This window comes from Desulfofustis glycolicus DSM 9705, assembly GCF_900130015.1.
GTDB classification, from domain to species: Bacteria; Desulfobacterota; Desulfobulbia; order Desulfobulbales; family Desulfocapsaceae; genus Desulfofustis; species Desulfofustis glycolicus.
In genome coordinates this window covers 115,344-173,014 of record NZ_FQXS01000004.1, presented here as the reverse complement: position 1 = coordinate 173,014, position 57,671 = coordinate 115,344, and the positions used below count along the sequence as shown (strand labels likewise).

Here is a 57,671-nt window from a genome sequence, read left to right as displayed (position 1 = left end):
GCTGTCGATGCCGTACTCAGTGACATCGGCTTCAAGGGTGATTAGAGTGAGCCGGGTTGTTATTACGGATTACTGAGAAATCAAAACTGCAAGAAACAGGAGTCTCATGATTAAAGATTATCGTCGATATTTTGAAAATATTCCCGCCTGTCCCCACTGCCATAACGAACTGAGCTGTTGCGAGGCCCCCCCATTCCATATTGGTGACGGTTTAGGCTGGGGCTCGGAAGTTCTCTATATCTGCCTCAACGATGAGTGTCCGGTGTTCGTCAACGGCTGGAAACAGATCGCCGAGCAATATGGGCATAATTCCTCGTATCGTTATATGCAATTGCCGGGGAGCGATGAGGCCAATGTGATGATGGTCGGGACGAGCGATGCGTTCAAGGGTAGCGTTATCGATCTGACCGTGGTTGAAGCGCAGAATGAGCGGTATCAGAAAGAAAAGCAGGCAGTGGCCGCTCTCGATACCTGTGTCGAACAGGGCAATCTCGCACCGGTCCTGGCCCTGATCGTCGATGAAGCAGCTTCTCTGAGCAGTCGTAAGCGGGCTATTTCCCTGCTGGTCAGCCTTAATGATCTGAGTTGCATCGATCCGATTCGCAACCATCACTTTCGTGATCTGTCGTTGGCCTCTGACTGCAACATGGCGATCAAGCAATTGCTCGAAAACAACTACAAAAAAGAGTGCCCCCAGTGTATGGAAATCATCAAGGCGCAGGCTCGCACCTGCATGCACTGCAAACGGGAGTTTTGATTTTCATCTTGAAAAAAGAGTTCGTTGCGGGTATATCGTGCGTCTCTTAACGGTTATATCCTCATGGTGAGTGTAGCTCAGACGGTTAGAGTATCTGGTTGTGGCCCAGAAGGTCGGGGGTTCGAATCCCCTCACTCACCCCATCGTTATAGCGGAAGACGCGCCCGGTCGAGTGTGCCGGGAGCATCTTCCGCTTGCTTTTTTGCCGGCACCACCCCCTTTCCAGCAACCTTTCACCACAATCACCAACCATGACAGAGCCTTATCAGACGACCACCCGACTGGATCATCCACGGGTCAGTGCAGCGTTGTTTTTTCCTCGGCGGGAGCCGCGCAATGCGCCACCGGCCGGCGCCGTCGATCTTGACGTTACAGCGGCTGACGGCCGGTCCCGGCTCGGTTGTCGGTGCCATGTCAGCGACAGCAGTGCGCCGACAATCCTCTTTTTTCACGGTAACGGGGAGACCGTAAGCGATTACGATGGTACCGGCAGCTCTTTCACCGCTGTCGGCCTCAATTTCGTGATCGCCTCGTACCGTGGTTATGGCTGGAGTTCGGGAGAGCCGTCGGTCACGGCAATGATACAGGACAGTGGCGCCGTCTTCGACAGCGTACAGCTGTGGTGCCTTGCCCAGTCGTTTACCGGGCCGCTGCTGGTCATGGGGCGTTCACTCGGCTCCGTCAGTGCCATCGATCTGGCCTATCACCGTTCCGCCGATATCAAAGCGCTGATCATCGAAAGCGGCTTTGCCGACGCCCTGCCCCTTCTCGAGTCGCTCGGCTGCCCGTGTCGCGAACTCTCCATCACCGAAGATGAATGCTTCAACAATCGCGCCAAGATCACCGCTATCGAACTGCCGACCTTGATCCTGCACGGTGCCCGAGATCAGATAATCCCGGTGGCTGAAGCTGAGGTGCTGCAGGCGGAAAGCGGTGCCCGCAATAAACAGTTTCAAGTAGTCCCGGGAGCCGATCACAATTCCCTGATGGCCGTTGCCGGCAGTCTTTATTTTGCGGCCATCAGACAATTCGTTGACGGGGTCACCGGTACCAACACCTGGCGGCAGCGCCGCAGGCGTTTCAAGCAGGAGGGGCAGAGCCACAATTGACATGAAAGATACCAAAAAACGCCAGGATTACCTGTCCTGGGATGAATATTTTATGGCAGTCGCCCTGCTTTCCGCTGAGCGGAGCAAAGACCCGAACACGCAGGTCGGTGCCTGTATCGCCAGCCGCCAGAACAAGATTGTCGGTGTCGGTTACAACGGGTTTCCGATCGGTTGCTCCGACGATGAGCTACCATGGAATCGGCAAGGAGCGTTTCTTACCACCAAATATCCCTACGTCTGTCACGCCGAACTCAACGCCGTGCTAAACGCGATTTCCACCGACCTGACCGGTTGTCGCATCTATGTCGGCCTCTTTCCATGCAACGAGTGCACCAAGGTGATCATTCAATCGGGAATCGGCGAGATTATCTACTTGTCCGATAAGTATCACGAAACAGACCAGGTCAAGGCGGCCAAGCGAATGCTCGACCTGGCCGGGGTAAGCTATCGTCGTTTTACTCCTCAACGACTCGATATTGCACTGCACTTTGCTGTCGATTGATTGTTGGGAATTTTGAACAAAATTCCGAATTTTCAAGCTCCCCTGTTGCTAATCATTGCCATGGTGTTGAAATCCACGGAAGGCGATATCGCTTGATTCGCCGTCGTGCAGCAGGTGTACGCCCGAACCCGGCTCCGTCCGGCCGATCTTGTAGATGGGCGGACCGTCATGACGGGCCAGATAGTCGATCAGTTCCTGCTCGGCTCCTCTTTTCACGGTAAATACGAGGTGGTAGTCGTCCCCACCGGCCACCTGCAGGTCGATAGGAGAGCGCTCCAGCAAGCGGCAGACCTGTGCCAGATCCGGATGCCCCGGTAACCGTTCGGCATCAACGATTGCCGCAAGATGACTCTGCTCGGCAATATGGGCTAAATCGGTGGCCAGGCCGTCGGAAAGATCCTGCATGGCCGTAACCAGTCCGCTTTGAGCCAGCAACGAACCGCAGAAAACATCGGGAGAGGGATCGAGATGCCGCTTGATAAACGGTGCCTTGAGTTGCTCGTCGACGGCCGGCAGTGCTGCTTTGTCCCGGCAGAACAGTAGTCCCGCCGCCGCCGATCCCAGGTAACCGCTGACAAAGATGGTATCACCCGGTCCTGCGGTACTGCGCAGGATGACGCGGTTTCTGGCGGTCGTGCCGAGGGCGGTGATCGAGATGGTTAATTGTGCCCCGCGGACCGTGTCCCCGCCGATCAAGGCACAATCGAATTCATCGATCATCGAGGCCAGTCCCTGCAGCCATTGCTCCAGCCAAACCGTTTCAATGGTATCGGGGAGGGCTACGGACAGCATCACAGAGTGGGGAGTTGCTCCCATCGCAGCAATGTCGCTCAGATTGACAGCCAAGCATTTCCGGCCGAGTTGGAAGGCGGGATGCCAGCTGGTGTCGAAGTGGACCGTGTCGACCAGCATATCGGTGGTCAGTACCCAGGCCTCGTCACCGGCGGGATGAAGAACAGCGCAATCGTCACCGATCCCCTTGATCAGCTGTTTTTTATCAATCCGGCATGAACCGGCGAAATGCTTGATGAGATCCAATTCCGACCAGTGTGCGGGCATCGTTGTTACCTCCCCCTGTGTTTGGCAGCCAGGCCGTTAGTCATCGCCGGGATCTCGGCAAGGGTAACGGGGTGTGCTGACGGGATAGGCGGAAACGGAAAAAGACAAGAAGGATTCATTTTATTCGTTTCAATTCTTTTCCGGTACGGGAGGGCTTCTTTTTCAACTCCGCTTTATCTTGGTTCTCACCATTGAGATCAACGGCCTTGAAAAAGCGTTTTTCGCCGCCCATGGTGAAGATTTCCCGGCCGGTCATCTGGTCTGTTCGAAGCGTCCAGACCGCCTTTTGCAGCGGTACGGTGAGAAATGTGAGACCGATGATCCACCATTCGTCGCGCTTCGATCGATCTCGCTCGATCGATGATACCTGCGCGTACATCATCAGCTGCGGGCTATGGGCGATAATCAGCACCAGATCACCGACCTCGGTCTGATCTTTGAAGGAAACGAGGCCCTGCACCTGCTCGACCAGTTTTTCCATCGTATCATTTTCCATCGTCGATTACCGCTGTTGCCTCCATGATGACCTGCTCGTCTCGCAGGTATTTTCTGGTACCGATGACACCGTACATCGCCACTCCATCAAGCAGCGGATTGATCAGCCGGTCGATAATGATCTTCGACTTGTCGGCGATGGTTCGGTCCTTGAGGGCCAGAACCAGACCGCCCCAGCTGACGATTTCCTTGAGTTGCCCGCTGAGCTCCGCCATGTTCAGGAAAACCAGAGAGTTGTTTGTATATAAGAAGCCTTTGTTGACCAAATTGAACAATGGGCTTTCGGAGAGACGCTCGTTCCCTTCGGGCGGAGTGATAAATTCCTTGATCTGCTCGACATTATTGGCGATGAGCAGATAATCGTCAACCGTGGCGACGCTTGGTTCAAATGAACTGATCGGTGCCACTTCGCCCCAACTGACGATGGTGTGGTCGCCGATCTTTTTCCTCCGGATGGGCAGACTGTAATGCACGATGATCCGTTCGACCAACTCTTTTACGGACGGAGTATTCTTGCACTTGATGGCAACCAGGAACAGCGGAATCGGCAACAGGTCATCTTTCGGTCCTTTCTTCAGGGCGAGAATCAGATCGTTGGCGAAAAATTCGACGATTTGCTCCACACCGGTCCCGGTCGCAACTTCTAATTCACGCAGCAATGTATCGATTGGTGACGCGGCGCGGTGTTGTCTCTGCTGCCTTCTGATCAGCTCTAAAATACTGTCGGGAGCGTATGAATTGGTCCAATAATACCAGAGCGTACCGGCCGTCAGGTGATCGGCGGAGTGGGTCACCTCGGGTGGCGCTGAAAAGATCGACGACAGTTCAGCCGGGATGCGAGCCGGATCGAATGTCAGTACCGCTTTCTGCGAAACGGTTCCGTCTCCGATCCAGCTACCGAAAAATGCATGCTGATAAAGAGAGTGTCGCCTGTCTTCTACTGAAGGCTCCGAGTCTTTGCTGGCTGCGAAAACAGTCACAGCCCGGGCCAACAAATCGGTAAAGCCGGCCACGTTGAGATAGCCATAGATGGCGGTGCCGGGAAACATTTTTTTTGTGTTTCGGTATGCGGGATCGGCTGCTAGGGTGTCCGTATAGCGATCGTAGTTATCGAGACACCGGCGCAACAGGCGTTCATTTGTCGACAGGAGAACCGCGCGATCGACGCGCACGGTGACGATGCTCATACCGCCGTCAGTCAGATAGCGCCTGATAGCATAAGCGCCATAGGGCGAGTCTGCCGGGGGTGCCCCGCCACTGAATCTTTCGAGCAATTCTTGCATGTGAACCGCCTGCTTCGGGCGACAGATCAGCACAAGGTTGGCGAGGATCTGTTGTGTCAGCGGCACTGCACCATCGTAGTCGAATGGTAGCAGGGCCACCGACATATTCCGGCCGAGAACAGACCTGATGATCGGATCGTCGGCAGCCCGGCCGAGTGCCTTTTGGCCTTCGTCGATCTGTGCAATCCGGGCTGCCGGCATCTCCAAATCCGCAGCGATGCCGACCGCATCGATGCTGTGCAGCACCGAACCGAGTCGGGAGGAGGCAAAGTCGTCGATGCGCCGGGCAAGCTGTTTCTGGTTGATTAGCAACAGCGTATCCGGGTCAAGGAATCGTTCAGGATCGATCCTCTTGGTGAAGTCCGGGGGAAACAGGGAGACAAGGAACAGCAGGAGCAAAAAAAGCGGGATGACGAATATCAATTGGCGCATCAACAGTTCCTCGCAACAGCCGGAAAAAAGCAATCCGGCCGCTCAGCAGACGGTGTCCGTACGCCGATAACCGATGGCCTCGGCAAGGTGTGGAAGCAGGATGTTCGGGCTTGCTTCCATGTCGGCGATGGTTCTGGCGATTTTTAGGATTCGATGATAGGCCCGAGCCGACAGACCGAGCTTATCCATGCTGGTATCAAGGAGTTTTCGCGACCGGTCGTCTATGCCGCAGTAGCGAGTAATCTCTTTGTTGCCCATCTGGCCGTTTCTGAGGGTCGGGCTGCCGGAAAAGCGCTGTCGCTGAATATCGATGGCCCGGTTGACGCGCCGGCGGATTGCTGCCGAATCTTCACGAGGGCCGTTTTCATGCAGGTGTGAGAATTCAAGAGCGGCAACTTCCAAGCGTATATCTATCCGGTCCAGCAATGGTCCGGAAATCCGGTCGCGGTATCGCTGGATCTGCTGTTCGGTACAGCGGCATTCGTTCCTGGCGTCACCGAGAAAACCGCAGGGGCATGGGTTCATTGCGGCAACAAGCATAACCTGTGCCGGAAAACTGAGACTCGTCTGGGCCCGAGAGATAGTCACCGAACCGTCTTCAAGCGGCTGGCGGAGTACTTCCAGTACATGTCGGCGGAATTCGGGAAGTTCGTCGAGAAACAATACGCCGTTATGGGCCAACGACACCTCGCCGGGGCGCGGTGTAGCTCCCCCGCCGATCAAACCGGCGTCGGAAATGGTATGGTGCGGTGCCCGGAAGGGGCGTTGTTCGATCAGCCCGGAGCCGTTGCCGAGCCCGCTGATGCTGTAGATTTTCGTGGTTTCCAGGCGTTCGCTGAAGCTCCACTCGCCCATGATCGACGGCAGAGCGCGGGCCAGCATGGTTTTGCCCGAGCCGGGCGGGCCGTGCATCAGCAGGTTGTGCATGCCGCTTGCCGCAACTTCCAGGGCCCGTTTGGCATGCTCCTGCCCTTTTATATCGGCAAAATCGACGGGATAGTCGGTGGCTTCGACAGCATCTGGGGCAGCCTCGATCGGAGATGCCTCGCGAAGATCGTTGAGGATTTCGACGATTTCGCCGAGCGATCGTACTCCGATCACTTCAAGATCACCGGCGACGGCGGCCTCCCAGCCGTTGTCGTATGGTACAACCAGTCGATGGCAGCCGTTTGTCGCAGCTGCCGCGGCAATCGATAAGATGCCCGGGACGCCGCGCAGCGATCCGTCCAGCGAAAGCTCTCCGACCGCCCACAATGACTGTGTCGACGCCGGTGGAACCAGTTTCGCGGCGGCGAGCAGACCGAGGGCGATGGGAAGATCGAAACCGGTTCCTTCTTTTTTCAGATCAGCCGGGGCCAGGTTGATGGTAATTTTCCGGCCGGGAAAAGGATAGCCGCTGTTTTTGATCGCAGATTTGACCCGATCCTTGCTCTCCCGTACCGATCCGTCCGGCAGTCCGACGGTGGTAAAGGCCGGCAGACCGTTGGCGACATCGACCTCGACCAACACCGGTACGGCGTCAACACCGAACAGAGCGGCACTGTGGATCTTTGCTAACATGACGAGTCAACCATCTCGTGGCATCCAAACTGTGAGCGTCACAGTTATCAAGGCTGATACATTGCCTGCACTTCGGCCGAATAGGCACCATTGCGCGAGCGGTACAGATAACAGGGCGGCAGGATGTGCGCCCCCGGCCCGCCGTTTTTAACGCTTTCGACCAGAACAAGCTTGGCCGTAGCCGTCGGGCCGGGAAAAGAATAGACGAACTGCAGCCGTTTTGGTTCCAGGCGCCGCCGGGTCAATGCGCCGATCAATTCGGCAACCTGCGGGGCCGGATAGATGAAAGCGGTACGTCCTCGATTTTTCAGGCAATAGGCGGCACCATCGACAAACCTCTGCAGGCCGTTCGCACTCTGGTGTCTGGCGGTCGTCTCCTGCTCGCCCCCACAGAGACGCCCCGAACCGGACCTGAAAAACGGCGGGTTGGCGATCACCAGTGAAAAGGATTCCGCCGGGAGCAATCGATCGACAGCTTCCACCTGTCCGAGGACGAGTCGGAAGCTGTCTTGATACCCGTTGTCGATACGGTTTTGGACAGCCAGTTCCAGCAATTCTGCCTGTCGTTCGATACCGGTTACCGAGATGTTCCGGTAACCGTGGCGAAACAGCAGGATCAGTCCGACGATGCCGCAACCGGTTCCCAAATCCAGCACGGTCTCCCCGGTGCGCACAGTCGGAAAGTGGCTGAGCAGCACTGAGTCTACGGAAAAACGATACCCCCGACGATATTGGTGGCAGATGAGCGAGCCGTTAAAGAGGGTGTCTTCCCGAGTCGGGGAATCGGCCACCTCCTGTTGCTCATGCCGCGGGGTGGCACTCGTGTGCATCGTCTTGTGGAAACACGTTCATTACCAGGCCGGTGACGACCTTCGGGTAAAAATATGTTGATTTGTGCGGCATGAAGAGCCCGGCATCGGAAACCGCTTTTACCTGTGCGATACTCGTGGCATTGACCAGAAAGAGAAGCGGTGTGCCCGAGTCCTGAAACGCACTCAGTTTGACGCTTGTGTCAAGGGCTTGTGCCAGATCGCTGTGATACGTAATCAGGCCCTCTTGTTCGCATCGATGCTGGTCGAGACCGAGTGATTCCTCAACGATCAGGTCATTGAGCATTACCGCATCCAACTGCCGTAGACTGGCCGGCCGGGATGTCAGACGCTGCTTGGCGAGATCGTTTGTGCGCAGCACGAAGCCTCGATCTTCCGCGGCGAAATAACAACCGAAGACACCGGCCTCGCCAGTCTTGATGCCGGCACGCACCTCTTCCATCCGGCTGAGCAGGTCCTGGAGCAGTGCCTCTCGACTGGCGCCGCGTACCTCCTCGACAGAGAATAAGGTGCGGAGTTTCTCGAGAAAGGCGGTCAACGTAAACGCGCCGGGGTAACGTATCAGGCGATGGGTCGGCAAAATGGTCAACCCATCGTCTTCGATCGGGCTGAGATACATCATGATGTACTGTTCCGGGCCGTCCGCTGAGGCTGCTTTTTTGCTATAGGAGAGCGCGGTCACATAGCGATGATGTCCGTCGGCGATATACAATGTCCGGTCGGTGAGAACCTGTTGAATGGAGTCAATGGTTGGCCGATCAACAATTCGCCACAATCGATGGCTGTTGCCGTCATTGTCGACGACATGGTACAGAGGCTGATCGCGGTGACGATCGAGCAGGTCGAGCACTCGTCGAGACGGATCGGAAAAGACCGAGAAGACCTGACTGAACTGTGCCCGGCAGGCCTGCGTCAAGGCGAGACGATCATCAACGACGGTGGAGAATGTCTTTTCGTGTGGTTTGACGATTCCTTCGGAAAAATCGGTCAATTTGACGAGACAGACGAACCCCCGCCTTGTTTTTTTCCCGCCGGCAGCCGCGCTGTATTCGACATCGTATGGGTAGATGGCCGCTTCTTCGTCCTGCAGCAGGATGCCTTCGCGACGCCATTGTTCAAGCAGAACCGCTGCCCGCCGATGCCGCGCTGCGTCTGTCGAGGGCGGAGGGCCCGGAGAAGTGGGCAGATCGAGATGGATCACATTGTAGGGGTTGCGTTCGGAAAACGTGCCGCTCAACCGGGCATCGATCACATCGTACGGGGGCGTAATCAGGTCTTCGAGGCGGCCCGCTCTGTCCGTATCGTATCTGACTCCTTTAAAGGCTTTAATGACGGCCATATCCTTTCCGTTCTTGTCTGTTGGGGTATTGGTTATTATGGTAGCACGTAACCGGGCTAGCACCGCCGGCAATTGATCGTGCCGATATTCCCGAAAGAGTATATCTGGCCGATACCTTACAACATCTTCAACAAACAGGAAATGATATGTACGATATTTTTATCAAGACGCATTTTTCCAGCGGCCATCACCTTCGCGACTACCCCGGTAACTGCGAATTTCCTCACGGCCACAACTGGCATGTAACGGTAACGGTCAGGGCCGAAGAACTTGATGAGATCGGCATGGGAATCGATTTCAAGGTCCTCAAAAAAGAAGTCAACAAGATCGTCGATCATCTGGATCACAAAAACCTGAACGATCTCGAAGCCTTTTCTCGAATCAACCCCTCTTCTGAAAATATCGCCCGCTATATTTTCGAGCAGTTGCAACCGATTTTGCACGACGAGCGCTATCGACTGCATGCGGTTACCGTCTACGAGACCGATAATGCCGGTCTTACCTACTACGGTTCCGGCCCGCATGCTTGAGGTTGCCGAGCTGTTTTATTCCCTGCAGGGCGAATCGAGCCTGGCCGGTTTTCCCTGTGTCTTTGTCCGCCTCGCCGGCTGCAATCTCCGTTGTTGCTATTGCGATGCCCGCTACACCTACGAAGAAACGAGCACCATCAGGAGTATTGACGATATCGTTGCCGCTGTGAACGGCTATCGATGTCCGCTGGTCGAGATCACCGGCGGCGAACCGCTCGTTCAAGAAGAAACGGCGGCCCTCTGTGCGACACTACTGGGCCGAGGCTTCCAGGTGCTCTTGGAGACCAACGGTTCCCAGTCGCTGGCCCAGGTGCCCGATCAGGTCCGGATTATCATGGACATCAAGTGTCCGGGGAGCGGCATGGCCGAGTCCCTGCATCTGCCGAATCTCGATCTGCTTCTTGCACGCAGGCAGCGTAATGGCAGGAAAGATGAAATAAAGTTTGTCCTCTGTTCAGCGGAAGATTACCGCTGGGCCCGGGATTTCGTCAGTTGTCATCGCCTGCATGAGTATGCCGAATTGTTGTTTTCTCCGGTGATTCAGCAATTTCCCGCTACCGATTGTGCCGAGTTACTCCTTCGTGATCATCTTCCGGTTCGCCTGCAGCTGCAATTGCATAGCCTGCTTTGGCCTGGAGAAAGCCGTGGAAAATAGCAGAAACACGCCGATTTCTTTTTCATTTTTTTCCACTGTTGCTATAGTGTCCTGACCCATCTCCGCATGTTTAGCCAATACAGGAACCTATCATGAAAACCACAGATTCGATAACAATCGGTATCCTCGGCCTGGGTTATGTCGGCCTGCCGCTGGCCGTCGAGTTCGGCAAGCAGCACCAAACCGTCGGTTTTGATCTGAAACTCCAGCGGATCGAGCAACTGCAGGCCGGTTTCGATGTAACCCGGGAAGTAACGGCCACGGAGCTTGCCGGAGCGAAGCACGTACGTTTCACCGTTGACAGCGATCAACTTGCCGCGTGCAATTACTTTATCGTCACGGTTCCGACGCCGATCGATGATTCGAAACGTCCCAACCTGCAGCCGTTGATCTCGGCATCGGAGATCGTCGGCCGCTACCTGAAACAGGGAGACATTGTCATTTATGAATCAACGGTCTATCCCGGTGCCACCGAAGAGGTCTGCGTGCCGATCCTGGAGCGTTTCTCCGGCCTGGTTTTCAATACCGATTTCTATTGCGGTTACAGCCCGGAACGGATCAATCCCGGTGACCATCGACACCGGCTCAGCAGCATCGTCAAGGTGACTTCCGGCTCCACAACCGCCGCCGCCGACAAGGTCGATGCGCTCTATCGATCGATAATCGGCGCCGGCACCTTTCGTGCCAGCTCCATCAAGGTTGCCGAGGCCGCCAAAGTCATCGAGAACACCCAGCGGGACGTCAATATAGCATTGATCAACGAGCTGGCGATGATCTTTGATCGACTCGGTATCAATACCAAGGAAGTGCTGGCGGCGGCCGGCACCAAATGGAATTTTCTCCCCTTCTCTCCCGGCCTCGTCGGCGGCCACTGCATCGGCGTCGATCCATACTACCTGACGCATAAGGCGCAGCAGGTCGGTTATCATCCGGCGATGATCCTGGCTGGCCGGAGACTCAACGACGATATGGGAAAATATGTCGCCAATCGGGTGATCAAGCTGATGATCCGGCGCGGCATCGAGATGCCTTCGGCGCGTATTCTGGTGATGGGCCTGACCTTTAAAGAGAATTGTCCCGATTTGAGAAACACCCGGGTCATCGATATCATCGATGAACTCAAGGATTACGGTTTGACGGTTGATGTGGTCGATCCCTGGGTTGACGCCGCCGAAGCCGAAACAGAATACCGGGTAACGGTCGTCACTACCCCGCGACAGGCCGACTACGATGCCATCGTCCTGGCCGTCGCTCACCAGGAATTCTGCGAGATGCCGATAGATGAGATCAAGGGCTGGCTGAAAGAGCGTGCCGTCCTGTTCGACGTCAAACAGCTGTTGCCGGTAGATCAGATCGACGGTTCGCTCTAACCACCACTCCCCGCCTTTCGATCACGGCTCGTTTGCCGGAGACCTGTCGAGCAGCACCAGGGTAGCTCCCCAACTACCACGCGTTTCATCGGCGAGATGGAAGGAGCGAACCTGCGGAAGCCTACCCAGTAGATGGTGGACGGTGCGACGAAGCACGCCCCTGCCCTTGCCGTGGATCAGCCGCACTTCGTAAATCCCGTGAAGCCGGCATTGCTCAAGGTAATCGGGAATCAGAGAGGGGAAGTCTTTCGGAGAGAAATGGTGCAGATCGAGGGTGCCGTCGATGGCGATCGCAACCGGCTCGTCAGGATCGGTTTCAGGCGAGGTCACTGCCGCACCTCCGTTGTCCGTCGACCGGCGCCACCTATCAGGCTGACGGCAAGGTCTGCGGCTCGATCGGAAGCACCGGCACTGCCGAGCAGGCCCCTGACCCGGGCAAAGTCCTCTTTCATTCGAGCCCGCCGCAGCGGGTCATGCACCAGCTGATACAATTCGTCGCTGATCCGGTCGGCCCGCGCTTCATTCTGGAGTAGTTCCGGCACGACCTCGTCGCCGGCGATCAGGTTGACCAGAGCGAAGTACGGAACGTTTACCAGCAGTCTGCCGATCTGGTAGGTTAACGGAGATAGTTTATAAGCCACCACCATCGGCGTGCCGAGCAGCAGCACTTCCAGTGTTACGGTGCCCGACGCGGCCATAACTGCATCGCAGGCAGCCATCAGGTCGTAGCGCCGGCTGGTGATGATTCGGATATCGATAATGGAGCGATAGCGGTCGACCCCGTTGTCCGCCAATTCCTCTTCGGCAACAGTTGATGCCTGCGGGATCAGGAACACCGGGCGGGTTGCGGCACGTCGCTGATATACCGCCGCCGCCTCCAGAAAGATCGGCAGCAATTGTCTGATCTCTTTCGTACGGCTGCCCGGCAGAATGCCGATCAGCGGTCGTGACGCGTCGATATCGAACATCGTGCAGAAGGCCTTGCGGGAAATATCGGCCCGAACTGAATCGAGGAGTGGATGACCGACATAGTGGGCGGCGACGCCGCGCGAGCGATAGAAGTCTTCTTCAAAGGGGAGGATGACACCGATGGTATCGGTCACCCTGCCGATGGTCTTGACGCGTCCCGAACGCCAGGCCCAGACCTGAGGGCTGATATAGTAGAAAACGGGAATGCCGAGTTTTTTCGCTTTGGCGGCCAGCATCAGATTAAAATCCGGAAAGTCGATCAGAATGAGCAGGCGTGGCCGGTGTTCCGCAAGTCTGCGGCGCAGCAGTTTCTGTGCGGTGATTATATCGGCGAGATGGGAAATCACTTCGAAAAAGCCGACGACGGCGATCTTCGACGACGGGAAGAGAATATCGACTCCCGCCGCCGCCAACTCGACGCCGCCGATCCCGCTCACCAGGAGATCGGGCTGCCGGGCCCGCATCGCCGTGATCAGTCGGCTGCCGTGGAGATCGCCGGACGCCTCGCCGGCGACGATCATGATCTCGGTGCTCATGGTCCGGTGGACGTCTTGATTCGGCTGAACAATTCGAGACTTTGATGCTCCCTGATCTGATCCATTACCTGCAGAACCACTTCGAGTGCCTTACGGCCGTCGCTACCGCTGACGATTGGTGTCGCCCGCCGGCGGACATGATCAATGAAATGTTCTATTTCGTTGTATAACGCATCCTGCCCGGCAAAGGATTCGACCTCTATGTCATGTTTCGGCATGCCGCTGGCGAGCACACCCTCACCGAGTTTGATGGTCATGACTTTTTTGTTGGCGAAGTCGACGTTGATATAGGAACCGGGTTGAAAAATCCGCATTTTCCTGATGTTGGTCAGCGAAATACGGGAGACGGTGATGTTGGCCGTTGCACCGTTTTCGAAAATAAGGCGGGCGTTGGCGATATCGGTTGTGCCGGTTACGACGGGCGCTCCGACGGTGTGAATGGTCTTGAGCGGCGAATCGATAATGGTCAGGATGATATCGATATCGTGAATCATCAGATCGAGAACGACATCGACATCGACGCCCCGTTGCTTAAAGGTCGATATGCGGTTGCTCTCGATGAAAACCGGCGTCGTCAAAAACGGCTTGATGGCCATGACCGCCGGATTGAAGCGTTCCAGGTGCCCGACCTGAAAGACGCTGTTGTGTCGATCGGCCAGCTCGATCAACTCGTCTGCTTCGGCCAGCGTGACGGTCATCGGTTTTTCCAGCAGCAGATCGACCCCTCGCTCGATACAGTACTTGGCAACCGGATGATGCAGACTGGTCGGCACGACGATGGAGACGGCATCGATAGCGGCCACGAGTTCCCGATAATCGGTGTAGGCACTGCATCCGCATTCGGTGGCCACCTCTTGCGCACGCACCGTATCGACGTCGGCAACTCCGACGAGTTCAACCCCGGGCAACGCCGCATATTTCTGGGCGTGAAATCGCCCGAGATAACCGACCCCGATCACCCCTGCCTTGATCTGTTTCATAGGTTGTTCACGATGCTCATGTTTCGGCGGGAGACAGCAGCCCTGTCGAATTTTGGTGAAGATGTGACCGTGGTGTCGTTCAGATACCCAAATAGGCCTTCTGAACGGCGGTATTCTGCAGCAGACTCTGGGCCGATCCGGTCAATGAAATCTTTCCGTTTTCGATGACATAACCCCGATGGGCGATTTGCAGCGCCTGATTGGCGTTTTGCTCGACCAGAAAAATGGTGGTATTGTTCTCCTCGTTGATCTTCTTGATGATCTCAAAAATCTGTTTGATGATCAGCGGGGCCAGTCCCATGGACGGTTCATCGAGCAGCAACAACTGCGGTCGGGCCATCAGGGCGCGAGACATGGCCAGCATCTGCTGTTCTCCGCCGCTCAGCGTACCACCGTCCTGGTTGCGGCGCTCGGCAAGAATCGGAAAGAGCGAAAAGACATAATCGATGTCCTGCTTGATCTGTTTCGTGTCCTTCCGCAGAAATGCCCCCATATCAAGATTTTCGCGAACCGTCAGCTGAGGGAAAATGTGGCGTCCTTCGGGGACCTGACAGACCCCTCTCTTGACGATAGCATCGGTATCGAGGTCTTGGATTTCCTCATCGTTAAGGCTGATTTTGCCGGCACGGCAGCGAACGACACCAGAGATCGTCATCAGGGTGGTGCTTTTGCCGGCCCCGTTGGCGCCGATCAGAGTGATGATTTCCCCTTCGCTAATCTCTAGGCTGATGCCGCGTACGGCGAGAATATTACCGTAACCGGACTGGACGTTTTCAAGTTTAAGCATCTACTTCTTCACCGAGATAGGCTGTGATGACTGCAGGGTTCAGACGGATTTCTTCCGGACGGCCCTGAGCGATTTTCTTGCCGTAATCCATGACGAAGATGCGGTCAGAGAGGCTCATCACCAGTTTCATGTCGTGTTCTATGAGCAGAATCGACTGCCCGTCCGTGGCTATTTCCTGGATCAGGTTGACCAGTTCGATGGTTTCGTAAGGGTTCATGCCGGCTGCCGGTTCATCCAGCAACAGGAGCACCGGTTCAGTAGCCAGCGCCCGTGCGATCTCGAGTCGCCGCTGGGCGCCGTATGGCAGGTTCATCGCAAAATCGTTCTCAAAACGACTCAACCCGACTTTTTCAAGTATCCGGTGGCTCATCTCAATAATTTCTTCTTCTTCCCGACGAGTCCTCGGGCCACGAAAAAACGCGCCGATAACGAATGCTTTTGTCCTGCAGTGGCGGCCGATCATGACGTTTTCCAGCACGGTCATCATCGGAAACAGGCGAATATTCTGAAAAGTGCGCGCCAGACCGTGTTCAGTGACCTTGTTGGGTTTCAATCCTTTCAGGCTGATTTTTTTGTCTTTATCACGGCGGTAGAGGAAGATGTCGCCTTTGGTTGGCAGGTAGAGTCCGGTCAGACAATTGAAGAACGTCGTTTTGCCGGCTCCGTTCGGACCGATCAGTGCGGCGATTTCACCGCTCCGGACGTCAAGATCGAGGTTGTTCAGAGCGCGAACTCCCCCGAAGTCCATGGTCAGTCCGTGTACCTCAAGAATGGTCTCGCTCATATCGTCAAGCCTCGTCGCGATTCCGGGGTTTGTACGTGTAGGTGCGCCTGATGCTGGCTATGATCCCTTGCGGACGAAAGACCATCATGCAGACGAGAATGGCGCCGAACGCGAGCATGCGAAACTCCGACAGCGCTCGAAGATATTCGGGGAGCAGGATCAGAACGAGAGCACCGATGATAACTCCGATGATGGATCCCATACCGCCGAGGACGACGATGGAGAGGATGATCGCCGACTCCAGAAATGTGAAGCTTGCCGGGTTGATAAACGTCGTTTTTGCCGCGAACACGACCCCGATGATGCCCGCCCATAAAGCGCCGAGCGAAAAGGCCGCCAGCTTGGTCTTGATCTTGTCGATACCCATGGCCTGGCAGGCGATCTCATCTTCACGCAAGGCGATCCAGGCGCGCCCCAACCGCGAGTCCTGGAGCCGATTGACGAGAAAGATGGTGACGATGACAAAGAGGACCATCAGGTAATAGATATAGACGATGGCCATTTCCAGTGATAGCTCGATACCGAAAAAGCCGGGACGGGAAATATTGGAGATTCCCGACGGTCCCTGGGAAAAACCACCCCAGTTTTCCAATACCAGTCTGATGATTTCGCCAAAGCCGAGGGTCACGATAGCAAGGTAATCGCCGCGCAGCCGCAGAACCGGAAAACCGAGCAAAATGCCGAACATCGCGGCAAGCAGGCCACCGATCGGCAGTACGGCCCAGAAGCCAAGACCGAAATGATAGTTCAACAAGGCGTAGGAGTAGGCTCCGACAGCATAGAAAGCAACATAACCAAGATCGAGCAGACCGGCCAGACCGACCACAATATTGAGCCCGAGACCAAGCACCACGTACATCAGTGCGGTGGTCATGATGTTGACCTGATAGCTCGAAGTCAGGAAGGGAAATACGACGGCCGTGCCAAGCAGCACCCCATAGATCATATTACGATACTTCGGCACGATCAGCAGTCTATGGATCAGCGATCGTCCGGTGTTGTCGCCCTGTTGTTCGTCTTCGCCGCTCTGCTGCTCTTTTCTGTAGAGGAAATAGCGAAACAGTAACGACAGGACAAAGCTGCCGACAAGGACGTAGACGACATTCATCCATCGCCACTGCACTGTCTTCTCAATGGAGTTCACCTTGACGACCATGATCGGAAAGGTCAAAAAAACAAACCACAGAGAGATAAGTGCGGAGCGTTTCAGTTCTTGCAAAGTGAACATGGTTCTTTCATACCTTTTGTGTGTCCGCCTTGCCGAGCAGTCCTGACGGTTTGAAGATCAGGATCAGAACGAGCAGCGAAAAGGCGAAGACATCTTCGTAATCACTTGAGACATATCCGGTGGCAAAACTTTCCGTCAAACCGAGTACGACGGAGCCGAGGACCGCTCCGGGGATGGAGCCGATCCCGCCGAGTACGGCAGCGGTGAACGCCTTGATACCGGCGAGAAAACCGATGTAAAAATTGATCTGGCCGATGTGGGAAGCAATCAGCAGGCCACCGATTGCCGCCATCGATGAGCCGATGACAAAGGTCGCAGAGATAACACGGTTGACATTAATGCCTACCAACATGGCCATGGTACGATCCTGAGCGGTGGCACGCATGGCTTTGCCGATCCTGGTGTACTTGATGAGCACCATCAGGAAAATCATTGACACGGTGGTCGTAATCAGGATCACGAGATCGGTGGAGCCGACGATGTGGGCGATGGGCTCCATGAAGGCAAAATCGGGAATAAGTGTCGGAAATGGGAGGAAATCAGAAGTCTGTGCAAGCAGCACATAGTTTTGCAGAAACATCGACATGCCGATGGCACTGATCAGGGCCGACAGCCGCGGGGCATGTCGCAACGGTTTATAGGCGATTTTTTCAATGGTATACCCGTACGAGGCGGACCAGACCACGGCGGCAATACCGGTCAGCACGATAATGGCCAGCAGCGGTAGACCGAGAATGGTCAGGATGGTCGCAACGGTAAACGAGGTGAAGGCACCGATCATGTAAATTTCGCCATGGGCGAAATTGATCAGACCAATAATACCGTAGACCATGGTGTAGCCAAGAGCGATCAGCGCATAAATTGCGCCGCGCGACAGACCGCTGAAGAAAAGCTCGATGAAATAGTCCATAGGGATGATGAATCGGCAAAAAAAATTACCTGGGACGAGCCGTCTCTGCACTCAGTCCCAGGCAGGATATCACAGCGGGTAACCGTTATTTCAGTTCAACCCACTCACCATTTTGTACTTGATAGACCGAGAAGCCGACTCCGATGGCATCACCTTTCTCATCGAACGTGATCGATCCGAGCGGCGTTTCGACCGGTACCGTCTGCAAGGCCTTCTTCAATGCGGCCAGATCAGTAGAATCGGCATTTGCTGCAGCACTGGTCATGGCCAGCATGGCGCTGTAGGCATTCTCGAAAAAAGCACCGGGGTCGGTACCAAACATGTCTTTGTGTTCCTGGACGGCTTGCTGGGCCAACGGATTGTTGGAGGTGTCTTTCGGGCCAGAGGCATAGGCTCCTTCCGCATTTTCCTGAGCTACTTTGACGAAGGTCTGATCTTTCACGCCGTCATCGGAAATAAAGGTTGCATCAAGGCGCTTTTTCTTCATCATCGTGATGATTTTTGAAGCTTCCGGATGGTAGCCGCCGAAGATAACGGTTTCGGCCCCTGATTGCTTGACCTTCTGGACAACTGCCGAGTAGTCGACTTGACCCGGAGTTACCCCTTCGAACAGAACGACTTCGGCCTTGCCGGATGCTTCGATGAATTGTTTGGCAAATTCCGCAAATCCTTTGCCGTAGTCGCCTTTGTCATGAATCACCGCAATTTTCGTGTAGCCCATTGTTTCGATGGCAAAGTCGACATCGAGTTGAGCCTGGGCATCGTCAGGGGCGATTGTGCGAAAGAAGTTAGGATAGTCACCACTCTGGGTCAGCGGCGGATTGGTGGCCGATGGTGAAATGACCAGCAAGCCGGCATCGAGATAGATCGGCAAGGCGGCCTTGGTAGCGCCGGAGCAGATACCGCCGAGAATCATTTGGGCACCGTCGGATACCAGTTTTGTTGCGGTATTGGTGGCAATTTCCGGTTTGCAGACGGTATCTTCGATCAGGAGTTCGACCATCTTCCCGTTGATGCCGCCACTGGCATTGATCTTGTCGGCAATGATTTTCGCAGCGTTGACGGTCGGTAGTCCGTAGGACGCCAGATCACCGCTATGCGGACCGGCAACGCCGATCTTGATGGTATCGGCCGTTAAACCGGCGCCGGGCAGCGCGACGGTCATCAGGAAACCAGCGGCGACGGCAGCAATTTTCTTGTTCAGCTTGACACTCATGAATCCCTCCACATACACTTGAGTTGACAATCAATCACCCCTCCCCCGAAAACGCCATTTCTTCCGATGGTAAGGGCAGTAACCAGCAGATGCTGATAGTAGCCTTTTCCACATGAATTTGCAAAAAGGAATGACGTTTCTTAGTGTAATATCGCTCGAAGCGCAAGTGCTACGAACTTGAAAAACTGTCGAATCCGGTTTAAAAGCAGGCTGGTCGCCTGGAGCCTGTCTCGCTCCGGACGATCGTCCGACCGATGCCGACATTGTTTCGGCATAATTACGCAATCGATTTTCGACTATGAACAAACAACCACCTGAGCCGCCTTATTTTCTCGGCCGGCCGTTCAGCCCGCTCTATGCTCTGGCCATGAAGATTCGGGCCGGTCTTTATCGCCGCCGCGTCCTGACCACGCATCACTTCGACGTGCCGGTCATTTCCGTTGGCAACTTGACCATGGGTGGAACCGGAAAAACCCCCCTGGTGATCTACCTGGCCGACCTGCTCCGTTCGCGGGGCTACCGGCCGGCGGTCATTAGTCGCGGTTACCAAGGGGCAAGTCGCAACGATGTCAATATTGTTTGTGACCGGACGTCTCTGTCGGCCGACCCGCAGCAGGTCGGCGACGAACCGTACCTGATCGCCGACCGGCTCCGGGATGTGGTGGTCATGACCGGGAAAAAGCGACACCTGCCCTGTCGTGCGGCAATCGATGATTACGGTTGTAACGTGCTCATCCTCGACGACGGCTTTCAGCATCTCGCCGTTGCCCGATCGCTGGATCTGGTTCTCTTCGACGCCGACCATTTCGCCGGCAACAGCAGGGTGTTTCCCGGTGGCGAATTGCGGGAACCGATTTCGGCTCTGCACCGCTGTGATGCCTTTGTCTTGACCGGGGTAACGCTTGACAACCAGCAGCGTGCCGACGCCTGTGCGCAACTCCTGACGACGCGATTTGCCGGGAAACCGGTTATCCGGGTGAACCGACGTTACGCCCGCTTCGTCCGCCATGAAATGAGCCCCAGCGGTCCTCGAAGTTCGGTCGTCGATCTGGCCGACATCCCCCGGCCGCTATCCTGTTTCTGCGCCATAGCCAGACCGGAGCGACTGACCGCGTCTCTGGCCGCACTGAATATCGAGATCAGCGCGTTCACATGGTTCACCGATCACCACCGAATCAGTGAAAACGAACTCGCCGTCCTTACCGAAAAAGCAGTGACAAGCGGCGCCCAGGGGCTCCTGACAACGGAAAAAGACATGACGAAACTCAAAAGACTTGTGCCAAGCGCCACGCTTCCCATTTTTGTCCCAATCCTGGAAATACCCGATAACCGGCAGCTCAACGCCTTGGTTTTCGATGCCCTGAAGAGCTGATGCAACGCAGATAGCTGCAGAGATCAACGATATATCATGGTGTTTCTTTTGCACGTTGTGTGGTTTTTGCGACACGCCTCCCCTCTCTCAACGGTTCCGGAAATTCATTCGTATCTGCTTGGAAATATGAAGATAGTTACACATCGTTGCGGTTTCGATCGTGCTTCTGTTGCCATGGATTGATATTTGCAAGCAATTTCGGATAATACCGTCTCTCCATAGATCATCGCGCCGATGGCGACCAGATACGACTGAATGATATGTACGATATGTTTGACCCTCATCAACACACCATTAAGCATCCGACCAGCTGCTGCGGGATCGGATTGCATTCCGGTCGCACTGCCAACCTGACGATAAAACCGGCTCCGGTCGACAACGGCATCCGATTCTTCAGAACCGATCTGGGCGACAATATCTCTGTCAAAGCGCACATGGACAAGGTGATCGATACCCGATTAGCGACCACCATCGGCGAAAAGGGCGCCGTTGTCGCCACTACTGAGCACCTGCTTGCCGCGCTGCGCAGCAGTGATATCGACAACGTCGATATAGAAATAGACTCCAGCGAAGTACCGATCATGGACGGCAGTGCAGAGCCGTTTATCAAGCTGCTGAAGAGTGCCGGGAAAACCAGACAGGAAGGGTTGCGCAAACTCCTGCGGATCACCAGGCCGATCACCTATAGCGACCGCGACACTACTATCGTCGTGACACCCTACAATGGGTTCAAGGTGACCGGCGAGATCAGTTTTGATGATGCCCTGATCAAAACACAAACCTATACCATCGATTTCGATCCGGAACGTTTCTGCCGGGAAATCGCCCGGGCACGCACCTTCGGTTATGTTGAGCAGGTAGAAGAGTTATGGGCCAATGGTCTCGCTCTCGGCGGAACGCTGGAAAATGTCATTGCCATTCATTGGAACCGGACCTCGGTGCTCAATGAGGACGGCCTGCGCTACCAGGATGAGTTCATCAGGCACAAGGTGCTCGACCTGGTCGGCGATTTGACCCTGCTCGGATGCCCGCTACTCGGGCACGTTTCGGCATACAAGGCCGGACATAGTCAGCATCTCGGTTTTATGGAGGCGATTGCCGATGCGCCTGACTGCTGGGAATTGATTGAGCTGGAAAAAAACGGCTGCCATGCGGTTATTGACCGGAAAACGGCAATGACCCGGACGAGTGATGCACTGGTCATGCCGTTTTTCCGCGGCCGTCACAGCGACGCCCTGCCTGCGGCTTGTTGATAGCCAACCGGTTCCGACCGGCTGGCTCATTCAGTCGCCGATGATCTTCACCAACACCCGTTTTCGCCGTCTACCGTCGAACTCTCCGTAGAAAATCTGTTCCCAGGTGCCGAAGTCGAGTTTGCCATCGGTAACCGCCACTACCACTTCCCGTCCCATGATCTGTCGCTTCAGATGAGCGTCAGCATTGTCCTCAAGGCCATTGTGTCGATACTGATTGACCGGCTCGTGCGGTGCCAAACGTTCCAACCACTGCTCATAGTCGTGATGCAACCCCGCCTCGTCGTCGTTGATAAAAACCGAGGCGGTGATATGCATCGCGTTCACGAGAACCAATCCCTCTTTGATCCGGCTTTCCGCAAGGCATTTTTCCACATCTTCGGTAATATTCACGAAGCCTCTTCTTGCCGGAATGTTATACCACAACTCCTGACGATAACTTTTCATTTCAGCCTCCTTTGTTCTCGTGCCGCGAACCCTACCAACCGCCTGAAAAACTACAGATACCTGGCTCAAACCTTCACCTGAGAATTCATTGCAATTGATGCAGAGAGGGGCGTATCGAACAGGATAATCGTTTCATCGTGTCGTGTGCAGAACTTGTTCATCAAGCTTTATGCAAGAACTGGCCATCGTGTCCGGTGCCATCGGTGGGCAAGAGTTTTTTTATTGTTCAGTGTTTTTCTTCATGATATCGTAGAGGCGCTTCTCGGCTCGGTAACTCTCATGTTCCGCCACAAGGGTCTGCAGGCGGTGCAACCCGGGAAAGCCGACACGTTGTTCGCAGGCCCATTCCCTGGCAAAACTGCCGTCACGCAGTTCGTCGACGACTCTGGTCATATGGGCCTTGAGTTCCGGACCAGCGCCGAGCCGGGCCCGGGAAAGCTGACCGAATTGGCTGGTTCGGGAATGGAGTTTTAACTGATCCCAGATACCAAGTTCTGAATAGGCCGCCGCGATTTGTTCCGGTTCGCCGGAAGCATACAGTTCTAATAATATCGCTGAAGGACTGAGCCCATAACTGATGAGAACGTCAAACGCCATCCTGAAGGCCCATAATTGTATTCCGCACATCGCCTGTTCGTTGAAGAGATCGAGAATGGTTTCCTCTTCGAAGCTCGACGCCAAGGCTCCCATCTTTGTGGCGCCAATCCCTTTGGCCAAGGAGAGGAGTCTCGGCCAAGCTTGACCGGAACCATCCTGCTGGACGGAGATGAGGGCCGGGTAGCCCTGCCCGCTGACGAACCGATCGCGCACGCCCTTACCGATCATCCGCGGGGCCAAAAGGACGACATCAAGAGCCGGGTCCGGCACGATAAATCCATAGTATACATTGTAACCGCTGGCAAAAATAATCATTTGCTCGGCAAGCATGAACGGGGCGATCTGTTCGTCGTAGACTCGGGGCATGATTTCGTCCGGAATCAAGACGAAAACTGCGTCGGCCTGCTTGACTGCCTCGGTCACGTTCATGACAGCAAACCCATCCGCTACAGCTTGTTCCAGAGTTGCATCGGATTGTCCCCCGATGATGACCTTGAAACCGTTATCGGCCAGGTTCAGCGCCTGACTTCGACCTTGATTCCCGTAACCGATAACGGCGAGGGTTTTACCATTCATGATTGCCAGGTCTGCATCGTTATCAAAGAAAAATCTTTCTTCTTTTGCCATTGGTTATCCCCTCCACAAGTTTGTTTTGAGATCGACGACAGGTGTCCTGTTTCCTTGCATTAAACCTCATTTTCCCTTAAGTTGACGGACATAGGCTTATGGTCCGCCGTCACTGCCGTTTATGCCAAGTTTCTTGAGAGTAAACTACAATGCCGCCTGGTTCAACAAAAAGTACAATAGAGGCCTCTATCGGGGCCCGGATCAGAAACCTGCGCAACAAAAAACAACTGAAGCTCAATGATTTGTCTAAAGCAACCAACTTATCAAAGGGATTGTTGAGCAAGATTGAAAACGGTAAGGTTTCTTCACCGGTTTCCACCCTGGCCTTGATAGCTGAAGCGCTTGGCGTCAACTTGAGTGTCCTTGTCGATGATGGGGTTGATCAAGCACCCTGCGCTTATGTGCTGGTAAAGAAGAAGGACCGGGTTCGTCTGAACAAGGAGCCGGCAACGTTTGGTCTGTGCATGGAGATGCTGGCCCAGGAAAAACCAAACAAATTGATGGAACCCTGCGTCCTGTATCTGGAATCGGGGCGAACTGAGCCGGTACTTTTCGTGCATCCCGGAGAGGAAATGGTCATTGTTTTACAGGGGACGATGGAATTTACCTATGGTGAGGATATGTTTCTGATGGAAGAAGGAGACTCCATCTATCTCGATGCAACGGTTCCCCACGGCGGTCGGAATGTTGCGGATACCGAGTTGAAGTTATTGATGGTTATCTGTGAAACCAACGAAAGACCAAAATTTTGATAACCTGTCGTGCTGCTGCCTCGTCAAGCTCGACAATACCGGCCCTCCTTATGGTTCAGCATTTCATTCTTCCGTTATCACTCTACCGCTATCATCACCGATCACCGTGACAACCGGATAACAAACTTTGGTGAAACAGGAACTTGGCAGACATGAGAGAAAGCGAAAAAGCTGTATGTCGTCCAAAAAATCAATAGAAATAGTATTCATTATCAGGTAGAATAGACGCCATTATGGGTTCTGTCTTCGCAATAAAGAAATACGCCATCCATGATGGTCCGAATATCCGGCTGACCATATTCTTCAAGGGCTGTCCGTTGCGGTGCTGGTGGTGTCACAATCCCGAGGGCCTGGAAAAGGAATTATCGGTTATCTGGATAAAGGATAAGTGTATTGGCTGTGGTGAATGTCTCACCGCTTGCCCCACCGGCAGCCTCAAAATGGTGAGTACGGGGATCTTGCGGGATCTCACCACCTGTGAGCAAAACCGGGCATGTGTTTCCGTTTGTCCTGCTTTGGCCCATGAGGCCATCGGCTGGGAGGCAAGCGTCGAGGAGATCATCTCTGAAATTGAAAAGGACACCCCGTTTTACGACGAATCGGGCGGCGGTGTGACGTTCTCCGGGGGTGAGCCGTTGATGCAGCCGGAATTCCTGCTCGAGCTGCTCCGTCAATGCGGCCGACTGGACATTCATCGGGTGGTCGATACGTCTGCTTTTGCTAAGACCGAATTACTGCTGCAGGTCGCCGAACAGTGTGAGCTCTTCCTGATCGACCTCAAGCATATGGATCCTGAAAAGCACAAAATCTACACCGGTGTTGATAATGGCCTGATACTTGAAAATATCAGGACTCTGGCCCACAGGGGTGTGCCATTCCGGATACGGATTCCCCTGATTGAAGGGGTTAACAGCGATCAGAAAAATCTGCGTCTGAGCAGTGAATTCCTTGCCGGTTTGCCTTGTCCACCCGGCGTAGACCTTTTACCTTATCACAATATAGCCGAATCGAAATATCGAAAAATGAACCGGGATTATCCGGCGGTGCAGTTTCAACCATCTGGTCGGGAAAAAGTAGCGGCATGGGCGGAAATGCTAACTGACCGGGGACTACACGTTCGCATTGGGGGATGATGAAATGAATCACAGAATTGAAAGGCTGAGAACGGCCAGTTTTAAAGCGCAGCCGTCGATTTCCATAGAACGGGCCCTGCTTGAAACCAGATATTACCAGGAGCATGCCGGCAAATATTCGCTTCCTATCACCAGAGCCGGTTTCTTCAAGTATATCTGCGAGAACAAGACGATTTACATCGGCGAAGACGAACTCATCGTCGGCGAGCGGGGCCCCGCCCCGAAGGTCGTCCCCACCTTTCCCGAACTGACCTGCCACAGTGCCGAAGATCTGCGAATCCTGAGCAGCAGAACCATGACCGGCTATCACGTCGACGACGCGGATATCGCTGAATATGAAGCCAAAGTGATCCCATACTGGCAGGGAAGATCGATGCGGGAACGAATTTTCGGAAAGGTTCCGGAGAACTGGCGGAAGGCCTATGAAGCCGGATTGTTCACCGAGTTCATGGAGCAGCGGGCGCCGGGGCATACCGTTCTGGACGGCAGCATCTACGCTAGCGGCATGAAAGACTACCGCCGAAGGATTCAGGCCCATATCGGCCGACTCGATTACCTGAACGATCCCGAAGCATCGGATAAATATGAAGAACTAACCGCAATGGATATCGCCTGTGAGGCGGTCATCATTTTTGCCCGGCGTCATGCCGAGCTTGCCGAACAACTGGCCAGCGAAGAGAGCGACCGGCAGCGCCGCGAAGAATTGCTGCACATCGCCGAGGTCTGCCGGTGGGTACCGGAACATGCTCCGCGCACGTTCCACGAAGCCCTGCAGATGTACTGGTTTGTTCATCTGGGGACCATCACCGAACTCAATGGCTGGGACGCCATGTCCCCGGGGCACCTCGATCAGCACTTGTTCCCGTTTTATCAGCAAGATCTGGCCGATGGACTTCTTGACCGGGACAAGGCGAAAGAGCTGCTTGCCTGCTTCTGGATAAAGGTAAACAATCACACCGCGCCGCCCAAGGTTGGCGTTACCGCCAAAGAGAGCGGCACCTACAATGATTTCACCCAGATCAATCTCGGCGGCCTCTTTAAGGACGGCTGTGACGGCTGCAACGAAATCTCTTATATGGCTCTCGAGGTTGCCGACGAACTGCACCTCCTGCAGCCGCAGCCAAGTGTGCACATCAGTACAAAAACGCCGGATCGATTTCTGTTGTCCGCCGCTAAAGTGATTCGCAAAGGGTACGGCTATCCGTCGGTATTCAACACCGACATGGTTGTCATGGAACAGATTCGTGCAGGAAAGAGCGTCGAGGACGCCCGCGAAGGAGGAACCAGCGGCTGTATCGAGACCGGAGCTTTCGGCAAAGAAGCCTACATTCTTACCGGCTATCTTAATGTGCCAAAAATATTGGAAATTACTCTGAACAATGGAGTCGATCCCCTCAGCGGAGAGCTGGTCGGCATCGAAACCGGAGATCCCCGGACCTTTGCAACCTATGAAGATCTCTATGCCGCCTTTTGCCGTCAACTGGAATACGTCGTCAACCTTAAGATCGAAGTAAACAATTATATCGAACGGATGTACGCCAAGTATTGCCCTGCCCCGTTTCTGTCCGTGGTTATTGCCGATTGCATTGACAAGGGCAGAGACTATTACGACGGCGGTCCGCGTTACAATACCAATTACATCCAGTGTTGCGGAATCGGCACGGTCACTGACAGTCTTTCTGCGATTAAAACCCACATCTATACTCAGAACATCCTGAGCTGGGATGAGTTGCTGAAAGCTCTTGCCGAAAATTTTGCCGAAGCGGAGCCGCTGCGCTTGAAGCTGTTCAACAAGACGCCGTTTTTCGGCAATGATGACGACCGGGCCGACACCATCATGCAGCAGGTCTATGAAAGTCTGTTTGCTGCCATAGACGGCAAACCCAACACCAAGGGTACCGGATATCACCTCAACATGCTGTCGACAACCTGTCACGTCTATTTCGGCAAGATGCTGGGTGCAACCCCCAATGGCCGCTTTGCTTACATGCCGGCCTCGGACGGAACGTCGCCCTCTCATGGTGCCGACCGGAACGGACCGACTGCAGTTATCAAATCGCTTGCAAAGATGGATCAGGTCAAATCGGGCGGCACCCTGCTCAATCAAAGGTTCCTGCCGAGCGTCCTAGCGTCGGACAACGATCTGAAAAAACTCGCCGGACTGATCCGCACCTACTTTCGCTTGGGAGGGCATCATATCCAGTTCAACGTGGTCGATACCAAAACGCTGCGACTGGCTCAACAGCAACCGGACGATTATCGAAATCTCCTGGTGAGGGTGGCGGGCTACAGCGATTATTTCGTCGATCTGGACGAGGCGCATCAGGAGGAAATCATTCTCAGGACCGAGCAAGAGACAGTCTGACGTCCCCTTTATATAACTCCCATGACTGCGCGACACAACGAACGATGAAAATCGGCGCCGTGGTCGGCAGGGCCGGCCTCTCCTACTCAGGGAAGGCCGGCTTTTTTAGTCCTGGTTTCCTGAAAAATGATTGAACCGACAATCAGGAACAGGCCGATAAAGGTTGTCAGGTGAATCTCTTCACCGACAACGAGATGAAGGAAAAGCAGGGAAAGAAAGGGTGAAATATAGACCAGATTGCCGATTCTGACGGTGGAACTGCTGAGTTGCAGTGCGGTCAGCCACAGCACGAAGGTGATACCCATCTCGAAGAGGCCGATGTAGACGAGAGGTACCGCGGCGACCGGTGTCGGCAGCTGTATCCCACCAAAGATCGGGCTGCACACAACAATATAGAGCAGGCCGAAGACAAACCCCAAAAAGAGCTTCACCACTGGATCGACGCGGTCCCGGGCGCTGAGTAACCAGAAGACCGCCCACAGCAGCGTGGAGCTAATTGCCAAGACGACGCCGAAGGTACTGACCTCGCCGAAGCTCAAGAAGCGGCCCTTGGTGGCTATCACCACGGCGCCGAAAAAGCTCACTCCGATCGAGACGACCTGCACCCTGGTGAGTTTCTGCTTGAGCAGCGGGACCGACAAGACCGTCAGGGCAAAAGGCCAGCCGTAATTGAGCGACATGGCGATTTGACCGGGGAGCATGGCGTAGGCTTTAAAAAGAACGAGGTAGTAGCAAAAGGGGTTGATAAAACCGAGTAGCGCGGCCAGCGCCCATGATTTCGGAGGCAACCGGGCGACATCGACGAGTTTCCCCTGAAACAGCAGGATGGCAAAGAGCGCCACGGTGGAAACCAGAGCTGAGTAGAACAGAAGAATATACGGCGTAACGTATGCCAGAGCGATCTTAAAGGCCGAAGCCGCTGTCCCCCACAAGATCACGGCAGTGATGGTCAGAAGAAAAGCCTTTGTCTGATTGGTCATCACCTCTCCAAAATGCGTGTGCCGGAGACAGAGGCAGCCCTTACCTATCCCCGGATCCTGTGCACCCAAAGGAGCCTGTCATCCTCGTTATCGCGCTTAGCAACACTAAGCCAGGGACAGCTCCGTGCCGATCCCTTTCTCAAGGCCCTTCCTGAAAACAAGGTCGGCACTGACGAGATCCTGCACGGCAACGCCGACCGATTTGAAAACCGTGATCTCGTCTTCGTTTTCTCGGGCAGCGACTCTACCCGTTACTACCTCGCCAAGTTCACCGTGAATATGGTCAGCGGTGATAAGTTTTTTCTCAAGCGGCCCAAGAATATCACCAGCCTCCGCCAAGCAGCCGTCCCGCTGATCGACGACGATTTTTGCTCTGATAATGGTTTCCGGCGGTATTTCAACCATATCAGGTTTGTAAGCGCCGACCGCATTGATGTGTGCGCCGGGTTTCAAGAAGGCATCGTCAAACACCGGTTGCCGCGACGGAGTCGCGGTGCAGACCACGTCAGCCTCCTGAAGAATGGCCGGTGATGCGGCGACCAGGACTTCGATATTGAGGCGCTCTCTCATTTTGCCGGCGAACGCCTCTGCTTTTTCGGTCAGCAGGTCGAAGACGTACGCCCTGGAGATCGGTCGCACTGTGCAAATCGCTATGAGTTGGGTTTCCGCTTGGAATCCGGTACCTATGATCGCCGCTGTCCGTGAAGATTCCCTGGCAAGAAAGGAGGTGGCCAGGCCGGAAACGGCGCCCGTTCGCATGGCGGTAATGGCTTCACCGTCCAATATGGCGAGAGGCACGCCGGTAGAGGAATCGAAAATCGTCATCAAGGCGTGGATCATAGGCAGCCCTTTTTTGGGATTGTCTATGCAGTTGGTAAGACTCTTCACCCCAACCCTGTTGATGGTGGGCATGTACACCGGCATGAACAACGCATTGGCATTGTCCGGGAGCATCTCCAGGCGGGACCGTACCGGCATGACCACTTCTCCATCGCTCAGCGAGCTGAAAGCGCTTTTCATGGCTTCTATACAATCTTCCATGGTCAGCAGGGCGCGTATGTCGCTTCCCGAAAAAAAACGTATTGTGCTGTCTTTCATGACGACCTCAAAAACTTAAAAAGTCTGTCTCGTCTGAAGTGTTTGACAACCTACAAACGAGGTGGTGGTAGCGTAAAGAGGTAACAGATCTCGAGCGCAGCTCGTGTGCCGAAAATGAGAGTCTTACTTCGAATAAAAGGCAACCGCAATATCGACACCGTTGATCTCAAGAGCTGCGAACTGCTGGCAGAAGGCTTGCCAAGAGCCGTTTCCGGCCTGCCTTCTGAGACTGGCCGGAAACGGCGGGATTACTCTCAAGGCCGATAAATCGTTCAAGGAATATGTTCAGTTCACCAAGGATTGGGCCAGCCCTTTTTACTTGCAGTCCTCGACAGGACACCAAACATCATCGCCGTTAAAAATGCAAAAGGCGAATTGGTCGTTATGCCGGCAAGAAAAAAAGCGAAGCACAGGACCGCAAAGATTGTGCAATAGAAATTCATAATGCGTTACCACGGTGTTCCCATAATATAGTGGGGCAGGAACAGAGACAGCTTCGGGAAGAAAACCGTCACAAACAGTACCGGCACCCAGCAGAGTACGATAAACCACAGGCATGGTTTCATCATCTCGTCGATGGGAGCACCCCCTAAGCGGCCAGACAAGTACAGGACAGGTGCAGCGGGCGGGGTAATGCAACCAAGCCCGGTATTGACGCCGACAATCGCAGCGTAATGGATCGGATTGAACCCCAGTTCCAAGATGATCGGCATCAGGATCGGGGTGGTCAGCACAACGACGCTGATATCGTCCATCAGCATGCCCATGAGTACCAGGAAGAGGTTGATCATGAACATGATGGCCATGGGATCGCTGGAAACAGCGTAAAACAGCGCAAGCAAAACGCCCGGCAGATCTTCGAGAAGATAAAGACGGCTCAGCATTGCAACACTGTAGAGCATGACCATGATGACCCCGGTGGTGACCGCAGTCTCGACAATAACCTCGTAGGTGTTTTTCAGGTTGAGCCCTTTATAGACGAACATGCCGACGGGAATGGCATAAAATACCGCCATTGCCGAGGCCTCGGTGGTGGTCATAACACCGCCGTAGATACCTCCCAAGACTATGATCGGTAGCATCAGGGCCGGCAGGGCCAGCTTGCCTCTGGATTTGAGCAGTCGCACCCGATCGAGATTGGTTCGATGTTTCTTTTTGCCGATTTTAATCGTGGTGCTTTTACGGAGTAGCCACCAGCTGACCGTGCACAATAATGCTATCGTAATAAAACCGGGTACCACGGTGGCCAGGAAACAGGCCAGCACCGATTGGCCGCTGATCCAGGCGAATATAATCAGCGTGGCATTGGGCGGGATAAGCAGGCCCAGGAGCGACGCATTGGCCAAAAGTGCGGCCCCGACCCCCCGCGGATATCCTTCGGCATAAAACCTGGGAAAAATGATCGAACCGACACACGACAGTGTGGCGCAGGCAGCCCCGCAGATAGAACCGACAATCGCACAGGAGATGACGGCGACAAAGGCGAGACCGCTCTTGTAGTGACCGACAAAGACATCGACGAAATCAATCAGTTTCTCACCGATTCTGCCGCGCTCCATGATGCCCCCTGCCGCGATAAACAGGGCAATTGCAATCAGGGAGACCGAGTTCATCTGGGCATAGCCGTAAGGAAGCAGCTGCGTTGCCTGGTACCCTTCTCCAGCCGGGCCGCCATAAAAAATCAACCAGGCGGCGGACGCCATGAAACTTACCGGGACGGGAACACCGATGACCAGACAGAATATGAGAATTATCAGGGCAACGAAAATCATCCTTTTTTCCCCCCAAACAAGTCACGCAGGCTGATAACAAGATCTCTGGCGAAGTAATAAACCATGAACAACAAGCCCAGGAACACAGAGAGATAACCGATCCACATCGGTATCCTCCAGACGCTTGTCATGGGGATGGCGATACCGGTTCCCAGAGGACCCCGGAAACCGAACATGAAAAAATCATATCCGTACCAGGTGAAGAGAAGCGCCACGCAGACGGTAATAAAGTTCCGCACCACAACCAGGAATTTTTTGAGCGTGCCATCGGGCAGATAGGCGTTGACCAGATCTGCTGATACATGCGTACGGTTGTAGGCCCCTATTGCCGCGCCGATGAAATAGAGCCAGAAGGCAATGATTTTGACCCACTCCTCATAGCCATAGAGATTTCCTTCAAGGATATAGCGGAAAAAAGTGGCAACGCAGATAATCAGCGTGAGGATCGTGGCACAGAAAAAACAGATGACGGAAAAAGAGTTGATAATGATGCGGTCGAAGATATTTTTCGGCGTATCTACCGAACTTACGCATTCAGCAGAAGCGTCACAAGTATCTTCCATTTTAAAATCTGACACAAGGCGGCTCCATGGCATGGGCGCGACCGGGGACGAGTTCTCCCTGATCGCGCCTCATTGGTTAAACGCGTTGCAAAAGGGAAAGCATCACTTCGGTGCAAGTTCCTTGCGGAACTCATCCATCAGTTCCTTGGTCATGTTTTTCTCGAGTTGAGGCCAGGTGGTAGCACAGGCCTGCATAATGGGCAGCAGTTCCTCTTTGGTGTAGGTGTGGACTTCAATGCCTTTTTCCCGCATCAAATTCATGTAATGCTCGTCCACTTCTTTGGCTTTGTCAATACTGCTGGTGGTCGCTTCGGCGAGAACGCCGGCGATGATCTGCTGATCTTCAGGCTTGATCTGTTCCCAGGTCTTGCCGCTGATCATGTAATTGAGAACTTCGATGGAGTAATTGGTCATGTACCAGTGTTTCAGGACATCGCCGAGGGCGGTGTACGCTGCCGCTACCGGATAACCGTTGACGCCGTTGACTACGCCGGTCTGAATGGCTTGGTAAACATCGGCATACGGTACGGTCTGGGTTCTGTAACCCATGGCTTGGGCCGCGAGATTATAGACGTCCATGTTCGGAACCCTGATAAGAACTCCCTTCTCAACACCGGGAGTGAGGGGTTCATTGGCCGGTTTGGTGGTTCCGGTTCCAATCATGCCTTCAACAAAAAAACCCAGGAGCTTGACGCCGAGTCGTTCGTTGAATTCGTCCATTTTTTTGAAGAGCCAGCCATCTTGAGCAAAAACTTTTTTTGCATCTTCGTAGTCGCTGACGTAGCCGTTAATGTAGATCAATTCCATCCGCGGATCAAACTGACTCGGAACTGAAATACAAGACATGTCGATGGTACCGCGGATCTGCTCTTCATAAACCAGGGTGTAATCGCCGAGTTGGTTGGCGGGGAAAACTTTTACCTCGATGCGGCCATCCGTCTTTTCACCGATCTCTTTGGCAATTTTGTTCATCATGTCTGTTGCCGGGTGATCAGTTGCATTCTGACCGGCAAATTTCAGGATCATCTCCGGTTCAGCAAGCGCTGCGGTGGTGCCGAAAGCCAGCAGTGAACCCGCCAGAGCGAGACTTACGAAAGGTTTCAGTTTCTTTAACATGCTACACTCTCCTTTTTGTTGAGATTCCAAGGATTAGCTACTGCCTGATCTTGTTATCCGATACTCCGTTAGGTGCCTCCTTATCCTTTGATTTATCAATCAATGGGCCACAAAACAAACTATGTATCCCACACCATACCCCTGCTCGGCAGGAGTTGTATGTAGAAGACCAAAACCAGCTGGAACATGGCGGCTTATTCGGGTGAACCGAGCAAGCTCACGGGTCGATCCCCGGAATGCCGATACGACATCTGCGGGCACCGAGTGGTATCAATAATTCACCCTCACTGTCCAAAGCTTTTTTTACCATAGTCAATGATCGATGGCTACTTTGAAACAATGGATTTTTGTGTTTAAGAGCAAAGCAGACGCGATTAATGTGCACGGGTTATGTGCCCTTGAGGATTGACGACATTATGTCGACAATATCCACTTAACAATCCTCGGCTGACGAATCAAGTGTTTTGTTGTTCCTACCAGGAGGCCGTTTTTCGTTTCCCGTTGTAACTTCCCGTCATGGAGGAGATGAAAAGCGGAACGAAACGGGATCAAGGGGCGGCATTGATCGCCATGGATTACCGGTACGGTTGCCCTGCTGTCTGCGATTTTTCGCCGAAACAAGCCGGTTTGTTCGATCGGTGCAGAATGGCGCGCATCTCCTATCAGGTGGACAAGACGACGGAAAAGCGATATATCCTGTGGGTGCTCTGTCTGCTTGTTTGTCTTGCCCCACCCTGCTCTACATCGCACCGCCTCGGGCGCCGGAGCGATCGGAACCCTCTTGCAGGACCAGAAGAAAGATGCCAATAAACACCATGAATATCGGAAAGGCCGCAACTCCCGCTGGAAGCAACAAGCGAATAAAAGGAGAGCGGCAGAAACTTGTTTATCAGAGCCTGCGCAAAGAAATCCAAACTCTGGCTCTGCGACCCGGCGAAGCGCTTGACGAGACCACATTGGCACGGAAATTTAATACGTCACGTTCTCCCGTCAGAGAGGCGCTGATCAAATTGGCGGGTGACGGTCTGGTGGTAATGCTTCCGAACCGATCGACACTGGTAGCCTCTTTTGATCTCCTGCTACTGCCCAAATATCTCGATGCGCTGAGTCTTCTTCAGCGAAGCACTCACCATCTCGCGGCACTCAACAGAAGGGAGGACCACCTCGCCGCCATAAAAGAAGCGCAGTCGATTTTTTTGTCCTCAGTTGGAGAACAAAGTGCCACCGCCGCGATCGAGGCCAACCTGAAATTTCACCTGGCCATCAGTGAGGCTTCCGGTAATCCATATCTGACACATGCTTATAAAAGATTGCTCAATGAAGGTATTCGCATGCAGCACATGCACATCGAATATCTGGGCTGGACTCCGGATGAACCGGGTGTCATGGAACATCAGGCAATGATCGAGACTATTCAAGCAAGAGACCCGAATGCCGCCGAACAACTCGCGCGGAGTCACGCCGAACAATTCGACCATAAATTCATCCGGTTTTTATCTCATCGACTGTCTGAACATATTCAAATCAACTCGTATGCCGACAGGAAGACCGCCGATGCACCCCCGAAATAGCTATCCATAAGAACTGAAATCGCCACCTTTCCTTGGTACTACACTTGATTGTCAGTTCAAAGAGTGGCTTCCAGGCGGTCCAACCCCTCCATCTGCGGGAAAAGACCACAAACATTTTTACCTGAATGGATCCATGAAAATCGAAAACGAGGTGTGCTGAATGAATGTTCCAAGTATCTTCAATGACGTTATTGGCCCGATAATGCGAGGGCCTTCCAGTTCGCACAGCGCCGCTGCAGTCCGGATCGGCCGCATCGGTAGAGAGTTGATGGGAGGAACACCGCAGACTGTCCACGCCTATTTCGATCTTGCCGGCTCCTTGCCCTCCACCTATCTGTCCCAGGGATCGGACATGGGGCTTAGTGCCGGCCTGCTGGGATTCGATGCCGACGATGAACGGTTGGCAGACTACCGCAATGAGATACGCAAAGCGCAGCTCGAGCTGCACTATTTCACCGATCATTATCATGACCCACATCCCAACACGTATAACCTCAGGCTCAACAAAGACGGTGAAGAACATCGTCTCAAAGCTCTTTCAACGGGAGGGGGAATTATCGAGGTAATCGGCATCGATGACTTGGATGTGTCGTTCTTTGGCGATTGCTACGGCCTGGTGATCTGGTTTAAGAAAAGTCCGACGGCTCAAATCGACTCGCTTCTTGACGAGATGGAGGCAGTGTCCGTTTCATGGAATAAAGACCGCTCTTTAGCTGTAGCGCTCAGCCACTCTCCTTTCAGCGATGAACTCGTCGTCCGGATTAATGTTGAACCGTCTGTACTGGCTGTCCGGCGCTTGTCACCGGTAGTGCCGGTACTCACTCCAGGACAGAGCAACTTGCCCTTCACCACCGCTTCCGGGATGGAACGCTACGCCTCTTCAACCGGAATCACCGACCTTGCCGATCTCGCCATCGCCTACGAGACCGCACGAGGAGCGTTAACCGACCGGGAAGTGATGGAGATGGCGTCCCGGCTCGTGGTGATTATGGAAGATGGTATTAGCCGCGGACTCGAGGGCACGGTCTTCCGCGACAGAATACTTGACGCGCAAGCCGACAAGTATTCCCGCTCCCGGCAGCAGGGAGCGCTGCTGAATCTCGGTGTTCTGGATGCAATCATCCCCAACGTCGCCGCGGTGATGGAAGTTAAGAGCGCCATGGGAGTTATCGTGGCGGCACCGACAGCTGGATCGTGTGGTGGGCTTCCCGGATCGCTTATTGGTGTTGCCGCTGCCTGCAATCTGGATGCCGAAGCCAAAGCAAGAGGGCTGCTTGCAGCAGGTGTTATCGGCGTATTGATCGCCACCGCCAGCACATTTTCTGCCGAAGTGTGCGGTTGCCAGGCGGAGTGCGGGGTTTCCTCGGGTATGATCGCAGCAGCGGTAACCTCCATGCTGGGAGGCTCTTACCAAATCAGTCTGGCGGCCGCTTCTTTGGCCCTGCAGAATATTTTTGGTATGGTGTGCGATCCGGTGGCCAACCGGGTCGAAGTGCCCTGCCTGGGGAAAAACATACTGGCTGCCAGTAACGGTGTTTCCTGCGCCAACCTTGCGCTGTCGGGATTTGATCAGGTAATCCCCTTTGATGAAGTTGTTGCGGCCATGGATCAGGTGGGTCGCTCCCTACCCCACGAACTGCGCTGCACCGCCCGTGGTGGGCTGTCTATCACCCCGACGTCGAAAACCATAACCAAGCGGCTGCAGTCTCAATGATTTTAGATAACACCTCAGAATGAAAGATATCTTTGCGTCAGCATAATTCTTGCCTGATTTTTCAGAATAGCATATAGTCTATAATGGTTTAACCATTTCAGACTCATCTCCCTTGGATCACAGCGGCTACTTATGGGTGTTCATTTTCACAAAGCGAAGCAAAACAGGATCTACCAAGACGTTGTCGAACAGATTCAGAATGCTATTCTAGACGGCCAGATTGTTCCCGGCGATAAACTGCCTCCGGAGAGAGAATTGTGCGAGATGTTTCAGGCCAGCAGAGGGACGCTGCGGGAGGCGTTGCGTATTCTTGAGCAGAAAAGCCTCATCGAGATTCGTCTCGGAATGAACGGCGGCGCCTATGTCAAGGATGCAAATGCAGAATTGATGGCCGAGAACCTGGCCATCCTCATTCAATCACAAAATGTTTCACTGCGGCATCTTGCCGAGTTTCGCGAGGTTGTTGAAGGAGCGGTGGCCGAACTTGCCGCCGTCAGGGCGACTGCGACAGATAAAAGAAAGTTGGCGGATTTGATCGGCCAGGCTGCCGGCTACCGAGAACAGGGCCCGCACCTATGGGATAAATTCGTCCACATGGACGAGAAAATCCATATCGAGCTTGCCTGTGTTGCCGGCAACCCCCTCTACCGTTTTATCCATCACTCGATACACAAAAACATCCATCGATATTATGATACGCTTTTAATCGTCGGCAAAGATGAGATGGAGGAAAATTTTCGCGATCTCAGCGCCATCGTTGATGCCGTCGTTACCGGTGACGCTGAACGAGCCAAACGCTGTGCAGCCGATCATGTCAGAAGATTCAGCGCCTATATGGAACAAAAAAAGCGCCACACCCCAGATCGTTGAGCAAACAACCGGTATCGTTTGCAGTGGCGGCGGCCCCCTGCCCGGTTTATCACCGACACAATGGATCCACGTGTGACTCAATAATCGCTTGAACTACCGGGACGGCACTGCCGACCAGCCGCTCGTTCCAAAACGGACAGATCTCTCCACAGCAAGGAAACATCCGCACGCTATTGACTTTGTCGCACCAACCCGAACGTCTTTTTATTCTTCTTCCATAAACGGATAACCAGTGCTGGTAGCCGGGATGAAGGTCTCTTTTACGGTGCGGGGCGAAACCCATCTCAGCAAATTGGTATAGAAGCCGGCCTTGTCATTGGTTCCGGAGGCCCGGCCCCCACCAAAAGGCTGTTGGCCGACGACGGCGCCGGTGGGTTTGTCATTGATGTAAAAGTTGCCTGCCGCATGTTCGAGTGCGGTCATAGCCAGGGATATTGCCGCTCTATCCCTGGAAAAGATCGCACCGGTAAGGGCATACTTCGAGGACCGGTCGCATAACTCCAAGGTTTCCCGGTATGCGTCGTCTTCATAGACATAAACGGTAAGCACCGGGCCGAATATCTCTTCGACCATCGTTTTGAAATGTGGGTCTTCGGTGTAGATTACCGTAGGTTCTATGAAGTATCCGACCCGATCATCCGAGCCGCCACCGATGATGATCTCAGCACTGCTGCTCTGGCTGGCGTAATCGATAAACCCGGTTATTGCTGCAAACGCCTGCCGATCTATCACCGCGTTTACGAAATTTTGAAAATCCTGGGGTGCGCCAATCTTTAGCGAACCGATCTCCCTTTCCAACCCGGCCTTGATCTCTTTCCATAAGCTCCGCGGTACATAGGCCCTGCTCGCCGCCGAACATTTTTGCCCCTGGTATTCGAAGGCGCCCCGAACCAATGCGGTAACGACCTGCTGTATATCGGCTGAACGGTGCACGAAAACGAAGTCTTTACCGCCGGTTTCCCCGACAATACGCGGATAAGAGGTATACGTCTCGATATGCTCTCCGATGGTCTGCCACATCTGCTGGAATACCGCGGTCGAGCCGGTAAAGTGCACGCCTGCGAGATGGCGATCCTTGAGACATATATCCCCTACCGTTCTTCCGGATCCGGGTATAAAGTTGATTACCCCGGCCGGCAGACCGGCTTCTTCGAGAATCTGCATAAAGAGATACGGGGTATAGACACTGGTGGAAGCGGGTTTCCAGACGACGCTATTTCCCATGATTGCCGGCGCGGTCGGGAGGTTTCCGGCGATGGCCGTAAAGTTGAAGGGCGTCACGGCAAAGACGAACCCTTCCAACGGGCGGTGCTGGACATAATTCCACGTTCCCGGTGCAGAGCGTGGCTGCTCACGGTATATCTGCTCGGCGAAAAAGACATTGAACCGGAGAAAATCAATGAGTTCGCAGGCCGCATCAATCTCTGCCTGAAAAACATTCTTGGAGGTCGACAGCATGGAACCCGCGTTGATCAGGTAGCGATACGTCTGCGCGAGCAATTCGGCCGCTTTCAGAAATATCGCGCAGCGCTCCTCCCACCTCATTGACTGCCAGGTTTTCCGGGCGTCAAGCGCTGCATCGATCGCTTGACGAACCTCTCTAGCTGAGGCTTTATGGTAATCGGCCAGCACATGACCATGGTCGTGCGGCATGACCACCTGTCCCATATCATCAGTGGTAATTCGCTGGCCGCCAATAATCAGAGGAATTTCTATGCGCTTTGCAGCTAGTTCAGTCAGCGCTTCTTTCAGTTTTCGGCGCGCTTCGCTGCCTGGTGCGTAATCGAGTATGGCTTCGTTTTCTGGGTATGGGGTTTCGATGACTGCATTGTTGAGGAGATTCATCATGGTCACCTTGGTTTATCGAATAGATTGTCTGAAAGGCGGTGCTTCGCTGTCTCGAAGCCACGATCTGCGGCTCGGGGCCAGTCAACCAGTCAAGCCGGCTGGCACGGAGGACTTCGTTGTTTTCTCTGACGTCCCGTTACGACAGTGGCGAGAATGTATCAGCCGGCATCGTTAGTCCGTTATTTTGACGTTTGATTCTTGTAACGTATTGCAGTTATCAGCCACTCCGGCCGTGATGAAAAATTGTGTCGGGTGCGTGCTTGATCGCCCACCGGCAGAAACAGATTATCCCGGCTTCTGCCCTCAACTATCAGCATGTTTCAGCGTGTTGTCGAGCTGTTATGAAAAGGAGTGCGGGGAAAATGCGCTGCCCTGGGTTCTTCGGTCTCGACCGAAAAACAGGTGCTGCCGTTTTTGGTAGAAAAGCAATCAACCACCTGATATGGCGGGAAAAACATCCACTTGATCACCGTTGTGTACCAGATCTTCCTGGGAGATGAGCCTCCCACCGCGCACGGCGATTACGCCGCCGATATCTACCGCCGTTTTTTGGGCACATAATTGCAATACCCTGGAAAACGGCACGGGCTCATCAATATCCAGGGAGACCGTGCCCATTTCAGACAGTTTGAAGACAATCGTCACCATTGCATTGCCTGAAGGGTTTCCTCGTCGGTGAAATCGATTACCTCACCTGTTTCAGGTTGTTTTTCGACGTAAAACGTCTCGGCAAAGCGATGATCGGCAATGGTAATACCGGCATCTGTGTTGAATTGGTGCTCTATCCGCAACGTTTTCTTGACCATATCGTCAAATTGCTCGCCGCTGACTTCGACTCCATATCTGGCAGCAATCAGATCAAGTAGCGGAGTCATATCGTTGCGCACGGAATAGCGGACGAAATTACACGTTCCCATGGCGTCCATACGAGAGCCGATGACCTGGAATTTCTTTGAAAGGTCGACCTTTCCCTTTTTCGTCAAGGTATCTTCTTCGTCCCGGAGCGTAAAGCCGAAGGTGTGGTCTGCCCCCATGGGTGAAGAGAGATAGGTCATAGCCATGCCTTTCGATCCGCGCGGCTCGTAAGCGGGTATCGCCTGACCCAAAACATGAGGCGCATGTTTCACGCCCAGTACTTGGGCGGCAATCTTACAGCCGGAAGCGATGATTCTTCCAAGTGGTGTCAGGTGACGGATCTCTTCCATCATTGCCACGGCGGCCTTGTCGTCGCCAAATTCGGCGAGGCCGGCTTCCATGGCCACGCCTATCGCAGCGCCGCAGTCGAGCGTGTCCACCCCGACATCATTGGCTATGCGGTTCATTTCGGCAATTGTGTCGAGGTTCTTGAGGCACAGATTGGATCCCATCAGCGCCATGGTTTCGTATTCTATCGGCGAGCACAACAGATGACCTTCCTTGTCCGGATAAACGTTTGAGCACATGATGGCACATGGCAACATGCAGGCGTGCTGGGTCTTGCCCTCGCCATCACGCTCCTTGATCGTGTCATACAGTGCCTGGGCGTTGATCCGTTCGGCTCCCTCCATTACGCCATGTCTGAAGTTCTGGGTTGGCAACACCTTGAGGGCCTGGCAGATATCGACCATGGCCGATGTGCCATACTTGGTGAACTTGGAGGAAATCGGATTCTCTTTGAGTAGCTTGATGATCTGCTTTGCCGCGGCGTTGAATTTTTCCTGATCAACATAGTCAGGTTTGCGATCGCCATCATCGAGAATAACCAGGGCGATGATTTTTTTCGAGCCCATGACTGCGCCGAGACCGCCGCGGCCGGCATAGCGCGAGCATACGCCATGCGGATCGGAACAGGCAATGCCGGAAGCGTAAAGAAGGTTCTCGCCTGCCGGGCCAATCGTGATGCACCCGGCTTTGCTACCAAATTTTTCGCTGAGCAGGTCTGATTTTTCATATACTCCTTTGCCGGCAAGAAAGGACCCATCGAGAAACTCAGTCCCCGTCCGGCCGATCACAACAATTCTCCACCCACTATTCGGGGGAGGAGTCCCTTCAAGAGCGATGCAACGCAGTCCCTGCTGGGCCATGCGAGTTGCAACAATACCTCCGGCGTTGCTCTCCTTGATTCCGCTGGTCAGGGGACTTTTGCCGCCGATGCTGAGTCGGTTCGAGCTCGAGACGTTGGTTCCACTCAGGGCGCCATTACAGAAAAACAGCTTGTTCTCCTGGCCGAAAGGATCACATTTCGGGTTGACTTCTTCACTGACCAGATGGGAAGAAAGCGATCTGCCGCCGAGCAGGTACTCCAGGGAATCACTGGTTTCCTTGGTAACCGTTTCAGTTGCGGTGTCGATGCGTAACATGCTGAACATTGTGTACTCCTGCTGAAATTCTGGTTCTCTTGTCGATAGTTGTCTTTCTGTCCCCTGGAGCACGTCCTGGCAGTGCATGCTCGCCGGAGTCCGATGGCATGACATGATCGGGGATTTGATTTTTTCTAACCGTTATCCTTTAACGAAAATGGCTTTCATGATGACGCTTGCCATTTTGGGATTTTCCTTGACCCTCCGTGTGCAGTAGCCGAACCATTGTTTGCCGAAGGGTACGTAAACCCGCATCGGGTGCCCCTGATCAACCAGGGATTTACGCAGTGCCGGGGTGACACCGTAAAGCATCTGAAACTCGTAAAGATCCTTAGGGACCTTGTACTTCTCAATGAGCTTGAGTGCGCCATCGACAACCGGCTTATCATGGGTGGCGATTGCCGGGTACATCCCTTCCTGCATCATCAGTTCGATGTCTTCAATGAAATGCTGATTGACTTCGTCATATTTTTTGTACGAAATCGCCGCCGGCTCCACGTAAATCCCTTTGCACAGCCGAAGATTCAGCGGATATTCAGCGCTGTGCAGATCTTTCAGGTTCTTGATGTCCTGGTGTGTCCTTTTCAGGTACGCCTGCAACACAAGTCCGACATTGCCAGGGAATTCCGCTTTCAGTCTTCTAAAAAGCTCAATCTCCAGATCGGTGCAGGGAGAATCCTCCATGTCGATGCGAACAAAATTACCGTGTGAAGCAGCCTTGGCAACGACTTCTCGGATATGCCGGTATGCCGCTTCCTTGTCTATCAGCAAACCGAAAAAAGTCGGTTTGAGACTGTAATTTCCCTGGACACCGGCCTTCTCGGTAACTTCGATGACTTCGAGGTATTCACGCTTGTTGGCCTCGGCCTCGCCGAGGTTTTTGATGAATTCACCGAGAACATCAATGGTTGTCTTGATACCTTCGTTGTTGAGATCTTTCGCGGCCCTTACCGCATCTTCGATCGTCTCGCCGGCGATATATTCTTTGGAAAATTGCCAGACGAGCGCCTGGGGCATATACGGCAGGATATTTGATATCAACTTGTTCAGCACGTTCTCAGCTCCTTCTGTTCTGGTTTGTCAACGCACATTCCAGCGGCCGGGGATGATCCTTTGGGGACCAATGGCCGGAGGACCGGGTCATACCGATTGCGGGCGTCATGCTCTGTCCCTTCGGCAAGCGATTACAAACTATCTGTCACCCGCGACGATGGTACGACAGACGACTTTCTTGCACCAACACGAAAACGCTATAGACACTTGTTTTGTACGCTACTTTCCCGAGCCCTGTCAAGGATTTTCCGTCAATGGTTTAACCATTTGCGTTTCTGACGATATTTCAAGGAGCTTTAAAAAATAGGCATTCCCTTCAAGATCGAGGCGCATAAGAACATTCCACCCAGGTATATATAAGATATTAAATGTATATAATGTGATTTCGAAACAATGAGATTGGGCGAAATGACAATTTTTCAAGGATCCTTTTAGCAAAAGAAACGCTCCGAGCTGGCGCACCGCCCCTCTTCAAAAGTGCGCTCCCGGATGAGCGACCATTCAAGCGTGCGAGTTCATGAGCCTTACGACCAGCACAAAGAGCGTTGCCAGGCATTCTTGCTATTGCCAAATGATCTCCATTTTGTTAAATGATTCGGCTATGTTGAAAATATCATGAGTGACCGAGCCCGCATTGAACGAGACTGTCGTGCCTTCGATGATTCGCCGATAAGGCTGCAAAAACGTATCCTCGTGCTTGCCGGTTGAACCCGATTTTTTTTCTATTCACGGCTGCCTCAAGACATCTATGCGCTCCGGCCGAGACGATCTCAACGGCAACGAAGACGAGCATATCAATGGACGAAAACAAAACGGTTAATATTGTAAATGATTACAGGTTAGAACCGGGTGACGGAGAGCATATTGTTTATCATCCGATCCTGGCCACATCTGTTTACCTCAATGATACAGGTGCCATTATCTGGCAATTATGCGATGGCACACGAACAGTTGCAGAAATTATCGCCGTGCTGACCGAATGTTATCCGGAAAGCGCTCAAGAAATCAGGTGGGGAGTCAGAGAACTGCTCTCAACACTTGTAGAAAAGCAGATCGCAACGATGACGTAGAGATTCTTGCGGTGTCAATCGGTATAACATCTCAATTGAGAGTGCTGCTTCCGGCCACGGGGCTTCTGTTTTTCACAGCAGTTACACCACTGGCATGATAATATCCGGCATTCTGGGATTATGCGCGCGCGATGTCGGCACCGACGAGACCGCATCCCGGAGGGCAGCCAGTGCCGGCTCCGGCAATTTCAGTCTGATCTTCGAAATGACGTACCGGAGCTGTGATAACTGCGGCATCTGTCGCCAATAGCGACTCAACGGGAGCAATCACCGTCTATGACAATTCTTCCGGACAAAAAGGCGGTGTGGTCAGGACGATAACTGCTACCGGCGATATTAAAGGGAGATGCTACTCAAAGTCGAACCCAACCGTGCCCATTGATTTTACCGGTTATGCCATTCAGGTTCACGGTGGCTGATCCACTGGTAAAACGACGGTAAGACCAGACCACGGGTCCCGCCCTGGAAAAAAGAAGTGAAAATCGGAATTTTGCCTTCTTTTTTCCAAAGGTGGCCCGATTATCGACTCCCTATCGATTGACCAATGCGTGCTGCAGGTTGGTCGCCAGCAGTTCGAGAAATGCTTCGGTGTCGAGAAATTCCTGATCGCTGCCGACCAGCAGGGCCAAATCCTTTGTCATCGCTCCCGATTCGACCGTTTCCACGCAGACCCTCTCGAGTGTTTTGGCAAAGGAGCTGACCTTTGGCGTACCATCGAAGATACCGCGATAATCAAGTCCTCTGGTCCAGGCGAAAATGGAGGCGATCGGATTCGTCGAGGTCTTGTTTCCTTTCTGGTACTCACGGTAGTGCCTGGTGACCGTGCCATGGGCCGCTTCCGCCTCGATGGTTCCGCCGTCTTCGGTCATCAGGACCGAGGTCATCAAGCCGAGTGAACCGAACCCCTGCGCTATCGTGTCGGACTGCACATCACCGTCGTAATTTTTACAGGCCCAGACGAACCCTCCCTCCCATTTCATCGCACAGGCGACCATGTCGTCGATCAGGCGGTGTTCGTAGGTTAATCCCGCCTCTTTGAATAACGCGGCAAATTCGGCGTCGAATACGTCTTGGAACAGATCCTTGAATCTGCCGTCATACTGTTTGAGAATGGTATTTTTGGTTGACAGATAAACCGGCCATTTCAGTGACAGACCATAGTTGAAGCACGAGCGGGCAAAACCGCGAATCGATTCGTCCAGATTGTACATGCCGAGGGCACAACCGCTCCCCGGGAACGTAAAAATTTCGTGCCGGATTGGCTCGCCGCCATCCTCCGGTTCGAAGGTCATGGTCAAGGTGCCGGGACCGGGAACGAGAAAATCGGTGGCCCGATATTGATCACCGAAGGCGTGCCTGCCGATGACGATCGGTTTTTTCCAGCCGGGAACGAGACGCGGGATGTTGGCACAGATGATTGGCTGTCGGAAGACCGTGCCGCCGATGATATTTCTGATTGTCCCGTTTGGTGATCGCCACATCCGTTTCAGACCGAACTCCTTGACTCGGCCCTCATCCGGCGTGATGGTGGCACATTTGACGCCGACCCGATAGTACTTGATGGCCTCGGCAGCATCAACGGTAACCTGGTCGTCGGTGCGGTCGCGGTTTTGAATCGACAGGTCATAATATTTCAAGTCGATGTCAAGATACGGCAGGATCAGCCGCTCTTTAATAAACGACCAGATAATCCTCGTCATCTCATCACCGTCGAGTTCGACGACGGGCTGTTTTACCGTGATTTTTTTCATGCCAATCTCCCTTGAGTGGTGGTGAGGTTCGACCGGGATAATACCAATTGATCGTGGTGCTGCAAAGCTCGGATCATCTTCTACAGCGATAAAACGGCGCCCCTCTTTATTCGAAGGGGATGTGGTATCCGGCACGAAATTTCCGGCAGACGGACAGGTTGTCCTTGAATTTCTGGCCAAAGTAATCTAGACAATACCAGGCTGCCGACGCCCGTGCCCCGTCGATATTCTCTCAGAGCGCGGACCTTCGGTTGCCACCTGGCTCGCCGGGCTCTGTCACGTTTGCCGGCGGCACGGCCTAGAGAAATCGGTTGCCGGCCTACCGGCGATGACAATTCATAATCATTACCAGATAGTGTTGCCAATGCTTGCACATCATCAACGCATCGTCATTACCGGTGTCGGCCTGGCCGCCCCAGGAGCTTCGAATCTGCACGAGTTTCGCAAACAGGTGCTAGACGGGAGAAGTGGTATTCAGGAAATCGACCTGCGCTATTTCGGTACAGCTCCTGCCGGCCTTTGCTCGATCCCGGAAACCAAATACCGAAAGAAGAAAGAAAATAAGAAAGGAACCCGGGCGGGTTGCCTCGGCGTCTATTGTGCCCATGAGGCCCTGCTTGATGCGGGTCTCGAACAGAGTGTCTATGACAAGGCACGAACGGGTGTCTATATCGGTTTGACCGAACACGGTAACGTGGAGACGGAAAATGAGATCTACCACCTGAAACAATACGATTACGACGTTGCCTACTGGTCACACCATCACAACCCACGTACCGTTCTCAACAATCCGGCCGGCGAAATTACCGTGAGTCTTGGTATTACCGGGCCCCATTATTCGATTGGAGCAGCCTGTGCGGCAGGCAATGCTTCGTTGATCCAGGGGGTGCAGATGTTGCGCCTGGGAGAGGTCGACATGGCGCTGGCTGGAGGTGTTTCCGAATCAACCGGCTCGTTTGGTATCTTCGCCAGTTTCAAGGCCCAGGGAGCGCTGGCTGAGGCCGCCGCCCCAGAGCAGGCATGCCGCCCCTTTGACCAAAAGCGAAACGGTATTGTCGTCTCCGAGGGAGCCTGCATCTATGTACTCGAGCGGCTGGACCGCGCGCTGCAGCGTGGCGCCCGCATTTATGGGGAAATAGTCGGCTACGGGATGAATTCCGATGCCAAGGATTTCGTATTGCCGTTTGATCAACGTCAGGCCGAGTGCATGGAACTGGCACTGGCGAAAGCCGGTCTACGCCCCGATCAGATCGATATCGTCAGCACCCACGCCACCGGAACCAAACAGGGTGATGCCGAAGAGTGCCGGGCGATTCGCTCTGTTTTTCAGGGAACCGGCAGCCCCTTTATCAACAACACTAAAAGCATTATTGGCCATGCGATGGGAGCCGCCGGCGTGCTGGAACTTGCAGCCAACCTCCCTTCTTTCGATGATCAGCTTGTTCATCCGACCATCAACCTGGACGATCCCGATCCGGAGTGCCTGCTGGAGAACCTGGTCGTCGGAGAACCGGCCCAGGGAAGCACGCTGTCAACGATACTCAATAACTCCTTCGGCATGCTCGGCATTAACTCGGCGGTTATCGTTCAGGCTTACCGCGGCAGCAGCTGAGAGAAGAGCGCGGTTGAGGAAAAAAAGTATTAAATAGTCGAAGAAAATATGTTATAAGAAGAGTTTTGCGAAATTGCCAAGCAATAGCGACAAATTATTGCCTCTCTCACGATGAGCAAACCCCGTAGGGGCGTTGGAGATCTTTCATGACACGTGCTGATATAACAGATTTGATCGTTGAAATAATAGCAGATATTGACGATGAGGCAGATTTTGACAATCTGGATCCGGAAAAGCCGTTGCGCGATCAACTCGATCTCGACTCAATGGATTTCCTCGATATCGTCATGGAGTTGAGAAAACGATACAAGATCCAAATTCCGGAAGAAGACTATCCGCAACTCGCCACTCTCAACAGTTGTGCCACCTATCTCGAACCGATGTTGAAAGACGTTTGATCCGTGCATGCCCGTTTTGTGGTTATCGGCGGCGGGCTGTCCGGTCTTGCCGCTGCCGTCAGATTAGCCAGATTCAACGAAAACGTCCTTCTTCTTGAACAGCACTCCCGCGTCGGCGGTCTCAATTCATACTATTATCGCAACAGCCGGCTGATCGAAACCGGGCTGCACGCTATAACCAACTATAGCGAACGATCGCAACGACACACTCCGTTGAATCGCCTGCTCCGTCAATTGAAAATCAGACGGGAGGAAGTCGGGATCCACCAGCAACTCGGATCAGCTGTCCGTTTTCCCCAGTGTACGCTCAGATTCAGCAATGATTTCGGATTATTGCAAGAAGAAATAGAGCGCTGTTTCGGTGCCCAGGTCGACGGTTTCAATCGTTTTGTCGCCCATCTCGACACCATCAATCCATTTCTCGCAACACCCTTTATTTCGGCACGCCAGGTCGTCTCCACTTATATCACCGATCCGTTGCTGGTCGATATGCTGCTTTGCCCAATGTGCTATTACGGGTCAAGCATCGAAAACGATGTTGATTTTCACCAATACGTGATCCTGTTTCGGGCAATCTTCCAAGAAGGATTGTTTCGTCCCCGAGCCACCATCAGGGAGTTCCTGGAATTGCTGACCGACCGATTTACGGCATTCGGCGGCACGCTTCGGCTAAAGACCGGAGTCAAGCGCATCGTTACCAGAAACAATGCGGTCGCTGCGCTGGAGTTGGACAATGACGAGATCATCACTTGCGAGCAGGTGGTGAGCACCATCGGTCTTGACGAGACGCTCCGTTTGCTCGGAGAGACTGATCATCGGCCGCAACGAGGACAGCGCCTGGCCTTTAGCGAATCGATCTTCGTGGTTCAAGCTGGTGTCCGGCAGCGGGTGCCCGACGATACGGCCTGTCTTTTTTTCAGTGCGCACCATCCGTTTATCTACCAGCGCCCGACCGATGCTGTCGATTTTCGCAGCGGCGTCATTTCCCTGCCGTTCAACTTCAATGGGCTCCACGGCGATAGAGACACGCTGGAAATCAGAACAACCCACCTGGCCAATTACGACCTCTGGCGCGAAGCGACCACGGAGCCTGAGCGCTATCGCCGGCTGAAGGAATCCTCCGTCAAACAATCGCGGCAGCTGGCGGAATCGCTCATCGGCCCCTTCGCCGACTTGATTCTTTTTCACGACTCTTTTTCCCCTCTGACCATCGAGCGCTATACCGGCAAACGAGAAGGGGCTATTTACGGCAGTCCGGCCAAGGTCAAAGATGGTCTGATCGGTTACGAAAACCTGATTCTGGCGGGAACGGATCAGGGATACCTCGGAATTATCGGCGCCCTGTTGAGCGGCGTCTCGATGGTCAACAACCATCTGCTCATAAACCACCAGCCTTCTCCGACTCGTGAGGATTGATGCCGACCCATTTTAAATACTGTAAAGATCGATACGACGCCGTTGTTATCGGTTCCGGTCTCGGAGGCCTGACCACAGCCAATAGATTGGCCCGGTGCGGCCATCGTGTCCTGTTGCTTGAACATCACCATCGCCTCGGCGGTCTGGCTACCTGGTTCAAACGCAAAGGACACATTTTCGACGTTTCTCTGCACGGCTTTCCCTACGGGATGGTGAAGACCTGCAAGAAGTACTGGAACCGGGAAATAATGAACTCGATCGTCCAGTTACGCGATATCGTTTTCGATAATCCACAGTTTTCTTTGAAGACGACCTTTGACAAGCAGGATTTCGCCGCGCTCTTGACCAACCGTTTTGGCATCGACCCGAAACGTATCGAAGCCTTTTTCCGGCGTGTCGATACGATGAATTTTTATGACGACCGGACGATGACCACCCGCGAGTTGTTCGAAGAGTTCTTCCCCGGCCGTAGCGATGTCCATCGACTGCTGATGGAACCGATCACCTATGCCAACGGGTCGACGCTTGAAGACCCGGCCATTACCTACGGTATCGTTTTTTCCAATTTTATGAACCGCGGTGTCTTCACCTTCCAGGGGGGAACCGATCAACTGATAGCGTTGATGACGCGGGAACTTGAAAAAAATGGGGTCACGATCTGCACCGGCGCCAGGGTCGATCGAATCGAGACCAAAAACGGTAGGACGACCGGAGTCAACGTCAACGGGCGTACTATTGGTGCACCTGCTGTCGTGTCCAACAGCGGTATTACCAACACCATCTACAATCTGGTCGGCACCGATTGCTTTACCGACGAATTTCTTGAACAGGCCGATCGGATCCGGGTGAATAACTCGAGTTGCCAGGTCTACCTCGGCATTCGTCCTGACACCTCGATCGAGATGATCGGCGATTTGATCTTTTCTTCCCGCTCACCAGTTTTCGACTCAGCCGAATTGCTCGACGTCAATACCCGGTCGAAGACCTTTTCCGTCTATTATCCAAAGACCAGACCCGGCCACGATCGATATACCATCGTCGCCTCGATGAACAGCCGTTATGAAGACTGGTCGAAACTCGATGAGGAGCACTATCGTCTGGCGAAAGTCGCGTTGATCGACAGGACGTTGGACGATCTTGAGCGCTACGTACCGGAGATACGCGCCAAGATCGACTGGCAGGAAGCGGCAACGCCGAGGACCTTCAACCGCTACACCCTGCACACGAGAGGAACCTCTTTCGGTACCAAATTCGAAGGACTCGATGTCTCCCGCTCAATCTTCAAACAGATCGGCGGCCTCTTTCATGTCGGCTCGGTCGGAATTATCATGTCCGGTTGGCTGGGCGCCATAAATTATGGTGTTATCGTGGCTAATGATGTAGACAGTTATTTGCGCAGCATCGAAAAGGTATGAACTCCATGCAAGAATTCCTGCAGCAAAAGGCGATCGTAACCGGCGCCACCCGCGGTATCGGCCGGGCTATTACCCGTGCCCTGCTCGACCGTGGCGCTACCGTTTACGGCCTTTACGGCAGCGATCAATCGGCGGCGGCCGAGTTGGCCGATCAGTGTCAGAACGCTGGAGATCGGCTGCAGTTGGTCCGTTGCAATGTCGCCGACCATGAAGCCGTCGGTGAATTTTATGCCACGTTCGAGGCGGCGCACGATACACTCGATATTCTCGTGAACAATGCCGGCATCCGGCGTGATCAGTTGCTGGCGCTGATGGATATCGACACCTGGCAACGCGTGATCGACGTCAATCTGACCGGAACCTTCAATATGTGCAAATATGCGGTGCCACTGATGCTCAAGCAAAAGTATGGTCGCATCATCAGTGTCACCTCGCCAGCCTCCTATCTTGGTTTCAGCGGTCAGGGCAATTATGCCGCCGCCAAGGCCGGACAGATCGGTCTGACGCGAACCTTGGCGAAAGAAGTGGCACGCAAGAAAATCACCGTCAATTGCGTTTCGCCCGGCTTTGTCGACACCGACTTTATCGGCGATCTCTCCGACGAACAGCGCGCCGCTTACCGAAAGATGGTCCCCATGAGACGGTTCGGTACCGCCGAGGAGATTGCCGACGCGGTAATTTTCCTGGCATCCGCACGGGCGTCCTATATAACAGGAGCGGTGATCGATATTAACGGAGGTATATAAGATGGACACCACTATTTCTTCGTTGATCCCCCACCGCCCGCCGTTTCTCTGGGTGGACAAGATTATTACAAAGACAATGAATTCGATAACGGCGGAGAAGAAGATTCCGGAAAACCTCGATGTCTTTACCGGACACTATCCGGGACACCCCCTGCTGCCGGGTGTATTGCTCTGCGAGGCCATTTTCCAGACCGGAGCACTCCTGGTGGCCTCGGTTCTGGAAAAAGCCGGGGATTACCAGAGCACAAAAATCCCGGTACTTACCAAGATTACCATGGCAAAATTCAAACGACAGGTAATGCCGGGTGAAACCGTCCAGATGACCGTAGATCTTGTCGAGACGGTTGCCTCCGTCTGTTTTTTCAAAGGGACGGCCAGAGTGAACGGAAAAGTGGCGGCCAAAACCGAATTCACCTGCGCGCTGGTAGCTCCGTAGTTTTTTCTAGATAACTACCTGCCATAACATCTGTTTTTTGATAAACGAGCTGTTGACCTTTTGCTCAAAAAAGGTCATACTCTGTGCGGTTTGTCCACGCTAGACAAAAGCTTTTTACCTACCCCGGCCGGAGATGTGCCCCGAGCCCCCGATTACTTAAAGGAACGCATATCGTGCAACTGTCACTCACCCAAATGATCATTCATGCCGGACCGATCGGTCAGACGGTCATGGCGCTGCTGCTTTTCTTCTCCGTGGGTTCATGGTCTATCATTTTCATGAAAAGCCGGCTATTCCGAAACGCCCGGCTCGATTCCGAAGATTTCCTCGAGGCTTTCTGGTCGTCGAAAACGCTGAGCGAAGCGAGCACGGCTGCCGAGGAGTATGCCTATAGCCCGGAAGCTGCTGTTTTCAAGGCAGGGTTCAACGAGTTGAAAAAGATCAATAGCATCAGAAATCGTGGCGACGAAGCCGGCAGAGAAACTCTGGAAATGCAATTGGCAACCATGGATAATCTCAAGCGGGCGCTTCGCAAGGCTGAGAACGAACAGGTCAGCAAGCTCGGGAGTCTGCTTCCGTTCCTCGCGACCACAGGCAGCGCTACCCCGTTCATCGGATTGTTCGGCACCGTCTGGGGAATCATGATTTCGTTTCATGACATCGGACAACGGGGGTCGGCCTCGCTGGCAGTCGTTGCACCTGGTATTTCAGAAGCACTCGTGGTCACCGCTGCCGGCCTTGCGGCGGCTATTCCAGCAGTAATTTTCTACAATTATTTTGCCAACAAGCTCATCGGAGTGCATGACACAATGCAGAATTTTTCCACCGATTTCCTCAATCTGGTCGAACGTGATTTACTCAGCCGTGTCTGAGAGGTTGTAACCATGGGAATGTCAACTGGAAACGGGCGAAAACAACTGATGGCGGACATCAATGTCACGCCACTCGTCGATGTGATGCTGGTGCTGCTGATCATTTTCATGATCACCGCTCCGATGATGACCCAGGGACTTGATGTTGATCTCCCCGAAACAACGGCCAAATCTCTTCGGCAAGACGATGACCCGATTGTCGTGACCATCGACAAGGACGGGGTGATCGGCCTTGGTAATTTGGAGGGGATCAGCCAGAAAGTCTTGTTGCAGGAGCTTGCCAAAGTTGGGAGTACAGACACGGACAAACCGATCTACCTCAAAGCAGATAAGGCGGTTCCTTATGGTATCGTGGTTTCGGTGATGGCTGATATCAAAAAGGCCGGATTCGACAAACTCGGTATGGTGACCCAACCTTCCGTTGAAGAAAAGCCATAGCATCGTGACCAAGCAGTACAGCGTTACATACGACGGTAGAAACCAATGGTTGCTGCCGCTCAATCTGGCGATCGGTTTTCACCTGCTGATCGCTTTCAGTATTATTTTTCTGCCGGGGATGTTCAAGTCAACACCGCGCTTTGAAGATATCTACAGCGTCGATTTGATTTCTCTGGCCGATCAGCCGACACCGCAGCCGCAAGCAGCTGCCGAACCGCCCCCTGCCGAACCGGTTAAACCCGAGCCGGAAGCGGTTTCCATCGCTCCTGAAACCGTTGCACCGGCACCAAAACCGGTTGACCCTGTTTCGCTCAAGCCGCTGAAAAAGAAAATCAAGAAAACCGTGGTACCAGAGGAAAATCAGGAGCAAAACCGCCAACGCGAGGCGGAACGTCTGCGCCGACAACGATTGGCCGAAGCACTGCGTGCCGAACAACAGGCAGCGGAACAGGCCCGGATAGCTGCTGAAGAAGCTGCCAGGGCACAAAAACTGCTTGAACAGCAACTGACCGAGATTCGCAACCAGGCGCAACGCTCTGCTTCGTCTACTGCTCGGTCCGGGTCAGCAAGCACATTGACGATCCTGGAGCGGCAGTATTATACGGCCATCGTCAATCGCATTACGCAATTCTGGGCCCTGCCTGAATTCAAGCGATGGGATCCGTCGACCCAGGCCGTCGTCGTCATAACGATCTCTCAAAATGGGACGATTACGAACCATTTTTTCGAAAAACGATCAAATGATCCGGTATTCGATCAATTCGTCAGCAAAGCCGTTCAGGATGCCAACCCGCTGCCGGCTATTCCCCCGGCTCTGAGAAAAAACAGTTTCGAAATCGGTCTACGATTTTCGCCCGGCAGTATTAATTAAACCGTGAGTGATGAGCTTCCATGAAACGATTACTGATGCCCCTGCTCTGTCTGTTTCTGTTGGTACCGATTACCGCTGATGCCCAGCGGGTCTATCTCGATATCACATCACCCGATGCCCGGAAAATTCTTTTTGCCGTCCCCTGGTTCCAAAACAGCGGTCTGGCTACAAGCCAACAGGCCTATGGCCGAAATCTGGCCGTAACCTTGGCCAAGGCGCTTGAATTTCACGGAATCATAGACATTGCTTCATCCGCCGCCCAACAAGGTTCCACCGCTGACGACTGGAAACGTCTCGGCGTCGATTATGCGACCGTCGGCAGATATACCATCGCCGGAGACCAGATCTCCCTTGAGATCAGATTGTTCGACGCGGCAACCGGCGACATGTTGCTCGGCAAGTCATACAACGGTCCATCGACACAAACCGATGTGATGCTCTTCAAGTTCACCGATGCGGTAATTAACGAATTGACCGGTAAATCCGGGATTGCCGGCACGCAGATCGCATTTGTCTCACAACCGCCGAACAAACGGGAAAAGGAGGTATTCATCACCGACATTCTCGGGCGCTCGTTGCGGCAGGTAACCAGACACCAGAGCCTGATCGTCTCACCCCGGTTTTCACCGGACGGCGTTTTCCTGGCCTATACGTCCTATCACAGCGGCAACCAGAATCTTTACATCACCGATCTGCGGCAGGATAAAACAACAAGGGCCCTGTCACGTCGGCCCGGCATGAATCTGGCCCCGGCTTGGGCGCCGGATGGCAACTCGATGATCGTGACACTCTCGCACAACGGTAACCCGGACCTGTATCTGATCAATCGTAGCGGCGAGATCCTCAAGCAAATCACCCGCAACGCCGGGATCAATGTCTCTCCGGTCTTCTCCCCGGATGGCCGCCATATCGTCTTCGTTTCCGACCGGAGCAAGAAACCGCAACTGTACCTGATGGAACTGGCTACCGGCAACACCCAGCGGATAACCTACGAAGGGTCGGAAAATGCGGAACCGTCGTGGTCGCCCACCGAAGACCTGGTGACCTATTCCAGCCTGCGCGGCGGAATTTACCAGATATGCACCGTCAACCCCTTCAAGGACAGATCGGAGACACAGATTACCACCGATCAGACCCATCATGAGTCACCGTCTTGGTCACCGGACGGTAACCAGATCATCTTTGCAAAAAGAGATGGCGCCGGCCATAAGATCTATGGAATAATGAAAAACGGTTCATATCAACGCCTGCTTTTCTCGCTTCCCGGCAGTCAGTCGTATCCGCGTTGGCAGATAAAGACCTACTAACCTTTTTGCTTTATCAACGATCATGAAAAAAATTCCATTTACCGTTCTTTGCGCCTTTATCGTATCTCCGCTGCTGGTTCAATGCGCTTCCCAGGACGATCTCAATCAGATTCACTACCAGTTGCGCATGCTCAACAAAAAGGTGACTGACCTGGAGTCATCGACCATCGACGAACTGCAGAAGCGTCAGGCCAATTCTGTCAATCAAATCGATCGTCTGCAACAGGATCTGCTGGAATTGCGCAGCGGCCTGGAAGAAACCGGGCACCTCAACCGCCGGCTCAACGAACAGAGTAAGGAGTTGGAAACAGCCTTTCGTAACTATACCCGGCAGGAAGAGGAGAAACGCCTTACCGAAATGCAACGTCTCGAACAGGAAATTTCGCAAAAGGATTCGCAACTCGAGACACTTGCCGAACAGTTGAAAGCGCAGCAGGAAAACCTGCAGGCGATTCAACAGGCCCGCGTCGAAGAAGCAAAGCGTAAGGCCGCTGCTGCGGCAAAAGCAGCTGAAGAAGCCCGCCGGCGTGCGACAGCAGCTTCGACGAGCGGCGGCTCCATTCCTGCCATCAGAGCTGATAAAGTAAAAAAAGTACTGGCCCCGATAGCGGTTACCACGACGGCTCCGACGACGGTTGCGGAACCGCCGGTCCGTCAAGCCGAGGCCGCCACGCCGGCGCCGACGTCGACACCGACGGCTTCAGCAGGCGATGCTGCCCGGGCCAAAAGCCTTTTCGAACAAGGCAAATACCGGGATGCGTACAACGTCTTCGAGCAATTGGCTCAATCAGCCAATACCGTCGAGACGGTTGAGGCCCGTTATATGATGGGGGAATGTCTGTTCGCACTGAAGGAGTTTGATCAGGCTATTCTCGACTATCAGACCATCATTACCAACTATCCTTCCAGCGCCAAGGCGCCCACTGCCATGTTTCGGCAGGCTCTTGCCTTCGAACGCCTCAATGACCAGGATACGGCGAAAATTCTCTACAAGAAACTCATCGCCTCCTACAAGGATTCTCCGGAAGCAAGTCAGGCTCAGGAAAAACTGGCAAGCATGTAGTTGACCGGGAGTCGTATCAGCATGTTCAGCAGGTGAGTCGGACCAGAAAACAGCGGCTTGACGAGTTGCTCGTCGAGCGCAGGCTTGTCGAACGACGCGATCAGGCCGAACAGCTCATCCGGGCCGGCAAGGTACTAGTTGCCGAAGTTGTTGCCGATAAACCGGGCCGAACATATCCCGAAAATGTCGTCATCCGCATCCGGCAGCAACCAGCCTATGTTTCGCGCGGCGGCATAAAACTCGCCGGAGCGCTGGATCGTTTCGCCATTGATCCGTACGGCTGGGTTTGCGCCGATATCGGCGCTTCGACCGGGGGGTTTACCGACTGTCTACTGCAACACGGCGCCCGCATCGTTTACGCCGTCGATGTCGGTTATGGCATCCTGCACTGGAAATTGAGGAGCGATAAGCGAGTCGTCGTGCGGGAGCGATGCAATGCCCGCCATCTGACCGCACGCCAGATCGAGCGGACGCTCGATCTGGCGGTACTCGACACTTCCTTTATTTCCCTGACCAAACTGATTCCACCGCTGTTACCGCTGTTTAGCGAGAAGATACGGATTGTTGCGTTGGTCAAACCGCAATTCGAAGTGCGTCCGGAACGGGTCGGACGCGGCGGGATCGTTAGCGACGCACAGACACAACAGGAAGCTGTGGCCGCTATTCGCGACTTCAGCGTGTCTTTGGGGTTGTCCTGCGAAGGAATTGTTGCTTCGCCGATAACCGGAACCAAGGGCAATCAGGAGTATTTACTGTATCTGACGGGGTGCTCCCGCTCCGGGTAGTCCTCGTTCATCCTTTTTTTAGTCGCTCAATCAATTCAAGCATTGCTTCACTCTCTCTTTGAATTGCAGGGTCGGCCTGAGGTGCGCCAATCACCTCCTTGAAGTTGGCTTGTGCGAGATCGAGCTTGCCTTCGTAGAGGTTGAACTTACCGAGGAAGAAGCGTGCCTCGGCTTTCTTCCCCTGGTGGCTGAGAATCCGGCCCAGGTCGAAGAAGGCGCTTGAGAACTCGGGCATCCGCGCGACCACCTCGCGCAACAGATATTCCGCCCGCTCAAGTTCCCCGATTTTTTCCAGGACGCCGGCGAGGTGAAAGGCGGTGTACATATCGGTCGGCTGTTCCCGCAGCGCCGTCTCCAGCAGATCCCGGGCCTGCTCGAAATCTCCTTGCTCGGCAAGAATAATGGCTTGATCGACACGGAGAATACGCTGTCGCGGCAGCGTCGCGATAACCTCGTTCAGTAGTGAGAGTGCCTGTTCGTAGTTGTTCTCCCGTCGAAAGATCTGGGAGAGTCCATAACGGGCCATCGTCTTGCTGAAACTCGTCGATCTCGAATCATTGAGGCGATTGGCAAAGTAGGCTTTTGCCGCGGCATTGTCCTCGACCAGAGCCATGATCCGGTACTTGAATCGAAGAAAAGAAAAGTCTTTCGTTTGATCCGGAGCCTCGCTCGCCCCTCCTTCCGCGGCAA

At 53.8% G+C, this 57,671-nt stretch carries 55 protein-coding genes and 1 tRNA gene (2 of these 56 cut by a window edge); 29 read left to right on the top strand and 27 right to left on the bottom strand.

All coding sequences use genetic code 11. From position 1 onward, the window contains the following. From BUC26_RS05285 to BUC26_RS05265, 5 genes are all read left to right on the top strand, one after another. On the top strand, positions 1 to 45 hold the 3' end of the coding sequence (locus BUC26_RS05285) for a prephenate dehydratase domain-containing protein (RefSeq protein WP_073374087.1). The gene continues 1,650 nt to the left of window position 1, outside the view; 45 of the gene's 1,695 nt are visible here — the last part of the coding sequence; its start codon lies beyond the left edge, outside the window; the stop codon is at positions 43 to 45. Between the two features lie 61 nt (positions 46 to 106). Beyond that, complete coding sequence (locus tag BUC26_RS05280; RefSeq protein ID WP_073373956.1) at positions 107 to 757, top strand: zinc ribbon domain-containing protein; 651 nt, start codon at positions 107 to 109, stop codon at positions 755 to 757. Between the two features lie 66 nt (positions 758 to 823). After that, positions 824 to 900: transfer RNA gene (locus BUC26_RS05275), tRNA-His, on the top strand. Between the two features lie 108 nt (positions 901 to 1,008). Continuing rightward, entirely contained in the window at positions 1,009 to 1,866 is an 858-nt protein-coding gene (locus tag BUC26_RS05270; RefSeq protein ID WP_073373954.1) for an alpha/beta hydrolase, read from the top strand. Between the two features lies 1 nt (position 1,867). Continuing rightward, on the top strand, positions 1,868 to 2,368 hold the full coding sequence (locus tag BUC26_RS05265; protein ID WP_073373952.1) for a deoxycytidylate deaminase: 501 nt from the start codon (positions 1,868 to 1,870) through the stop codon (positions 2,366 to 2,368). A 48-nt stretch (positions 2,369 to 2,416) separates the two neighbouring features. On the opposite strand, the gene thiL is transcribed toward BUC26_RS05265, so the two are convergent. The 6 genes from thiL to BUC26_RS05235 all read right to left on the bottom strand — a co-directional run bounded on the left by thiL (position 2,417) and on the right by BUC26_RS05235 (position 9,366). Further along, positions 2,417 to 3,427, bottom strand: coding sequence for a thiamine-phosphate kinase (thiL, locus tag BUC26_RS05260; protein WP_073373950.1), 1,011 nt, complete (start codon positions 3,425 to 3,427; stop codon positions 2,417 to 2,419). Between the two features lie 115 nt (positions 3,428 to 3,542). Next, positions 3,543 to 3,923: a hypothetical protein gene (locus BUC26_RS05255; protein ID WP_244155794.1), complete on the bottom strand. Its 381-nt coding sequence runs from the start codon at positions 3,921 to 3,923 to the stop codon at positions 3,543 to 3,545. Beyond that, positions 3,913 to 5,637, bottom strand: coding sequence for a DUF3352 domain-containing protein (locus BUC26_RS05250; protein ID WP_073373948.1), 1,725 nt, complete (start codon positions 5,635 to 5,637; stop codon positions 3,913 to 3,915). Before BUC26_RS05250 ends, BUC26_RS05255 begins: the two co-directional genes overlap by 11 nt. A 42-nt stretch (positions 5,638 to 5,679) precedes the next feature. Then, positions 5,680 to 7,197 carry a YifB family Mg chelatase-like AAA ATPase gene (locus BUC26_RS05245; protein ID WP_073373946.1) on the bottom strand — a complete coding sequence of 506 codons (1,518 nt, stop codon included), beginning with the start codon at positions 7,195 to 7,197 and terminating at the stop codon, positions 5,680 to 5,682. 47 nt (positions 7,198 to 7,244) lie between these two features. After that, the gene (locus tag BUC26_RS05240) at positions 7,245 to 8,027 is read right to left on the bottom strand and encodes a tRNA1(Val) (adenine(37)-N6)-methyltransferase (protein WP_073373944.1); all 783 of its coding nucleotides are present in this window, start codon (positions 8,025 to 8,027) and stop codon (positions 7,245 to 7,247) included. Continuing rightward, on the bottom strand, positions 7,999 to 9,366 hold the full coding sequence (locus BUC26_RS05235; RefSeq protein ID WP_073373942.1) for a DUF1015 domain-containing protein: 1,368 nt from the start codon (positions 9,364 to 9,366) through the stop codon (positions 7,999 to 8,001). The genes BUC26_RS05240 and BUC26_RS05235 overlap by 29 nt, the downstream gene beginning before the upstream one ends. 146 nt (positions 9,367 to 9,512) lie before the next feature. Here BUC26_RS05235 and queD point away from each other — a divergent pair, with 146 nt between their 5' ends. The 3 genes from queD to tviB all read left to right on the top strand — a co-directional run bounded on the left by queD (position 9,513) and on the right by tviB (position 11,921). Continuing rightward, positions 9,513 to 9,896 (top strand): 6-carboxytetrahydropterin synthase QueD, encoded by a 384-nt coding sequence (gene queD, locus BUC26_RS05230; RefSeq protein WP_073373940.1) that lies wholly within the window; start codon positions 9,513 to 9,515, stop codon positions 9,894 to 9,896. After that, a complete protein-coding gene (locus tag BUC26_RS05225; RefSeq protein ID WP_143165914.1) occupies positions 9,856 to 10,551 on the top strand; it encodes a radical SAM protein in 696 nt (231 codons plus the stop codon). Before queD ends, BUC26_RS05225 begins: the two co-directional genes overlap by 41 nt. A gap of 92 nt (positions 10,552 to 10,643) precedes the next feature. Next, positions 10,644 to 11,921, top strand: a complete 1,278-nt coding sequence (tviB, locus tag BUC26_RS05220; RefSeq protein ID WP_073373936.1) for a Vi polysaccharide biosynthesis UDP-N-acetylglucosamine C-6 dehydrogenase TviB — start codon at positions 10,644 to 10,646, stop codon at positions 11,919 to 11,921. 21 nt (positions 11,922 to 11,942) lie between these two features. Here tviB and BUC26_RS05215 read toward each other — a convergent pair whose 3' ends face one another. The 8 genes from BUC26_RS05215 to BUC26_RS05180 form a co-directional block, all read right to left on the bottom strand. Next, a complete protein-coding gene (locus tag BUC26_RS05215) occupies positions 11,943 to 12,251 on the bottom strand; it encodes a Smr/MutS family protein (RefSeq protein WP_073373934.1) in 309 nt (102 codons plus the stop codon). After that, complete coding sequence (gene lpxB / locus BUC26_RS05210; protein WP_073373932.1) at positions 12,248 to 13,426, bottom strand: lipid-A-disaccharide synthase; 1,179 nt, start codon at positions 13,424 to 13,426, stop codon at positions 12,248 to 12,250. The genes BUC26_RS05215 and lpxB overlap by 4 nt, the downstream gene beginning before the upstream one ends. Further along, positions 13,423 to 14,406 (bottom strand): Gfo/Idh/MocA family protein, encoded by a 984-nt coding sequence (locus BUC26_RS05205; protein WP_073373930.1) that lies wholly within the window; start codon positions 14,404 to 14,406, stop codon positions 13,423 to 13,425. Before BUC26_RS05205 ends, lpxB begins: the two co-directional genes overlap by 4 nt. A gap of 79 nt (positions 14,407 to 14,485) precedes the next feature. Further along, complete coding sequence (locus tag BUC26_RS05200) at positions 14,486 to 15,193, bottom strand: ABC transporter ATP-binding protein (RefSeq protein ID WP_073373928.1); 708 nt, start codon at positions 15,191 to 15,193, stop codon at positions 14,486 to 14,488. Continuing rightward, positions 15,186 to 15,977, bottom strand: coding sequence for an ABC transporter ATP-binding protein (locus BUC26_RS05195; protein WP_073373925.1), 792 nt, complete (start codon positions 15,975 to 15,977; stop codon positions 15,186 to 15,188). The genes BUC26_RS05200 and BUC26_RS05195 overlap by 8 nt, the downstream gene beginning before the upstream one ends. Before the next feature lie 4 nt (positions 15,978 to 15,981). Next, positions 15,982 to 17,196: an ABC transporter permease subunit gene (locus tag BUC26_RS05190; RefSeq protein WP_073374083.1), complete on the bottom strand. Its 1,215-nt coding sequence runs from the start codon at positions 17,194 to 17,196 to the stop codon at positions 15,982 to 15,984. 16 nt (positions 17,197 to 17,212) lie between these two features. Beyond that, positions 17,213 to 18,115: a branched-chain amino acid ABC transporter permease gene (locus BUC26_RS05185; protein ID WP_073373923.1), complete on the bottom strand. Its 903-nt coding sequence runs from the start codon at positions 18,113 to 18,115 to the stop codon at positions 17,213 to 17,215. 85 nt (positions 18,116 to 18,200) lie between these two features. Next, entirely contained in the window at positions 18,201 to 19,202 is a 1,002-nt protein-coding gene (locus tag BUC26_RS05180; protein ID WP_425267074.1) for a branched-chain amino acid ABC transporter substrate-binding protein, read from the bottom strand. A 427-nt stretch (positions 19,203 to 19,629) separates the two neighbouring features. Here BUC26_RS05180 and lpxK point away from each other — a divergent pair, with 427 nt between their 5' ends. Next, positions 19,630 to 20,703: a tetraacyldisaccharide 4'-kinase gene (lpxK, locus tag BUC26_RS05175; RefSeq protein ID WP_073373918.1), complete on the top strand. Its 1,074-nt coding sequence runs from the start codon at positions 19,630 to 19,632 to the stop codon at positions 20,701 to 20,703. Between the two features lie 269 nt (positions 20,704 to 20,972). After that, a complete protein-coding gene (lpxC, locus tag BUC26_RS05170; protein ID WP_073374081.1) occupies positions 20,973 to 21,956 on the top strand; it encodes a UDP-3-O-acyl-N-acetylglucosamine deacetylase in 984 nt (327 codons plus the stop codon). Between the two features lie 30 nt (positions 21,957 to 21,986). On the opposite strand, the gene BUC26_RS05165 is transcribed toward lpxC, so the two are convergent. Both BUC26_RS05165 and ilvC read right to left on the bottom strand, forming a co-directional pair. Next, a complete protein-coding gene (locus BUC26_RS05165; RefSeq protein ID WP_073373916.1) occupies positions 21,987 to 22,403 on the bottom strand; it encodes a secondary thiamine-phosphate synthase enzyme YjbQ in 417 nt (138 codons plus the stop codon). Positions 22,404 to 22,622: 219 nt separating this feature from the next. Then, the gene (ilvC, locus tag BUC26_RS05160) at positions 22,623 to 23,627 is read right to left on the bottom strand and encodes a ketol-acid reductoisomerase (protein ID WP_073373914.1); all 1,005 of its coding nucleotides are present in this window, start codon (positions 23,625 to 23,627) and stop codon (positions 22,623 to 22,625) included. Between the two features lie 149 nt (positions 23,628 to 23,776). Between ilvC and BUC26_RS05155 the strand changes: the two genes are divergently transcribed. The 3 genes from BUC26_RS05155 (at position 23,777) to hypD (ending at position 27,877) form a co-directional block, all read left to right on the top strand. Continuing rightward, on the top strand, positions 23,777 to 24,379 hold the full coding sequence (locus BUC26_RS05155; RefSeq protein ID WP_073373912.1) for a helix-turn-helix domain-containing protein: 603 nt from the start codon (positions 23,777 to 23,779) through the stop codon (positions 24,377 to 24,379). Between the two features lie 233 nt (positions 24,380 to 24,612). Next, on the top strand, positions 24,613 to 25,512 hold the full coding sequence (locus tag BUC26_RS05150) for a glycyl-radical enzyme activating protein (RefSeq protein ID WP_073373911.1): 900 nt from the start codon (positions 24,613 to 24,615) through the stop codon (positions 25,510 to 25,512). A gap of 4 nt (positions 25,513 to 25,516) precedes the next feature. After that, positions 25,517 to 27,877 carry a trans-4-hydroxy-L-proline dehydratase gene (hypD, locus tag BUC26_RS05145; protein WP_073373909.1) on the top strand — a complete coding sequence of 787 codons (2,361 nt, stop codon included), beginning with the start codon at positions 25,517 to 25,519 and terminating at the stop codon, positions 27,875 to 27,877. Positions 27,878 to 27,963: 86 nt separating this feature from the next. Here hypD and BUC26_RS05140 read toward each other — a convergent pair whose 3' ends face one another. From BUC26_RS05140 to dctP, 5 genes are all read right to left on the bottom strand, one after another. After that, entirely contained in the window at positions 27,964 to 28,857 is an 894-nt protein-coding gene (locus BUC26_RS05140) for a DMT family transporter (protein WP_073373907.1), read from the bottom strand. 105 nt (positions 28,858 to 28,962) lie between these two features. Then, a complete protein-coding gene (locus BUC26_RS05135) occupies positions 28,963 to 29,955 on the bottom strand; it encodes an ornithine cyclodeaminase family protein (protein ID WP_084540464.1) in 993 nt (330 codons plus the stop codon). A gap of 449 nt (positions 29,956 to 30,404) precedes the next feature. Further along, complete coding sequence (locus BUC26_RS05130) at positions 30,405 to 31,727, bottom strand: TRAP transporter large permease (RefSeq protein ID WP_073373905.1); 1,323 nt, start codon at positions 31,725 to 31,727, stop codon at positions 30,405 to 30,407. Then, positions 31,724 to 32,305 carry a TRAP transporter small permease gene (locus tag BUC26_RS05125; RefSeq protein ID WP_208609729.1) on the bottom strand — a complete coding sequence of 194 codons (582 nt, stop codon included), beginning with the start codon at positions 32,303 to 32,305 and terminating at the stop codon, positions 31,724 to 31,726. The genes BUC26_RS05130 and BUC26_RS05125 overlap by 4 nt, the downstream gene beginning before the upstream one ends. Positions 32,306 to 32,392: 87 nt before the next feature. After that, the gene (dctP, locus tag BUC26_RS05120; protein ID WP_073373901.1) at positions 32,393 to 33,406 is read right to left on the bottom strand and encodes a TRAP transporter substrate-binding protein DctP; all 1,014 of its coding nucleotides are present in this window, start codon (positions 33,404 to 33,406) and stop codon (positions 32,393 to 32,395) included. A gap of 815 nt (positions 33,407 to 34,221) precedes the next feature. Between dctP and BUC26_RS05115 the strand changes: the two genes are divergently transcribed. The 3 genes from BUC26_RS05115 to BUC26_RS05105 all read left to right on the top strand — a co-directional run bounded on the left by BUC26_RS05115 (position 34,222) and on the right by BUC26_RS05105 (position 37,561). Next, positions 34,222 to 34,977, top strand: coding sequence for a GntR family transcriptional regulator (locus BUC26_RS05115; protein ID WP_073373899.1), 756 nt, complete (start codon positions 34,222 to 34,224; stop codon positions 34,975 to 34,977). Positions 34,978 to 35,137: 160 nt separating this feature from the next. Then, positions 35,138 to 36,691 (top strand): L-serine ammonia-lyase, iron-sulfur-dependent, subunit alpha, encoded by a 1,554-nt coding sequence (locus tag BUC26_RS05110; protein ID WP_073373897.1) that lies wholly within the window; start codon positions 35,138 to 35,140, stop codon positions 36,689 to 36,691. A gap of 132 nt (positions 36,692 to 36,823) precedes the next feature. After that, positions 36,824 to 37,561, top strand: coding sequence for a FadR/GntR family transcriptional regulator (locus BUC26_RS05105; protein ID WP_073373895.1), 738 nt, complete (start codon positions 36,824 to 36,826; stop codon positions 37,559 to 37,561). A 204-nt stretch (positions 37,562 to 37,765) separates the two neighbouring features. Here BUC26_RS05105 and pruA read toward each other — a convergent pair whose 3' ends face one another. From pruA to BUC26_RS05085, 4 genes are all read right to left on the bottom strand, one after another. Beyond that, positions 37,766 to 39,406: an L-glutamate gamma-semialdehyde dehydrogenase gene (gene pruA / locus BUC26_RS05100; protein ID WP_073373893.1), complete on the bottom strand. Its 1,641-nt coding sequence runs from the start codon at positions 39,404 to 39,406 to the stop codon at positions 37,766 to 37,768. A gap of 432 nt (positions 39,407 to 39,838) precedes the next feature. Beyond that, the gene (locus tag BUC26_RS05095; RefSeq protein WP_073373891.1) at positions 39,839 to 40,057 is read right to left on the bottom strand and encodes a ubiquitin family protein; all 219 of its coding nucleotides are present in this window, start codon (positions 40,055 to 40,057) and stop codon (positions 39,839 to 39,841) included. Then, complete coding sequence (locus BUC26_RS05090) at positions 40,051 to 41,757, bottom strand: aldehyde ferredoxin oxidoreductase C-terminal domain-containing protein (protein ID WP_073373889.1); 1,707 nt, start codon at positions 41,755 to 41,757, stop codon at positions 40,051 to 40,053. The genes BUC26_RS05095 and BUC26_RS05090 overlap by 7 nt, the downstream gene beginning before the upstream one ends. 132 nt (positions 41,758 to 41,889) lie before the next feature. After that, positions 41,890 to 42,801 (bottom strand): proline dehydrogenase family protein, encoded by a 912-nt coding sequence (locus tag BUC26_RS05085; protein WP_073373887.1) that lies wholly within the window; start codon positions 42,799 to 42,801, stop codon positions 41,890 to 41,892. Positions 42,802 to 43,598: 797 nt separating this feature from the next. On the opposite strand from BUC26_RS05085, the gene BUC26_RS05080 reads away from it, so the two are divergent. Continuing rightward, positions 43,599 to 43,871 carry a PqqD family protein gene (locus tag BUC26_RS05080; RefSeq protein WP_073373885.1) on the top strand — a complete coding sequence of 91 codons (273 nt, stop codon included), beginning with the start codon at positions 43,599 to 43,601 and terminating at the stop codon, positions 43,869 to 43,871. A gap of 530 nt (positions 43,872 to 44,401) precedes the next feature. Here the strand turns inward: BUC26_RS05080 and BUC26_RS05075 are convergent. Further along, on the bottom strand, positions 44,402 to 45,622 hold the full coding sequence (locus BUC26_RS05075) for an NADP-dependent isocitrate dehydrogenase (protein WP_073373883.1): 1,221 nt from the start codon (positions 45,620 to 45,622) through the stop codon (positions 44,402 to 44,404). 364 nt (positions 45,623 to 45,986) lie between these two features. Between BUC26_RS05075 and BUC26_RS05070 the strand changes: the two genes are divergently transcribed. The 12 genes from BUC26_RS05070 to BUC26_RS05015 all read left to right on the top strand — a co-directional run bounded on the left by BUC26_RS05070 (position 45,987) and on the right by BUC26_RS05015 (position 56,981). Further along, entirely contained in the window at positions 45,987 to 47,234 is a 1,248-nt protein-coding gene (locus BUC26_RS05070) for a beta-ketoacyl-[acyl-carrier-protein] synthase family protein (protein ID WP_073373881.1), read from the top strand. A gap of 146 nt (positions 47,235 to 47,380) precedes the next feature. Continuing rightward, on the top strand, positions 47,381 to 47,632 hold the full coding sequence (locus BUC26_RS05065) for an acyl carrier protein (RefSeq protein WP_073373879.1): 252 nt from the start codon (positions 47,381 to 47,383) through the stop codon (positions 47,630 to 47,632). Between the two features lie 3 nt (positions 47,633 to 47,635). Next, on the top strand, positions 47,636 to 49,048 hold the full coding sequence (locus BUC26_RS05060) for a phytoene desaturase family protein (protein WP_073373877.1): 1,413 nt from the start codon (positions 47,636 to 47,638) through the stop codon (positions 49,046 to 49,048). Beyond that, positions 49,048 to 50,463 (top strand): phytoene desaturase family protein, encoded by a 1,416-nt coding sequence (locus BUC26_RS05055; RefSeq protein WP_073373876.1) that lies wholly within the window; start codon positions 49,048 to 49,050, stop codon positions 50,461 to 50,463. Before BUC26_RS05060 ends, BUC26_RS05055 begins: the two co-directional genes overlap by 1 nt. Next, positions 50,460 to 51,209 (top strand): SDR family oxidoreductase, encoded by a 750-nt coding sequence (locus BUC26_RS05050; RefSeq protein WP_244155792.1) that lies wholly within the window; start codon positions 50,460 to 50,462, stop codon positions 51,207 to 51,209. The genes BUC26_RS05055 and BUC26_RS05050 overlap by 4 nt, the downstream gene beginning before the upstream one ends. Before the next feature lies 1 nt (position 51,210). Beyond that, positions 51,211 to 51,645 (top strand): 3-hydroxyacyl-ACP dehydratase FabZ, encoded by a 435-nt coding sequence (gene fabZ, locus BUC26_RS05045; RefSeq protein WP_073373872.1) that lies wholly within the window; start codon positions 51,211 to 51,213, stop codon positions 51,643 to 51,645. A 173-nt stretch (positions 51,646 to 51,818) separates the two neighbouring features. Beyond that, positions 51,819 to 52,517 carry a protein TolQ gene (gene tolQ / locus BUC26_RS05040; protein WP_084540461.1) on the top strand — a complete coding sequence of 233 codons (699 nt, stop codon included), beginning with the start codon at positions 51,819 to 51,821 and terminating at the stop codon, positions 52,515 to 52,517. Between the two features lie 48 nt (positions 52,518 to 52,565). Then, complete coding sequence (tolR, locus tag BUC26_RS05035) at positions 52,566 to 52,955, top strand: protein TolR (protein WP_244155791.1); 390 nt, start codon at positions 52,566 to 52,568, stop codon at positions 52,953 to 52,955. After that, positions 52,939 to 53,826: an energy transducer TonB gene (locus BUC26_RS05030; protein WP_143165913.1), complete on the top strand. Its 888-nt coding sequence runs from the start codon at positions 52,939 to 52,941 to the stop codon at positions 53,824 to 53,826. Before tolR ends, BUC26_RS05030 begins: the two co-directional genes overlap by 17 nt. 20 nt (positions 53,827 to 53,846) lie before the next feature. Next, entirely contained in the window at positions 53,847 to 55,133 is a 1,287-nt protein-coding gene (locus BUC26_RS05025) for a DPP IV N-terminal domain-containing protein (RefSeq protein WP_073373867.1), read from the top strand. A 22-nt stretch (positions 55,134 to 55,155) separates the two neighbouring features. Next, positions 55,156 to 56,196 (top strand): tetratricopeptide repeat protein, encoded by a 1,041-nt coding sequence (locus BUC26_RS05020; RefSeq protein WP_073373865.1) that lies wholly within the window; start codon positions 55,156 to 55,158, stop codon positions 56,194 to 56,196. A 32-nt stretch (positions 56,197 to 56,228) separates the two neighbouring features. Then, positions 56,229 to 56,981, top strand: a complete 753-nt coding sequence (locus BUC26_RS05015; protein WP_073373863.1) for a TlyA family RNA methyltransferase — start codon at positions 56,229 to 56,231, stop codon at positions 56,979 to 56,981. Positions 56,982 to 56,988: 7 nt separating this feature from the next. On the opposite strand, the gene BUC26_RS05010 is transcribed toward BUC26_RS05015, so the two are convergent. Beyond that, positions 56,989 to 57,671: the 3' portion of a beta-barrel assembly-enhancing protease gene (locus BUC26_RS05010; RefSeq protein WP_073373861.1), read on the bottom strand. 733 nt of this gene lie beyond the right edge of the window; only the last 683 of its 1,416 coding nucleotides appear in the window; the start codon falls outside the window, past its right edge — the gene reads right to left on this strand; it ends in the stop codon at positions 56,989 to 56,991.

Excerpts from the sequence above, each read along its gene's own strand:
- BUC26_RS05080 (WP_073373885.1), top strand. The coding sequence starts at position 43,599 with ATGGACGAAAACAAAACGGTTAATATTGTAAATGATTACAGGTTAGAA.
- BUC26_RS05095 (WP_073373891.1), bottom strand. The coding sequence starts at position 40,057 with ATGGTGACGATTGTCTTCAAACTGTCTGAAATGGGCACGGTCTCCCTG.
- BUC26_RS05240 (WP_073373944.1), bottom strand. The coding sequence starts at position 8,027 with ATGCACACGAGTGCCACCCCGCGGCATGAGCAACAGGAGGTGGCCGAT.
- BUC26_RS05255 (WP_244155794.1), bottom strand. The coding sequence starts at position 3,923 with ATGGAAAATGATACGATGGAAAAACTGGTCGAGCAGGTGCAGGGCCTC.
- BUC26_RS05235 (WP_073373942.1), bottom strand. The coding sequence starts at position 9,366 with ATGGCCGTCATTAAAGCCTTTAAAGGAGTCAGATACGATACGGACAGA.
- fabZ (WP_073373872.1), top strand. The coding sequence starts at position 51,211 with ATGGACACCACTATTTCTTCGTTGATCCCCCACCGCCCGCCGTTTCTC.
- BUC26_RS05110 (WP_073373897.1), top strand. The coding sequence starts at position 35,138 with ATGAATGTTCCAAGTATCTTCAATGACGTTATTGGCCCGATAATGCGA.
- BUC26_RS05105 (WP_073373895.1), top strand. The coding sequence starts at position 36,824 with ATGGGTGTTCATTTTCACAAAGCGAAGCAAAACAGGATCTACCAAGAC.
- BUC26_RS05195 (WP_073373925.1), bottom strand. The coding sequence starts at position 15,977 with ATGAGCGAGACCATTCTTGAGGTACACGGACTGACCATGGACTTCGGG.
- BUC26_RS05135 (WP_084540464.1), bottom strand. The coding sequence starts at position 29,955 with ATGAAAGACAGCACAATACGTTTTTTTTCGGGAAGCGACATACGCGCC.
- BUC26_RS05070 (WP_073373881.1), top strand. The coding sequence starts at position 45,987 with ATGCTTGCACATCATCAACGCATCGTCATTACCGGTGTCGGCCTGGCC.
- queD (WP_073373940.1), top strand. The coding sequence starts at position 9,513 with ATGTACGATATTTTTATCAAGACGCATTTTTCCAGCGGCCATCACCTT.
- lpxC (WP_073374081.1), top strand. The coding sequence starts at position 20,973 with ATGTTTGACCCTCATCAACACACCATTAAGCATCCGACCAGCTGCTGC.
- BUC26_RS05245 (WP_073373946.1), bottom strand. The coding sequence starts at position 7,197 with ATGTTAGCAAAGATCCACAGTGCCGCTCTGTTCGGTGTTGACGCCGTA.
- BUC26_RS05200 (WP_073373928.1), bottom strand. The coding sequence starts at position 15,193 with ATGCTTAAACTTGAAAACGTCCAGTCCGGTTACGGTAATATTCTCGCC.
- BUC26_RS05265 (WP_073373952.1), top strand. The coding sequence starts at position 1,868 with ATGAAAGATACCAAAAAACGCCAGGATTACCTGTCCTGGGATGAATAT.
- BUC26_RS05020 (WP_073373865.1), top strand. The coding sequence starts at position 55,156 with ATGAAAAAAATTCCATTTACCGTTCTTTGCGCCTTTATCGTATCTCCG.
- BUC26_RS05025 (WP_073373867.1), top strand. The coding sequence starts at position 53,847 with ATGAAACGATTACTGATGCCCCTGCTCTGTCTGTTTCTGTTGGTACCG.
- BUC26_RS05075 (WP_073373883.1), bottom strand. The coding sequence starts at position 45,622 with ATGAAAAAAATCACGGTAAAACAGCCCGTCGTCGAACTCGACGGTGAT.
- BUC26_RS05115 (WP_073373899.1), top strand. The coding sequence starts at position 34,222 with ATGAATATCGGAAAGGCCGCAACTCCCGCTGGAAGCAACAAGCGAATA.
- BUC26_RS05270 (WP_073373954.1), top strand. The coding sequence starts at position 1,009 with ATGACAGAGCCTTATCAGACGACCACCCGACTGGATCATCCACGGGTC.
- BUC26_RS05250 (WP_073373948.1), bottom strand. The coding sequence starts at position 5,637 with ATGCGCCAATTGATATTCGTCATCCCGCTTTTTTTGCTCCTGCTGTTC.
- BUC26_RS05130 (WP_073373905.1), bottom strand. The coding sequence starts at position 31,727 with ATGATTTTCGTTGCCCTGATAATTCTCATATTCTGTCTGGTCATCGGT.
- thiL (WP_073373950.1), bottom strand. The coding sequence starts at position 3,427 with ATGCCCGCACACTGGTCGGAATTGGATCTCATCAAGCATTTCGCCGGT.
- lpxB (WP_073373932.1), bottom strand. The coding sequence starts at position 13,426 with ATGAGCACCGAGATCATGATCGTCGCCGGCGAGGCGTCCGGCGATCTC.
- dctP (WP_073373901.1), bottom strand. The coding sequence starts at position 33,406 with ATGTTAAAGAAACTGAAACCTTTCGTAAGTCTCGCTCTGGCGGGTTCA.
- BUC26_RS05055 (WP_073373876.1), top strand. The coding sequence starts at position 49,048 with ATGCCGACCCATTTTAAATACTGTAAAGATCGATACGACGCCGTTGTT.
- pruA (WP_073373893.1), bottom strand. The coding sequence starts at position 39,406 with ATGAATCTCCTCAACAATGCAGTCATCGAAACCCCATACCCAGAAAAC.
- BUC26_RS05090 (WP_073373889.1), bottom strand. The coding sequence starts at position 41,757 with ATGTTCAGCATGTTACGCATCGACACCGCAACTGAAACGGTTACCAAG.
- hypD (WP_073373909.1), top strand. The coding sequence starts at position 25,517 with ATGAATCACAGAATTGAAAGGCTGAGAACGGCCAGTTTTAAAGCGCAG.
- BUC26_RS05065 (WP_073373879.1), top strand. The coding sequence starts at position 47,381 with ATGACACGTGCTGATATAACAGATTTGATCGTTGAAATAATAGCAGAT.
- lpxK (WP_073373918.1), top strand. The coding sequence starts at position 19,630 with ATGAACAAACAACCACCTGAGCCGCCTTATTTTCTCGGCCGGCCGTTC.
- BUC26_RS05140 (WP_073373907.1), bottom strand. The coding sequence starts at position 28,857 with ATGACCAATCAGACAAAGGCTTTTCTTCTGACCATCACTGCCGTGATC.
- tolR (WP_244155791.1), top strand. The coding sequence starts at position 52,566 with ATGGCGGACATCAATGTCACGCCACTCGTCGATGTGATGCTGGTGCTG.
- tviB (WP_073373936.1), top strand. The coding sequence starts at position 10,644 with ATGAAAACCACAGATTCGATAACAATCGGTATCCTCGGCCTGGGTTAT.
- BUC26_RS05150 (WP_073373911.1), top strand. The coding sequence starts at position 24,613 with ATGGGTTCTGTCTTCGCAATAAAGAAATACGCCATCCATGATGGTCCG.
- BUC26_RS05280 (WP_073373956.1), top strand. The coding sequence starts at position 107 with ATGATTAAAGATTATCGTCGATATTTTGAAAATATTCCCGCCTGTCCC.
- BUC26_RS05050 (WP_244155792.1), top strand. The coding sequence starts at position 50,460 with ATGAACTCCATGCAAGAATTCCTGCAGCAAAAGGCGATCGTAACCGGC.
- BUC26_RS05165 (WP_073373916.1), bottom strand. The coding sequence starts at position 22,403 with ATGAAAAGTTATCGTCAGGAGTTGTGGTATAACATTCCGGCAAGAAGA.
- BUC26_RS05155 (WP_073373912.1), top strand. The coding sequence starts at position 23,777 with ATGCCGCCTGGTTCAACAAAAAGTACAATAGAGGCCTCTATCGGGGCC.
- ilvC (WP_073373914.1), bottom strand. The coding sequence starts at position 23,627 with ATGGCAAAAGAAGAAAGATTTTTCTTTGATAACGATGCAGACCTGGCA.
- BUC26_RS05185 (WP_073373923.1), bottom strand. The coding sequence starts at position 18,115 with ATGGACTATTTCATCGAGCTTTTCTTCAGCGGTCTGTCGCGCGGCGCA.
- BUC26_RS05205 (WP_073373930.1), bottom strand. The coding sequence starts at position 14,406 with ATGAAACAGATCAAGGCAGGGGTGATCGGGGTCGGTTATCTCGGGCGA.
- BUC26_RS05225 (WP_143165914.1), top strand. The coding sequence starts at position 9,856 with ATGCCGGTCTTACCTACTACGGTTCCGGCCCGCATGCTTGAGGTTGCC.